Source organism: Providencia xihuensis (assembly GCF_041953405.1).
GTDB classification, from domain to species: Bacteria; Pseudomonadota; Gammaproteobacteria; order Enterobacterales; family Enterobacteriaceae; genus Providencia; species Providencia vermicola.
The window spans coordinates 980,413-1,038,083 of the sequence record NZ_CP169565.1 but is presented as its reverse complement, the minus strand read 5'-3'; the positions used below and the strand labels follow the sequence as shown (position 1 = coordinate 1,038,083).

Sequence of the window (57,671 nt, the reverse complement as noted above, 5' to 3'; positions counted from 1 at the left end):
TTAAGCGGTTGCACCATCATCAGCATGCCTGGACCACCTCCGTAGGGGCGGTCATCAACAGTTTTGTGCCGATCGTGAGTAAAATCCCGCGGATTCCAGCACTCAAATGTGAGTAGGCCATTTTTCACTGCCCGACCAGTTACCCCGTACTCGGTTATTGCGCGGAACATTTCGGGAAACAGGCTAATTACACCAATCCACATGATATCGTCCCACTTATCAAAACCGTTCAACCGGAGATTTAAAAACCAGGATCCCAATCCACTTCAATGAGTTTAGCATCGAGATCGACTTTCTTGATAACCTGCCCATCAAGAAACGGAACCAACCGCTCCTTGATGCCAAATGCATCTTTTAAATTCGCCTTAATGACCAGTACATCATTCGAACCAGTCTCCATCATGTCAGTGATGGTACCAAGGTCATAGCCTTGTAACGTCACTACGTGGCAGCCCATCAGGTCTTTCCAGTAGTATTCGTTTTCTAACTCAGGAAGTTGGGTTGAATCAACCGCAATTTCAAAGTTAGTCAAAAGCGCAGCTGCATCGCGGTCATCGACCCCATTCAGCTTGACGATGATATCCTTGTTATGATGTTTCCAGTCTTCAATTTCAATGTGTTGCCATTGACCTGAACGTTGGATAAACCAAGGCTGATACTCAAAAATACTTTCAGCATGTTCGGTGGACGAAAAAACTTTGAGCCAACCACGAATACCGTATGCCGCACCTAATTTCCCCAATACGATTGGGTTTTCAGGTGGCTGTAGTTTAGTTTGCTTGCTCATTGTTACCACCGCGACAGATTAAGCTGCTTTCTTAGCTTGTTTGACCAGTTGTGCAACACGGTCAGAAATAGTTGCGCCTAAGCCAACCCAATGCTCAACACGGTCCAAGTCTAAACGCAGTTCTTCTGCTTGACCTGAAGCGATCGGGTTGAAGAAACCGATACGCTCAATGAAACGACCGTCACGCGCATTGCGGCTATCGGTTACAACGATTTGGTAGAACGGACGTTTTTTAGCGCCGCCACGAGATAAACGAATTGTTACCATAACATCCTCATTAGTTAACAAAACAACCAGACTCCATCGAGGGATAGAGTCCGGCTGTCATATAAAAAGCCCGAAAAGTTTACTCACTTTGACGCAAAAATCAATCAAAAGTGCGTTTTGTTTGAGGCTTTATTGCTTAACGCCCCGGAAAACCCGGAGGCATCATACCCTTCATGCCGCGCATCATCTTGGCTAAGCCACCTTTTTTCATTTTCTTCATCATGCGTTGCATATCATCAAATTGTTTTAAAAGACGGTTAACTTCTTGCACGGTCGTTCCCGAACCTGCCGCAATACGGCGTTTACGAGAACCTTTAATAATCTCTGGTTTTTCGCGCTCTTTGCGCGTCATGGAATTAATCATCGCTTCCATACGAACCGTGATTTTATCATCCATTTGGGATTTAACAGCATCTGGTAACTGGGACATTCCAGGCATTTTGCTCATCATGCTCGCCATGCCCCCCATGTTACGCATTTGTTTTAATTGACTTAAAAAGTCATTTAAATCAAAACCATCACCCGTTTTTAGTTTTTTCGCTAATTTTTCTGCTTCATCACGGTCAACTTTGTGCTCAATCTCTTCAATCAGAGAAATCACATCACCCATCCCAAGGATACGGGATGCAACACGTTCTGGGTGGAACGGTTCTAAGGCATCCGTTTTTTCACCGACCCCTAAGAATTTAATTGGCTTACCTGTAATTGCACGAATCGACAGCGCAGCACCACCACGCGCATCACCATCAACTTTGGTTAATACAACCCCAGTCAGTGGTAAGGCTTCATTAAACGCTTTTGCGGTGTTCGCTGCATCCTGCCCCGTCATCGCATCGACGACGAACAAGGTTTCCACAGGCTTAATAATACGATGGACTTCTTGGATTTCTTCCATCATCGCTTCATCAACGTGTAAGCGACCTGCGGTATCCACCAATAATACATCGTAGAATTGAAGTTGAGCGTGCTTTAACGCTTTTTGCACGATAGCCGCGGGTTTTTCTTGCACATCTGATGGAAAAAAATCAATACCAACAGATTCAGCTAAGGTTTCAAGCTGTTTGATCGCCGCTGGGCGATAGACGTCAGCAGAGACCACTAAAACTTTTTTCTTTTGCTTTTCTTTTAAGTGTTTACCTAGTTTCGCAACGCTGGTTGTTTTACCCGCACCTTGTAAACCCGCCATTAAGACAACCGCAGGCGGCTGAGCCGACAAGTTGAGTTGATGGTTTTCTTCCCCCATCGCTCGAGTCAGTTCATTTTGAACAATTTTGATGAACTCTTGGCCTGGTGTTAAGCTTTTATTTACATCTTGACCAACGGCACTTTCTTTGACTTTCTGGATAAATTCACGGACAACTGGCAACGCTACGTCGGCTTCCAGCAATGCCATGCGAACTTCACGTAATGTATCTTTAATATTGTCATCAGTGAGACGTCCACGTCCGCTGATATTGCGCAACGTGCGCGAGAGTCTGTCGCTTAAATTATCAAACATATGTCTTAGCTCAATTCTGTTGATGGGCCGATGTTTAGCCTAATCTGGTTGCTAATACACCTAATTTCAAGTGTTTTAGTGTCAACAAGTTGAATTATAAGTAGCAAACCTTCAATCAAATGAAGGAAAAAGCACGATAAAAAATATTTTCCCGATTGTACCACATCCGCTATTTTTTCGCTGCCCTCTGTTTGAAACAGATTATACAAGCTATGATAGCGTTAGTTTCATTGTTATCTGTACAACCCTATAGGTACATGAAATGCTATCTATCGTGAATATACCGCTATTGGCTCGGCCAATAGTTGGAGCCTGCTCCCGTACACGTTATACTATAAAATAACTTTCCACTAAAAATGAATATCGACACTATACTATGCCAGTATTTGCAGTCATAGCAGTTTGTACATACATGATTAGCCTACTGCTGATCGTCCCAGGCCAAGTGCGTAAACAACCCCTTTATCGCCGTTTGGCGATACTACTTGCGATTGTTGCATTAGTGACGCACGCCATCACACTAAAATTACTCATTTTTAGTGAGGCCGAAGGGCAGAATCTCACCCTATTAAACCTTGGTTCAGCGGTGAGTTTACTGATGTGCTTAATTATGACGGTTGTCGCCTATTGGGGAAAAGCGTGGTATTTAACCCCGATAGTGTACAGTTTCGCTATCATTAATTTAATGCTTTCTACCATTATGCCTGGTGAGTTTATTACTCACCTAGAAGCCAGCGTGCCTCTATTTGTACATATTGGCTTGGCCTTATTGAGCTATGCCACGCTACTCATTGCTGCCTTGTATGCATTTCAAGTTGCGTTAATTGATCACCAACTCAAAAATAAAACCTTAAAATTTAGCCCTGATATGCCGCCAATGATGGTGGTAGAGCGTAAAATGTTTCACATCACCCAAGTGGGTGTCATTTTACTAACTCTGACTTTATGTACAGGGTTTATTTATATGGATAATATCTTTGATAAAGAAAATATCCATAAATCTGTGCTATCAGTGATTGCTTGGTTTGTCTACATTACTTTACTTTGGGGCCATTTCCACGGCGGCTGGCGCGGAAAACGCGTTTTATTCTTCCATGTTGCTGGCTCAATCATTTTAACGATGGCTTTTTTTGGTAACCGTCTACTCCAACAGTTTATGGTACCTTGAGTTTTTCTAACCTTTCCATATTGTAATAAGGAACCTTGTTTTGGATGATGTGTCTACCAGTACGCTAATCATCATACTGATTGTTTTAATTTTTATGTCAGCCTACTTCTCTGCCTCAGAGACGGGGATGATGACATTGAATCGCTATCGTTTAAAACACTTGGCAAAACAAGGTAATCGTTCGGCAATTCGAGTCGAAAAACTGCTAAAACACCCTGACAAACTGCTCAGTCTTGTCCTGATTGGCAATAACTTAATTAATATCGTCGCCTCAGCCTTAGCCACCATCATTGGTATTCGCTTATATGGTAACGCGGGTGTCGCGATGGCAACTGGGATCTTAACGTTTGTGATCCTTATTTTTGCGGAAGTGATGCCAAAAACATTAGCTGCGCTCTATCCAGAAAGAATCGCCTTCCCCAGTAGCTACTTTCTCAAGCCATTGCAAATCATTATGATGCCTGTGGTATGGACCTTTAATACTATTTCCTCACTACTTTTGCGTTGTTTAGGCATTCGCTCCTTAACGGCTCGCACAGATGCGGTAAACAAAGAAGAGCTGCGTACTATTGTCAATGAATCAAAGCATAAAATTAGCCGCCGCAATCAAGACATGCTGATTTCAATACTGGATTTAGACAAAGTGACGGTGGGTGACATCATGCTGCCAAGAAATGAAATTGTAGGCATTGATGTTAATGATGATTGGAAGTCAATTATAAGACAACTTACACATTCCCCCCACGGTCGAATTGTGCTTTATCGCGATTCTCTCGATGATTCGATAGGGATTTTGCGTGTCCGAGAAGCTTATCGATTGATGATGGAAAAACGAGAATTCAATAAACAGAACCTGATAAAAGCCTCAGATAACATTTATTTCATCCCAAATAGTACACCACTAAATGTTCAGCTCATTAATTTCCAACACAAAAAAGAAAAGTTAGGGATTATTGTGGATGAGTATGGCGAAATTCAAGGACTTATCACAGTAGAGGATATATTAGAAGAAATTGTTGGTGATTTTACCACATCGATGTCACCGTCTTTAGCAGAAGAGGTTCTACCTCAAAGTGATGGTAGCGTCCTGGTGGACGGCACTGCTAATATCCGTGACCTAAATAAGGCTTTTGATTGGAATTTGCCTGTAGACGGCCCTAGGACGGTTAACGGCATGGTGTTAGAGGTCATTGGCGATATTCCGCAGCTTGAAGAGCAAATCGTGGTGGGTCATTACATGATTGAAGTGTTAGCGATGAATGAAAATACCATCAAGCAAGTGAGGATCACCCCGCTCACTTTTAGCTCGCAAGTCCCCGACTTATAAACTTTTCACCAAAAATAAAGCGCCAACATGTTTAAGGCGCTTTGTTCATAAGAGCACACCAAGAGATTAAACGTGAAGCTGTTCCAGCTTATCTGCAGGTAATGCTAAATCGTCATTTTTATTGATACCAATATTTGAGGACAACACATTACGTGCGATTTGCTGAGCTTCTTCCAGTGAATGCATTTTATAAGTACCACACTGATATACGTTCAACTCAGGGATTTTATTTTGGTCTTTGACGTTTAAAACATCTTCCATTGCGGCTTTCCATGCATCAGCAACACGCTGCTCAGCAGGCTGACCAATCAAGCTCATATAAAACCCTGTACGACAGCCCATCGGGGAGATATCGATAATTTCGACACCGTTACCGTTAAGGTGGTCACGCATAAAACCTGCAAACAAGTGTTCTAATGTGTGAGTCCCTTTTTCCGTCATAGCCTCTTCATTTGGCACGGTAAAACGCAAATCAAAAACAGTGATGGTATCACCACTTGGCGTTTTCATCGTTTTTGCCACACGAACAGCGGGCGCTGCCATGCGAGTATGATCGACAGTAAAGCTATCTAATAATGGCATTTCGTGACCTCCTCAAAAATTAAAAATATATTTTTAAAATAAATGAAACTATTTTGAAAATGCGGAGTCTTAATTAATGAAAGACGCGCAATTTGTTATCATCCCTAATTCTCTAAGAGATTTTTATTTGGCCACCTTGAGTGGCCACTTTCTTTTAGCGTCCTGCGTGAATGCGTAGATAGTCTTCAAAGGATTCAGTTTCGCTCTGTTCCATCGCCGCTTGTTTCTCAATAGAAGCTAACCTTGCTTGTTCAAACTGTTCTTCCGTGATCACTTCATACGGCTCATTAATTAACTGTTCAAAATATTTTTCAGCTAATTCTAACCCGTAACCACCGATGCCTTTTTCTAACATCTCATCCATAACTAACGCAGAGTATGTTAGGGTTGGGTCTTCAAACATCGCAACAAACTGATGGCAAACATCTTGATATTTCGCGTCACAACAAGTGTCGAGCACTTCAGCGACACGAATCAAATCATTAAATAACTGCTGGCCAACTTCCACTAAAGGTTTCACTTCGCTACCACAACCAAAACCAATCACTTGGCCAGGTTTGCGCCCTTCGAGGATCACTCGGTTCCAGTTTTGACGACAACAATCAAGTTCCTGAGCATTCATTTCTGGCGCATCGGCAAGCACGCACCATATTAAGAATAGATCAACAAAACGCGCTTGGGTTTCATTTACACCAATCGCACTGAACGGGTTGATGTCTAAAGAGCGCACTTCAATGTATTCGATGCCCCCACGCAATAACGCATCAGAAGGCGACTCAGTGCCTTTAGGGACGCGTTTAGGTCTTATTGGGGCATAGAGTTCATTTTCAATTTGCAACACGTTAGAGTTAAGCTGAACGTATTTACCATCTTTTTTCACACCTAGCTTTTCAAACTCAGCGGAAGGCTTATGAATGGCTTTTTTCAAATTTTCAACGTATTCACCCAGCTTATTAAATGTAATATTCAAATCGCTTTGTGATTTATTGGTATAACCAAGGTCGCTCATGCGTAAAGATGTCGCATAAGGTAAATAGTAAGTTCCACATTCTGTTTTATCGAATGTTAGCGTGGTATCTCTGTCTTTTAAGAAAGAGCCACAAATGGCAGGAGATGCACCGAATAAATATGGGATCACCCAGCCAAAGCGATAGTAGTTTCTGATCAAGCGTAAATAGCCATCAGAAATTTTTTCTTTGCCGCTTTCACTTTCAGGATCATCAACACCAGCCCATGCCTGCCAAAACTCAGTTGGCAAAGAAAAGTTATAATGCACCCCTGCTATCGTCTGCATCAATGCGCCATAACGATTTTTAAGGCCTTCACGGTACAGGGTTTTAAAGCGCCCGACGTTAGAAGTACCATATTGAGCAAGAGTGATTTTATCTTCACTTTCGATAAAGCACGGCATACTGAGTGGCCACATTCTTTCATCTTGAAGGTGACGTGCAGTATAGCGATGTAAATCCCTGAGAAAAGCCAAGTTATGGCTAATGCTTTTATCTACAGGAGTAATAAATTCGAGTAAGGACTCCGCAAAATCTGTCGTGATCCATTTATGTGTTAAAGCTTGTCCCAGCCCTTCAGGGTGCAACGTTTCTGCAATTGAGCCTGTAGGCGTCACACGCAATGTTTCGCGCTCAATACCACGTTGAATACCATTTAGTGTTTCTGGGTGCGCCTCTAACCATGAGAGCGCTTTCGATACGTCCGGGATCAAATCGACCTCCCGCCTGTGATGTTAATTTATTTTATTAAGGCAATTACTTTAGCTTAAATCACATAAATTGTCGCTGTCTAGATGTGTGGTTTAGGAGGGATTAAAACAAAAGATGCATCGGAAATGTTATTTAATTGACTTTTCAGGCAAAAAAAAACTCCTCAAATTGAGGAGTCTTTCTTATGATGGTGCATCCGGGAGGATTCGAACCTCCGACCGCTCGGTTCGTAGCCGAGTACTCTATCCAGCTGAGCTACGGATGCAAAATTCTGTCGACAAATATCGATTAATTCAATAACTGAGAATGTCTACACTAAATGGATTATTGATACGCTAACTAATTAGCTAAGAGATGGTGCATCCGGGAGGATTCGAACCTCCGACCGCTCGGTTCGTAGCCGAGTACTCTATCCAGCTGAGCTACGGATGCATAGTTACTGCAAGACGTGCTTCTCTCTCAAACTTCTTATCAACATCTACTTCTGTAAATCAGTTTCTTCGTTACCACACTATTTTGATTGCTTACTAAGTAGAACCAAAATAAAACCCAACTAGGTTTCCCTGTAGGGTTAATATGGTGCATCCGGGAGGATTCGAACCTCCGACCGCTCGGTTCGTAGCCGAGTACTCTATCCAGCTGAGCTACGGATGCATAATCTAAAATGGCGGTGAGGGAGGGATTCGAACCCTCGATGCAGCTTTTGACCGCATACTCCCTTAGCAGGGGAGCGCCTTCAGCCTCTCGGCCACCTCACCATATTTTAGTTACACACGATTTGTTTTTTCAAACATCTCGTCTCTGTGTGGCGCACATATTACTTTCCTAGACTTAGAAGTCAAACAATTTTTCCAAACTTTTTGCATTCCGCAGTCTGTTTGCACATTTCACAAGCAAGATGCTTAGTTTAACACCGAAAAAGAACTTTTTCAGCCCTTAAATAACTTACTTTATGAATAAAAATGAGAGAGATAAAATTGCTTTTGAACCAAAAAATTATTTGCTCGCTACCATGATACGGCGCAATTATAAACAAAGATGAAAAGGTGTTTGTTTACAATGCCTCATCACGCTCAACAAAATAAGTGAGTGAAGCAAATAAAACGAAGTTTGAGAACGTGAAATTTTTTAAAACGCAGTAAGACAAGCGCCCATTCTTGCTGTGTGATCAATCATTGGACGCTTATTCATTATTATTGATTATCTGGTTGAGTCTTTTCGGCCTGGATCCGTTGATAAATTTCTTCACGGTGAACAGAAACTTCTTTTGGGGCATTAACACCAATACGAACTTGGTTGCCTTTAACACCCAATACAGTAACTGTTACCTCATCGCCTATCATGAGTGTTTCACCAACTCGACGAGTCAGAATAAGCATTCTTTGCTCCTTGAAATATTAAAAGAGTCGGGTCTCTAGGTATCCCCCGCTATTGTCCATCACACACCGTGAAAACGTAAAGTAATGACATGCACCTAAAGCATTGATGCCATCAAGGCAATCATTCTAATTATTTACAAGCAAAATATAGCACTACAAGTAATACATTAACAATGCCGCAACAGATTTAAAGTTGCCTTATATTCCTACAAGGCAACTTTTGGTAAGTACTTACAGTCGTGATTCAACCCACTCTTCAACACTAGCCATTGCAGCAGGTAATGCACTTACATCAGTGCCGCCTGCCTGTGCCATGTCAGGCCGCCCACCACCTTTACCACCTACTTGTTGTGCAACATAAGAGATCAAGTCACCTGCTTTAACTTTAGCAGTCAAATCATTAGTCACACCAACGATCATACTGACTTTATCACCACTTGTTGTTGAAAGCACGATAATCGCTGATTTCAACTGATTTTTCAGATCATCAACCATAGTTCTCAATAGCTTAGGATCAGTATCGCTTAATTGGTTCACTAACAATTTGACGCCTTTCACATCTTTTGCTTTGCTACTTAGTGAAGCACTTTCTTGAGAAGCTTGTTGATCTTTTAGTTGCAAAATCTCTTTTTCTAGCTGACGAGATTTGTCTAACGTAGATTTCACTTTCTCAACGAGACTATTAATATCACCTTTTAATAGGTGAGCGATTGCCGAAAGCTGTTCTGATTGATGGTGAACACTTTCAATCGCCATTACACCTGTTGTTGCTTCAATACGGCGAACACCCGCAGCTGTTCCTGATTCACTCAGAATACGGAACAGGCCAATATCACCGGTACGTTTTGCGTGTGTACCACCGCACAATTCAATAGAAAAATCGCCCATACTCAATACGCGAACACGTTCTTCGTATTTTTCACCGAATAATGCCATAGCCCCTTTCGCTTTCGCCCCCTCTAAATCCATCAACTCAGTTTCAATTTCTGAATTTTGGCGAATTTGAGCATTTACAATGTCTTCAACTTGGCGGAGTTGCGCTTGGGTCATAGCTTCAAAATGTGAGAAGTCAAAACGCAGGTACTTGTCATTAACAAGTGAACCTTTTTGAGATACATGTTCGCCAAGTACTTGACGTAACGCAGCATGTAATAAGTGCGTTGCAGAGTGATTCAAACGAATAGCATTACGCCTTGCGCTATCAACCACAGCGGTAATACGATGGTTAACAACTAATGAGCCTGATTCGACTTTACCGATATGCCCAATTGCTTGACCATATTTTTGTGTGTCTGTCACATTGAAGCGAGCATTGTCATTATTTAAGAAACCAATGTCCCCAACCTGACCACCTGATTCGGCATAAAATGCGGTTTTATCAAGAATAACTAAGCCTTCTTCACCTACATTTAAGCTATCAACAGGCTGACCATCTTTATATAATGCGGTGATGGTCGCTTGTTGCTCATCATATTGGTAACCTGAGAATTCGCTGTGCTTATCAACTTTGATTAATGAGTTATAGTCAGCGCCAAAACCACTCGATTCTCTTGCACGACGACGCTGGTCTTCCATCGCACGCTCAAAACCGTCTTCATCCACTTTGATATTGCGCTCACGGCACACATCAGCGGTTAAGTCGATTGGGAAACCGTAAGTATCATAGAGGCGGAATGCAGCCTCACCATCAAGGGTATCCCCTTTTAAAGATGCCAGTTCTTCATCTAATAATTGCAAGCCACGCTCTAAAGTACGTGCAAATTGCTCTTCTTCTGTCTTCAGAACTTTTTCAACCATGGCTTGTTGACGTTGAAGTTCTTCAGCAGCCGAGCCCATCACTTTGATCAATGGAGCAACTAATTTGTAGAAAAACGTTTCTTTAGCACCGAGCATGTAACCATGACGAACGGCACGACGAATAATACGACGCAGAACATAGCCACGACCTTCGTTTGATGGAATAACACCATCACTAACAAGGAAAGCACAAGAACGAATATGGTCAGCAATAACACGCAGTGATTTATTTTCCAGATCGGTAGCACCTGTCGCTTTCGCTGCCGCTGCAATTAATTCACGGAAAATATCAATGTCATAGTTTGAATTGACGTGTTGCAGTACCGCAGAGATACGCTCTAAGCCCATTCCTGTATCGACAGAAGGTTTCGGCAATGGTTCCATGGTACCGTCTGATTGACGGTTAAACTGCATGAAGACAAGGTTCCAGATTTCAATATATCGGTCACCGTCTTCTTCTGGGCTTCCTGGAGGGCCACCCCAGATATGATCGCCATGATCATAGAAAATTTCAGTACAAGGGCCGCAAGGACCGGTATCACCCATCTGCCAGAAGTTATCTGAAGCATAAGGTGCGCCTTTGTTATCACCGATACGGATAATACGCTCTACTGGAACACCAATTTCTTTATTCCAAATATCATAGGCTTCATCATCTGTTGCATAAACAGTGACCCACAATCTTTCTTTTGGCAGGTTAAACCATGCTTCACTTGTCAGTAATTCCCAAGCAAAGCGAATTGCATCGTGCTTAAAGTAGTCACCAAAGCTGAAGTTACCTAACATTTCAAAGAATGTGTGGTGACGAGCTGTATAACCTACATTTTCTAAGTCGTTATGTTTACCACCTGCACGCACACAGCGTTGTGCAGTTGTCGCTCGGGAATATGCTCTTTTATCCAGGCCAAGAAATACATCTTTGAACTGGTTCATCCCTGCGTTTGTGAACAATAGTGTCGGGTCATTGTTAGGCACTAGCGAACTGCTGGTGACCACCTGATGACCTTTTGTATGAAAAAAGTCGAGAAACGCTTGGCGGATCTCAGCGGTGCTTTTACTCATATTTATCCCGATATCAAGCTGGAAACAGAATTATGAATTGTTGAGATGGAGTGTAACATCACCTCTAATCAACTCTCCGATTAAAAAGTGACTGATAAGATAAAGTCTCTTTGCATAGAAGTAAAATTATAGCTACATCCATTCGTGGCTTTCATTGTAAAGCGTCTAGATATTTTCTGAAAGTATGTTTATACCTCTGGCCAGCGTATTTTTCCACAGAAAAACTGTTGAATAAACTATTATTACGATTGGAAAAAATAAAAAAGGCGCTACTCAATAAGAGCGGCGCCTATAATCTAATGATTAATCAAGTCACTAGCTAATAATTAAAATTCTTCTGGTGTTTCTTCTTCATCAGAATCACTGATAAAGTCTGTTGCAGCACTGCTAAACTCACCAGTATGATTGAGTAACATTTCTCGCAGTTTTGTGTCAATTTCTTGCGCAACTTCAGGATGTTCTTTTAAATAAGTCGTTGAGTTAGCTTTACCTTGACCAATTTTATCGCCGTTATAGCTATACCAAGCACCCGCTTTTTCAATTAGCTTGTGTTTAACACCCAGGTCAATTAGTTCACCAAAGGTATTAATCCCTTCACCGTAAAGAATTTGAAATTCCGCTTGTTTAAATGGCGCCGCAACTTTATTTTTCACCACTTTAACGCGAGTTTCACTACCGACAATTTCTTCACCATTTTTCACCGCGCCAATACGACGGATATCTAAACGAACAGATGCGTAGAATTTCAGTGCATTACCACCCGTTGTTGTTTCTGGGTTGCCGAACATTACACCAATTTTCATACGAATTTGGTTGATGAAGATCAGAAGCGTATTTGAGGTTTTTAAGTTACCTGCTAATTTACGCATTGCTTGGCTCATCATACGTGCAGCAAGCCCCATGTGAGAATCACCAATCTCACCTTCTATTTCCGCTTTAGGGGTTAATGCAGCAACGGAGTCAACGATAATAACGTCAACAGCACCTGACCGAGTCAGAGCATCACAGATTTCGAGCGCTTGTTCACCAGTGTCTGGCTGAGAACACAGTAAGTTATCGATATCAACGCCGAGTTTCTTCGCGTAGATAGGGTCAAGTGCGTGCTCGGCATCGATAAATGCACAGGTTTTACCACTGCGTTGTGCAGCAGCGATGACTTGTAAGGTTAGGGTGGTTTTACCTGAAGATTCTGGACCGTAGATTTCAACAATACGACCTAATGGCAGGCCACCAGCACCTAATGCAACGTCAAGAGATAAAGAACCCGTTGAAATGGTTTCAACATCCATTGAACGGTCTTCACCAAGACGCATAATGGAACCTTTACCAAATTGCTTTTCAATTTGACCCAGTGCCGCAGCCAGTGCTTTTTGTTTGTTTTCATCAATAGCCATGTTTACTCCCTAAGTGCAATGGCCTTGCCACTGCGAATAAAACGATTGAATTTGATTTGTTGGAACTAATTATACTGTATAATCATACAGTATCAAGGAAATTTTTAATTTAACAGACTCAAAAGCGTTTCTAGAGCATAACCTGTTGATTGAAAACGAATTTGATTTCTATCACCTTGAAATACACGATGCCTAGCGATAACCAACACCGCACCATCTACCTGTTTTTGGGCAAAACCAAACCATACAGTTCCAACGGGTTTGTCTATACTACCGCCACCAGGGCCTGCAATACCACTGACTGAAATCGCAAAATCGGCTGTTGCTTCTTTCAGTGCCCCTGATGCCATTTCTTCTACCACTTGCTGGCTAACAGCGCCAAATTGTTGCAAAGATGCGTCAGTCACACCAATCATTTGATGTTTAGCTTCGTTACTATAAGTGACAAAGCCACGCTGGAAGTAATCCGAACTTCCAGCAATATCGGTCAGCACCTTTGCAATCCAACCCCCCGTGCAAGACTCTGCAGTAGTGACTGTTTTACCTTGCGCTTTCAGTTTTTGCCCAATCTGAATACTTAATGTTTCGAGTCGCGTCTCATCTACCATTATGTAATCCGCCTTTTACATCTTTGTTTTACGAGCGCGATCCCAGATCCATAAGCCTGCAATCGCAATCGTAAATACGGCACCAAAACCAATACCTGCATTCACCACAGATAAGCCGCCCTTAATTGCCAATGAATATAAGCCTAGCATAATCAGCATCGCGCTGTTTTCGCCTAAGTTCTGTACTGCAATGGCATTTCCTGCACCAACGGTTTCCTTTCCTTTATCTTGTAGTAAAGCATTTAGGGGCACAACAAATAACCCACCAAATACCCCTAAAGTAATCAAGATAAAGTAGGATGGAATAATATTAGTTTGCAAGGAAAGTAACACCACCATCACACCAATAATAACCCCTGCTGGAATACAGCGGTAAACTGTTTTCAAGGTAATAAATTTAGCCGCAAGCCCTGCCCCTGCAACAATCCCCACAGCAACCATCGCATTTAAGATAGTTGGTGTTGTGTTATCTTGTAAACCTAAAGCTACAGGTACCCAAGCAACTAATAAAAAACGTAATGTGACCCCAGCGCCCCAGAACAGGCTGGTTCCAACTAGCGAAAAACGGCTTTCCTGATTTGCCCATAAAATACGGCATGCTTGAAAAAAATCTGTGACCAGTAATTTGAGATCCCAGCCTTTTCCTGGCCTTGCCGCCACAAGATGTGGAATAAAGACGTTAGCAATAACCGCCAGTGCATATAAAATCGCACATGTCCCTAACGCTAATAAGAGATTGATATCGGAAAGCATTCCCCCAACAACAGAACCCACTAAGATTGCCGCAATTGTCGAGGCTTCCATCACACCATTGGCTTTAACAAGGTTATCTCCCCCTGTTAATTCGCCTAAGATACCGTATTTAGCAGGTGAATAAGATGCTGCACCAATCCCCACTAATCCATAACAAAGGAACGGATTTAACCCAAAGCAAATCCCTAGCGCTCCAATAAATTTAAAAATATTGGAGAACAACATCACGCGCCCTTTGGAGAATCTATCGGCAATTTGCCCAACAAATGGGGCTAAAACGATGTAAGTAAACACAAACACCATTTGTAAAATAGGGTGACTCCATTCTGGATAAAATTCAGCTTTGAGTTGCGCTAATATAGCAAATAACAGTGCGTTATCCGCAAATGCAGAGAGAAACTGAGACGCTAAAACGGCCTTCATTCCTCGGCTCATCAACGGTAAATTCGAGGTACTTTCTTGCATATTAGGCATCCTTTAAGGCCATTTGTTTCAGTGTGACAAAATCCGTTTTTCCACTACCTAGCACAGGTAACTCTTTCACAAAACGAATATCACGGGGAACCGCAAGCTCAGTTAATCCTCTGCTTTTCGCCGCCGCCGATAACGCACTTCTATCTAACTCTTTATCGGTAGTAAACAACACTAGCGCCTCACCTTTGCTACTATCTGGTTTTGTCACTACGCCATGATTTGCATTTGGCGACAAAGCGGCAACCATCTGTTCAATGCTTTCAAGGGAAACCATTTCCCCTGCCAGTTTCGCAAAACGTTTCACACGGCCTTTGATAGTGCAGAAGTTTTTATTATCCAACTCAACAATATCCCCTGTATCGTACCAGCCTTCTTCTACCTCGCCCTGTGCGTTTTCAGCCCTTGGCGTTTCAAGCACGCCTGGCGCTTCAACACGTAAGTACCCTTTCATGATATTAGGGCCTTTAAGTTGCAGTTTACCGCCATTTTCGATACCAGAGATGGGGATAATACGCGCTTCCATTTCAGGTAAAATTTGCCCTACCGTGCCTTCTTTTGCCGCCATTGGAACATTGATAGAGACAATTGGTGCACATTCGGTCACGCCATAACCTTCGAGGATACGAATACCGAATTTTTCAAACCAAATTTTCTTCGTTTTATCTGAAAGCTTTTCAGCGCCTGCAACGACATAACGTAAACGAGCAAAATCATATTGGTGAGCAAAACGGGCGTAATTCCCTAAGAATGTTGATGTACCGAACAAGACTGTACAGTTTTTGTCATACACTAGTTCAGGAATGATGCGGTAATGTAATGGGCTTGGGTACAGGAAAACGCGACTGCCCGAAAATAGAGGAATAAATAAACCAACGGTTAAACCAAATGCGTGGAACAATGGCAAGGATGACATAAAACGATCCCGCGGCGTAAAGTCAGCGATGGTTTTAATTTGCTCAACGTTTGCCATCAAACTGGCATGGCTATGCACCACACCTTTTGGTGTCCCCTCAGAACCAGAGGTAAATAAGACAATGGCTTCATCCGATGCTTTTCGCGGAATAATGGCTTTATGTGGATTGAATAAGTGCTTAACAATCCATAGCTTATCCTGCCAAGTCACTGTATCTTTTAAATCTTCAAGGTAAATCCAATTAGCTTCAGGAACTTGCTCTGGAATATGGGTGAGATTCCCTTTTTCAAGAAATTGTCGCGAAGTGAACACCACTTTAGCTGCTGAAGCTTTAAGTGCATTACTAATTCCATGACTACCCGCAGTGTAATTTAACATCGCAGGGACACGACCTCTCATCAATGCCCCAAAAATTGCGGCTGCCGTCACTGTTGCATTCGGTAGCAAAAGACCAACACGCTCATTTTCATGGGTATAACGCTCAATAATACGCCCTACCCCTAGCGTTTTCTTCAGCAATGTTTGGTACGAGTCTTCTTTAAATGCAATGTCTTCAATACAAGGTGTGCGGCGACCAAAACGTTGAACACTGCCGATAAACTCTTCAACCAGCGTCACTTGTGGCAAACAAGCCATACGTGCAGACTTCATGATTTGATACAGATGTTCGCCCGCGAGTGCACGGCGCTCAACCGATTTTGGCGCTTCTGGCATCGGAATAGTTTGCGCAGGTAAAATGTGCAAGGTAATTTTTGGGAACCATTTTAACGGAATAATTCCTTTTAAGCGCCCAAAGTGACTGCGTTCTGCTCCTTCAATACGAATAGGAACAATTTTTGCTGCAGATTTAGCGGCAACAAACGCCGCGCCCTCATAGATTTTCATTAAAGAGCCATGCACCGAAATTCGCCCTTCAGGGAAGATAACGATCGGGCGCCCTTTTTCTACCTCTTTAACGAGGTGGCGAATACCCAATGGATTGGCAGGGTCAAGAGGGACAATATCAACATAAGGCTTAAGGCGCTTCACCATTTTAGGTGTTGCAAAGGTTGAGTAAACGGCAAATACAGGTTTTACAGGGAGAAAAAGCGCGATCAAAACACCATCTAAAAAAGAGACGTGGTTGGGTGTAATCAAGCATTTATCTTGATCAAACTCTTTCGCATCACCAATAACTTCAACACGAAATAAAAATGTAAGGATGGCTTTGATTATTTTCACCAACATAATGAATCCCTATATTATGATTATATTTTTGTATGCTACCAAAATATTGTTATGCCGTAATAACACTTATCTTACTGACCAATATGCTCTCCACTAGGGGTATAATCCGAAAACACCCGATATGGAAAAGCCGCTTTCTATAATGAGTTTAAGATAAATCATTAAGTTGCGCGATAATTTCGTCAATAGGTTGGGTCGCATCAATAATATAATGAGCAGTCGCGCGGTAAATAGGCTCCCGTTGCTGCATAACCTCTGCAATTTCTTCTACTAAAGATTTACCCGTTAGGCTTGGCCGTTGATCTGCTTGGGGCTCTGCGGCAAGGCGTTTAGCCAAAATTTCAGGCTTGGCATTTAAATAGATCACCGTCCCATTGTCTCGCATCACTTTTTGGTTTTCGTCAGCAAGGATTATCCCTCCCCCTGTAGAAATAATCACATCATCTTGTGCAATTGATTTTAAAATTTCACTTTCTAGCTGTCGAAAATAATCCCAACCATGCTGCTCAACAATTTCTGCAATACTTTTACCTGCTTTTTCAAGTATTAACTTGTCTGTATCAACAAATTGGTAGCCTTTAGATTCGGCAAATAATTTCCCAATTGTTGTTTTACCTGAACCTCTTGGACCGATAATGTAAAACATTAATTTCCATCCCATCATCATGAATACTAATAAAATGTTGCCAAACATGGCAAACCATAAAAAAGAAAGCCACACTTCACTTGTGTGGCTTTCTCATTTTGTATATCAACTTCTATGGGCGATTTAAAAAATCGCCATAACCAATCCACTTATAGGTTGTTAATGCATCCAGCCCCATAGGGCCCCGTGAATGTAATTTTTGCGTACTCACCGCAACTTCAGCGCCTAAACCAAACTGCCCACCGTCCGTAAAGCGTGTGCTCGCATTCACGTAAACTGCTGCTGAATCAACACACTGTACAAAATAATCCGCTTGGCTGATCGATTCTGTCAAAATAGCGTCTGAGTGTGCGGTACCATAATGGCGAATGTGGTCGATAGCCGCATCCACATCGGTAACAATTTCCACATTTAAGTCCAGCGACAACCACTCATCAACTAAGTTTTCAGGTTTAACATCAACCACTTTTGCTGGGCCTTGTTGTAAGAATGGCATCGCTTGTGCGCTGGCATGTAAAGTGACTTGTTGCTCTGCCATTTTCTCACTGAGTAATGGCAAGAATTCAGCGGCAATATTTTTGTGAACGAGCAATGTTTCAAGTGAGTTACAGGCACTTGGGCGCTGTACTTTTGCATTAATAATGACATTGATGGCTTTATCAAAATTGACAGACTCATCAACAAAAGTATGGCACACACCAATTCCGCCTGTGATCACAGGAATAGTTGATTGTTCACGGCATAACTTATGTAACCCTGCACCACCGCGAGGGATTAGCATGTCGACGTAACGATCCAATTTCAGTAATTGCGCCACGAGTTCTCGATCAGGGTTGTTAATCGCTTGCACCGCTTCTGCTGGCAACCCACTATTTTTTAAGGCTTTTTGGATCACGCTGACAACTGCCAGATTTGTATTATGGGTTTCTTTCCCACCACGCATAATCGCCGCATTGCCTGTTTTTAGGCACAAAGAAGCCACATCGACAGTGACATTAGGACGCGCTTCGTAGATAACGCCAACCACACCCAATGGAACACGACGACGCTGCAAATTTAAACCACTATCTAGCTTGCTGCCATCAATCACTTGGCCTACTGGGTCTGCAAGTTGGCATACTTTTCGGACATCATCAGCGATATTTTTTAAGCGCTCTGGTGTTAATAACAAGCGGTCTTGCAGCGCTTCGGTCATGCCACTCGCTCTTGCTTGTTCCATGTCTTTTTTGTTTGCGGCCAAAATTATTGCACTTTCTTGCTCTAATAAATCCGCAATTTGCAGTAATGCTGCATTTTTTTGTTTGGTGCTTAGCTGAGCTAATTGCCATGATGCAGCCCTTGCTGCTTTGCCCATTGTTTCTAACATAATTAACTCACTATCATATCATCGCGATGAACAGCCACAGAGCCGTGCTCATAGCCAAGTATCTTGTTTATATCTTGAGAATGTTGACCTGCAATCATTCTGAGTGCGTCACTGTTATAATGGGTGACGCCATGAGCAAGGTCTTTCCCCGCCATATTGCGGATGCGGATCACTGCGCCACGAGAGAAATCCCCCTCGATTTTCTTAATACCTTTTGGCAATAATGAGCTACCTTTTTCCATAATCGCCAGTTGAGCACCGTCATCAATGTACACATCACCCGCCGCTGGTGCACCAAAAATCCAGCGTTTACGGTTTTCCATGGGGTTTTTCTGCCCGTAAAAACGGGTTCCCACTGGAATATTTTCAATGACTGCATTAATGACATCAGGCTTATTGCCCGCCGCAATCACCACATCAATACCCGCACGGCCTGCAACATCCGCAGCTTGCAACTTAGTGGCCATTCCACCCGTTCCTAAGCCACTTACGCTACCACCCGCCATTTCCCTGAGTTCATCATTAATACCATACACTTCAGGGATCAATTTTGCATCTGGGTTACTACGAGGATCCGCGTCATACAGCCCCTCAATATCTGTCAGTAATAACAATTTATCTGCATCACCGAGAATTGCAGCGAGGGCAGATAAGTTATCATTATCGCCCACTTTTATTTCCGCAGTTGCAACCGCATCATTTTCATTGATAACAGGAATGATTCCATTATCAAGCAACGCTTGTAAGGTGTCCCTCGCATTTAAAAAACGTTCTCTGTCTTCTAAATCCGCACGAGTTAGCAACATTTGTCCGATATGGATACCATAAATAGAGAATAACCTTTCCCATAATTGAATAAGGCGACTTTGACCAACCGCCGCGAGCAACTGCTTAGATGCAATGGTCGCTGGCAGTTCGGGGTAATTTAAGTGCTCGCGACCTGCGGCAATTGCCCCAGATGTCACGATAATAATACGGTGCCCTTTTTCATATTGCTGCGCGCATTGTCTGACCAACTCAACAATATGAGCTTGATTTAAACGACGCGAGCCCCCTGTAAGTACACTGGTACCTAACTTAACGACCAGCGTCTGGCTATTTTTCATCATTTTTCTGCCATTAGGATTAATAAAACAAAAAGTAGGTATCATTTTTATCAGGAGAAGCGCGTTATGCCAACAGGCATAACGCAAAATTCAACAAAAGTTGGTTTAAAACAAATTTATGCGCTTAATTCCAATTTTAATTCTAACATTAGCGGTGAAGGAAAGAGGCTTAATTCAAGGTCAGATAATTGCTTAGTAAGGTTTTGGTGAAAAGAGACCAAATTCTTTTCGACAGCTTCCGTGGTTGCATTGTCTTTTAATGCTTTAACCTGCCAACTGCCATGCCCATTGTACAGCCCTAAATGGTAAGTAAATTCAAAACCTGCATCAGTTGCAATTAACTTTAACCACCATCCCCAAAATTCACGTTTTTCAGGTGCTATGTTGGCATTCACACACACAACCAAGCTATCAAATATGTAACAACCATTTAAGCATTGTTTTTCTCTTAAATACGGACCTATCGCTGCAAATTTCTTTAAATATTTTCCATTTGTGTAATCAGTCGGTAAAGCCATGTTAAGGATCTCCTTCTTGGGAAGATCCCTTTTTAACAAATGGGAAAAAATAAGCAAGTTATTAAATTATTTTAAAGTATTTTTGTTTTCAACCAAGACGTTGTTTCACTTAGTGCTTTCTCAAAGTTGGCGAATACGGGATGACTTGGTAACATAATAGCGTCCGCATCGATAGAAGAGCGTTTAATTAGCTCCGCTTCCGCCTTCGGGCTATAAATATCATCTTTTAAACTGACCGCCAACATAGGAACTTTGCTTCTCCTACCCAAAAGCCCCTGATTTTTAAGAGAATAACAACTAAGTTCATGACGCAACGCGGAGCCATCAACTTGGTAAATTCCCAGACGACTGGCGAACACATCCAAAACCATCCGAGGAATATCTCGTTGATATTTCTCTTCGTGCAATAAACTGTGCACAATTGGACCTATCACAGCGACCGCTTTAATTTTCTCGGGACACATATAAGCTAACCTTAATGCTATGTTTGCACCAAAGCGCATTCCTACGATGCCAAAGCGCGTATGGTCAATCCATGCTATATCATCGATTTGGCGAACAATTTGCTCATGTAATGTGCTGGTTTCTTGGGTTAACTTGTATTTGACCGAATAACCAATGGATGGCATATCCAGTGTTAACATCGCTATCCCTAATGGTTCAAGATAATCACGAAAATAGCGACAGAAATCAATCTGTAAGCTATCTAGCATACCGCAAATCATCACCGTTGGATAAGGGCCTTGCCCATGAGATGGGATATGCAAAAAACCGTAAACTTCTTTACCGCCATCCACTTTAAAAGGAATTTTCTTTAAACGATATTCGGAGAACTTTGCGGCGCTATCATAGGCTTTGTTAGCCAGTAGAATCGCTTGATCCGCCAGCTCATCACCTTTGATAAACGGATAGGCTGCAATACTGTATAAATTTGCTGAACGCAGCCATGCATTACCTGCATCAATACCTTGTTCGAACTCTAAGGCTTTTTGTTGCCAATGCATCGCTTGTTGAGACCATTCAAAACACCAATTACCTGAACGATTACCGATGACGGTATCTAGTTGACGCTCATTACTACGTTGCGCATTAGAAATCGCAATACGACTAAGCACGTCTTCAATTTCTAATGCATCTATTCCGCGCCAAATCCACATCAAGCGGTTAATCATGCGATACCATCCTGTATGATGTGAACCACTCAGTACACTGTGCTCTTTGATTTGAGGCAGCGTTTGGGCGGAATAAGAAACCAGTGTCGATGTTTCAATCTGTCTGACTTTAGGCTTAAAGAGTTTTTCGGATAAATTTTGTTGAGTCATCCCAATTACCTGTATACCGTCGCTGAATGGAACCCAAAAATAAGGGGAATGCACATAATGCACTCCCCAAATTATATCGTGTTTATCTCAAAAACTTTAGGTATTAATGTGTTCTCGTCATCAATAAAATCCATAAGACTTTATTATTACAATATTTTTACCTAACGCTAAGTGACAAACAGATTTATTTATCTTGTTCACACAAAGGTTTAACAAAGACAACGCCCATATCCCAAGGCTGTTCAATCCATGTATCTTGTGGAATATCAACCACATAGTCATCAACTAATGGACGCCCTGCAGGTTTTGCAAAAATGGTCACGAAGTGAGCTTTTGGATACATATCACGGATCGCTTGGGCAGTGCCGCCTGTATCGACTAAATCATCAATAACGATAAAGCCTTCACCATCGCCTTCTGCGCGCTTGATAACCGTTAATTCACGTTGGTTATCATGATCATAGCTAGAGATACAAACGGTATCAACGTGACGAATACCCAGTTCACGTGCAAGAAGTGCACCTGGAACAAGTCCACCACGGCTAACCGCGATAATACCGGTCCATTGTTCTACTGGTAATAAACGTTGTGCGAGTTTACGGGCATGTATTTGCAACATATCCCACGTTACGACATATTTTTCGCTCATAAAATTCGGGTCCCGACTGCTGAGTAAATCTGAAATGTGTCTTGCGGAAAAAAGGTTGCGCGAGATTATAGTGATTCGGCGCGCTAAAAACCAGTAAAAAGCATCATTCGCCATTAATTATTATCATTTACACTGTCCATTATTCAAAAGAAAGTGTTATCCTGATTTTATAAAAGAGGCGGCCTTTAATTCGAAACTTCAGGCTGTTAGGTCATAATTACAGCAATGTCCCTTTTAAAAATTGAAGCTGAAACTCGCGTTGACTGTCAATCGGCTGCTGTCTAGATGATTCAGGGAATTTTCCCTAAATAGTTCAAGTTATAGCTAGGCGGCAAATGAACAAATCCGAGGAGCATACATTAGTATGTGACGCAGGTTTGTGAGTGTAGCCAACAACGCTATAGCTTGAAATATAACGGATATTTTCCCTAAATAGTTCAAGTTATAGCTAGGCGGCAAATGAACAAATCCGAGGAGCATACATTAGTATGTGACGCAGGTTTGTGAGTGTAGCCAACAACGCTATAGCTTGAAATATAACGGGAAAATCATAGGAGATAAACGTGTCTGAATTATCCAAACTATCCCCCCAACCACTGTGGGACATCTTCGCTACCATCTGCTCTATTCCACATCCTTCGTACCACGAAGAAGCCTTAGCAGCACATATCGTTGATTGGTCAAAACAAAAAGGCTTCCACGTTGAACGTGATGAAGTCGGCAATATTTTGATCCGTAAACCAGCGACTGCTGGCTACGAAAACCGCAAAGCCGTTGTGCTGCAAGCCCACTTAGACATGGTGCCACAAAAAAATAACGATACTGTGCATGACTTTAAAGTTGACCCAATCCGCCCGTATGTGAACGGTGAATGGGTAACTGCTGAAGGGACGACATTAGGTGCCGATAACGGCATTGGTTTGGCTTCTGCACTGGCTGTTTTAGCTGATGATAGCGTTGAACACGGCCCAATGGAAGTGTTGCTGACCATGACCGAAGAAGCTGGGATGGAAGGCGCATTTGGTCTGAAAGCAGGCTGGTTACAAGCAGATATCTTAATCAATACAGATTCCGAAGAAGAAGGCGAAATCTACATGGGGTGCGCTGGTGGTGTTGACTTCACAACCACTTTTGACCTAACTCGTGAAGCATTACCACAGGGTTACCAAACCTTTACCTTGACCTTAAAAGGTTTAAAAGGTGGTCACTCGGGTGGTGACGTTCATTTAGGTTTAGGCAATGCAAACAAACTATTAGCACGTTTCCTTGCTGGCCACGCAGAAGATCTCAGCCTAAAACTATTAGAGTTTAAAGGTGGTACAGTACGTAATGCCATCCCACGTGAAGCACATGCCATTATTTCTGTTCCAGCAGATAAAGTTACTGAACTGACTGCATTAAGAGCTCGTTACGAAAGCATCCTGAAAAATGAGTTAGCGGTTGTTGAACCTAACTTAGTGCTGTTGTTAGATGAAACACAAAGCGACTTAAAAGCACTGTCTGATGACTGCCAACAACGCTTTGTTTTCTTCTTAAACGCTGCGCCAAATGGCGTTATTCGTATGAGTGATGTCGCAAAAGGTGTTGTTGAAACCTCACTGAATGAAGGCGTGGTACGCATGACGGAAGACAAAGCAGAGATTATCTTCCTCGTCCGTTCACTGATTGATAGCGGTAAAAACTACGTCGTTAACATGCTAACTTCTATCAGTAAATTAGCGAAAGCACAATACCGCGCAGAAGGTAGTTACCCAGGTTGGCAGCCAGATGCTGACTCTGCAGTAATGCATTTAGTGAGCGAAACCTATAACAAATTATTTGGTAAAATCCCGAATGTGATGGTGATCCATGCTGGCCTTGAGTGCGGTTTATTCAAAAAACCTTACCCAGACATGGACATGGTATCCATTGGGCCTACCATTCGTGGTGCTCACTCGCCAGACGAACGCGTTCATATCGCCAGTGTTGGCGAGTATTGGAAACTGTTAACTGCGGTGTTAAAAGCGATTCCAGTAAAAGGTTAATCTACTAATACTGAATAAAATGCTCATCCTTGTGGTGAGCATTTTTTTAAAGTTCAAGTAATAACTGCCGCTCTAATTGTGGGCTTTGTAGCATCACATGTAGCCCCACTAACCTAACGCCTCGCTTTAACCGACGATTCTCCCAAACTTGCTGTGCGAGTTGCACTAAGTCTTGCTTATTTAGAATGGGATACACATGTTCTTGTGTTGTTTGTTGGAAATCCGCAAACTTAAATTTAACACCTTGGCGTGCAATACGCAGATCGGGTTTTACCTTGGCTAAACGGAGCTGTAGCTCATCATACAGTTTATCTAACAGTAGCAGACAATCATGCCATTCATGGATATCTTTAGCGAGCGTACGTTCAACTCCCACCGATTTTCTAAGTCTATCCGGGTTGATGGAACGTTCATCAATACCATGGCAACGTTCCCAAAGTACCTGCCCAAATTTACCCATACTTTTGATCAGGGTGACCACATCATATTTTTGTACATCACCACAAGTTATCAGCCCCATATCAGCCAATTTTTGTGACGTTACCTTACCCACCCCGGGGATCTTTCTAAGGGGCAAATTAAGAATGAATTGATCCATATTTTGTGGTGTGATCACGAATTGCCCATTTGGTTTGTTCATATCTGAAGCAATTTTGGCCAAGAATTTAACGGGTGCGATCCCCGCAGAAGCTGTCAGTTGGAGCTCATCAAAAATTTGTTGGCGAATAGCCTCTGCAATAAGCGTTGCAGAACCATGTAACTGCGTACAATCAGTCACATCCAAATAAGCTTCATCAAGAGAAAGTGGCTCGATAAGGTCGGTATAACGCGCAAATATTTGGCGAATATGAAGGGAAGTTTCTTTATATAACGCCATATGCCCTGGGACGACTTTAAGGTGCGGGCATAACCTAAGTGCGACGGCTGTAGACATGGCACTGTGAACACCGTAGCGGCGAGCTTCATAATTTGCGGTACTAATGACCCCTCGGCGATCAGCACTTCCTCCCACCGCAATAGGTACATTGCGTAGGCTTGGGTCGTCACGCATTTCTATTGCCGCATAAAAGCAGTCCATATCAATATGAATAATTTTACGCACGAGCTAGCCCTGAAAATCAAACACCTGATTAAATATACAGTGTTTTTATTAGCCATGCAATTAATGTCCCTTTTCCTAAAAGCTGTTTAATAAAAAAAGGGTTAACTTAATGATAATTAACTCATTCATCTTACTGCAACAATCATCTGCCAAGCTCATTAACTGACGACTCAATTTAAAGTTTGTCTTAAAAACAAGTAGAAATACTTACTTTTATATAAAAACGTAATAAAAAGGGTTATTTCCCCAACAACAATACTTTGACAAATTATTTATGGATCACACCTATGGCAATTATATCAACATCAAAATATATTCAATTTATGGCAACACTCGTACTCTTGCTTGCAAGTCAGACCGCTTTCGCTTTATCACCTAAAATTGTTGCTCACCGAGCAGGAACCGCTGACGCCCCAGAAAACACAATTTATGCCATCGATTTAGCAAAAGAAAATAAAGCTGATGCGATTTGGCTTACCGTACAGTTGAGCCAAGATAATCAATTGGTTCTATACCGCCCAAGCGACCTTGATTCGTTAACAGATAAAAAGGGGAATGTGTCCGCTTATACTGCTGAGCAACTGAGTAAAATTAATGCAGGCTACCAGTTCAGTAAAAAACATAATCAACAGCTTCCATTACAAAAGACCACCATCAATACCTTAGAAACTATTCTACAAAAATACCCTGATACCACTTTTTATATTGATTTAAAATCGCCTGATGCCAACCCTGACGTTCAAGCAAAAGCAATTCTGGCGCTTTTAAATAAAACCAACACATTCAATCAGGTACGCTTTTATTCCACCAATGATGAGTTTTTAACAGCACTTAAATCTCTTTCAGCAAAGATACCGCTATTTGAAAGCCGCGATGAGACCCGTACTATGTTGGCAAATATTGTGATGAACCATCAATGTTCCGTGGAAAATGACACCACGAAAACGCGTTGGTATGGTTTTGAGCTACATCGTAAAGTCGAAGTCGTCGAGAAATACACTTTAGGTGAAGCACGTTCACCGGCTACCCTTTCATGGGATAAAGAAGCCATCAACTGTTTTAGAAAAAATGGCAATGCCTATATCATTGTCTTTGGCGTTAATACTGACAATGACTACCAACTCGCAAAAGAAATTGGTGTGGATGCTGTAATGGTTGATTCACCTAAAGCATTTAAAAAATAATCCACTAACATCACCTAAGCTATTGTTACTTTATTAATAGCTTAGGTATTAAATTATATCCTAAAAGTATTTATCTCTTTTCATCAATTAATAATAATTGTTCTTAATTTACCTCTATATAAAACTTGATATATTTAACCCACCCAAAAATTCCATTTAAAATAAATTAAAAAAAGGTTTTATATGTCAAAATTTGGAACAATGACTGTCGAAAATTATTGGAATGAAACATTAAGAAAAATTGAAATACACTATCATAATAGTGATAACCCCTATGATAGTGTCTTTATATTTTATAATCTAGGAGACACCACATCTAGCTCTAATTCATTCTCTTACTCAACAACAGGTAAAAGTGCTTGGAAAGCTAAAATTACAACGAAAAATAATGAACTGTGGAGTAGTGGTGACTTTTTACCTTGCCAAATTAACAGCAGTGATAATGGGAAGGTTACGATTAGATTTGATGGCAATACAAAAAGCATGCATGTTAATTACCCTGTCTCTGCTTCATGTGCTAAAAAAATGCAGCTAATTTAGACCATATAATAGAAAAATAAGATAGCAATAGCGTATTTTAAATTATCTTAATTTAAAAATAAAACTCATCTTATTTATATTATTATTTATTCTTAGCTAAGAATACGTCAATTTAATTACATTCAAAACTCTATATTAAAAATAGAGTAAATTTATATTAAGAGGTTAATATGGTAGCACCATTAGGTTTAGTCACTGTTGAAAATTATTGGAATGAAAATATCAAAGAACTTGAATTAGTCATTAATACATCTGATTTTATGAAAACCTATAAAGTTTTTAATGATATAAAAGATAAACAAGTTTTAAAGGATGCCTATAGTTTTGTTTTTTCCTATGGAAAACAAATATCTTGGCGAGTCACGTTTATAACAGAAAGCGGTGAAACTTGGGGTAATGGTTCATTTCTTCCTTGTAACTTCGCTACCTCAGATAATGGGAAAGCAATCATAGGTGTTAATGGTGATTCCAAACGCTTGTATGTTGCCTTTCCTTCATCTAGTTCTTGCTCAATGGCTTTAACACGGATGTCATGAAGTTGTTTATGACTTATTCTTAGTAAATATTGATTATATTCTTGCTCATACAAGATAAAATAATATGTGGAGATGTCTAATAATTATGTTTAGACACCTCCAACTGATTACTAGTTATACAACCACTAAATATTACTATTCAAATAATACGGTTTTTATCCAGTATTTTTTGGCGGGCTTCTTCACGAGCCATACGTTTTTTACGTGCATCGCAAGGCTCAGGGCAATCACACACCTTTTCAACACCAATACTGCTTAACCCGCCACAGCTACCTTGAATACTCTTACGTTTAATAATGTACCCAAGCGACATGCCTAAAAAGGCCAGTAAAAACAGTACAAAGGCAGCAATAAAAACATTCAGCATTCCTTTATCCTCCTACAACTACTGTTTTTTGGTTAAAAACGGTTCGAATGCCTTAGTATAACGCTCTTCGAAACCTTTATCTGTCTTAACAATCATAAAAACAGGCACATTCATTTTCTCAGCTAAAGCAAAGCCCGCTTCTGGACCTAAAACATTTAGCCCAGTTGATAAGCCATCTGCACTCATACAATTGTCTGCGATCACAGTGATAGACACTAGGTTATGCGTAATTGGCTTCCCTGTTTTGGGATCAATGGTATGAGAGAAACGAATGCCATCTTGTTCAAAATAATTACGATAATCACCTGATGTAGCAATAGAACGGTCACCTGGTTCAATAATTTCTTGTGCTGTTTGGCTCAAACCATCCGTTGATGGTTTTTCAATAGCAATACGCCATGGCGCGTCTTTGCCATTTTTACCTTTCGTGCGCACTTCGCCACCGATATCGACCATATAGTTATTGATACCCTGTGACTCTAAATATTCAGCAACAACATCAACACCATACCCCTTAGCAATAGAAGACAAGTCAACATATAGCTCTGGAATGGTTTTAATCAAGTTGTTATCTTGTACTGAAAGTTTTTCAATCCCGACCCATGCACGGCGTTTGGCGAGTTCTTCATCTGAAGGTGTTTTCGTCACACGACCTTCTGGCCCAAAGCCCCATAAATTCACTAATGGCCCAACAGTCACATCCAAAGAACCATCCGTCAGTTTATTAATTTCAATGGCCTTACTTACCACTTTTGCTGTCGCCGCTGATACAGGAAAAGGGGTATTCACTTCCTTGAATTGGTTAAAGCGACTTAATTCAGAATCTGGACGATAGGTTGACATCTGGTCGTTAACTTCCTCCAAACGCTTATCAACTTCAGCTTGAATCGCTTCAGGTTTTTGTTCTGAAGAATCAGTGACATATTTTACAGTATAATAAGTCCCCATTGTTTGCCCTTGCAAATTTTGTTGCTCTGGGCCACCACAAGCGGTCAAGAACAGCGCAGCAACAAACAACAAGACTGAGGTATAAATTTTTTTGTTCAGCATAATTTTCTCCGCGTCAATCATGAGCGCGTATTGTTAGATTCGCTCAGACTATTAACACACTTTACATCGTCACCCATGCAGAGAATGTTCAAGTCAAAATAACTCTCAACCTATTAATAACCAATAAAATAATTAGCAACTAACGGTATTAATATAAATAATAAAGAGGGAAAATTTTTCCCTCTTTATTTGATAACTGTCCGTACTTTACTTGGTAAGTACAATAAAGCCAATAAAATTAGTTAACCACCGAAATCATCCAGTAAGATATTTTCATCTTCAACGCCCAAATCTTTCAGCATTTTGATCACTGCAGCATTCATCATTGGTGGTCCACACATATAGAACTCACAATCTTCAGGTGCAGGATGGTCTTTCAAATAATTCTCATACAGAACATTATGAATAAAGCCTGTATAGCCATTCCAGTTATCTTCTGGTAATGGATCTGAAAGTGCTACATTCCACGTAAAGTTTTCATGTTCTGCCGCCAACTCATCAAAGTCTTCTGTATAGAACATTTCACGAACAGAACGCGCACCATACCAGAAACTGATTTTACGTTTTGAATCCAAACGGCGTAATTGGTCGAAAATATGGGAACGCATTGGTGCCATACCTGCACCACCACCAATAAAGACCATTTCAGCGTCCGTTTCTTTCGCAAAAAACTCACCAAATGGACCTGAAATTGTCACTTTATCACCGGCTTTTAATGACCAAATATAAGATGACATGATCCCAGGTGGAACGTCAGGATTACGTGGTGGAGGTGTTGCAATACGTACGTTCAGCATAATAATACCGTGCTCTTCAGGGTAGTTAGCCATTGAATATGCACGCACCGTTGGCTCTTTAACCTCAGAGACATAACGGAACAAATTAAATTTATCCCAATCTTCTCGATACTCCTCAGGAACATCAAAATCTTCATATTTTACAATATGTTCTGGGCATTCAATCTGAATATAACCACCAGCACGGAAAGGAACAACTTCGCCTTCTGGAATTTTCAGTTTTAATTCTTTAATGAAAGTCGCTTTATTATCATTAGAGATAACTTCGCACTCCCATTTTTTCACACCAAAAATTTCTTCTGGAAGCTCAATTTTAAGGTCTTGCTTCACGTTAACTTGGCAGGCTAAACGACAGCCATCTTTGGCTTCACGTTTGTTTATGTGCGAAAGTTCAGTGGGTAAAATATCACCACCGCCCTCTTTGATTTTCACACGGCACTGACCACATGAACCACCACCACCACATGCAGAAGAAACAAAAATACCTTGGCTCGATAACATGCCAAGCAATTTGTCACCCGCAGGGGCTTCAAAGCTTTTATCAGGATCGCCATTAACTTCAACTTTGATGTTCCCTGTATTGACCAACTTGGATTTTGCAAACAAGATTAAACCTGTCAGCACCAAGACAATCAGGGTAAACATCACTACACCTAGAATAATAATTTCCATGAATTCTTCTCGCCTTTATAGCTGCACACCGGAGAAGGACATAAAGCCCAATGCCATCAAACCGGTCGTCACAAAGGTGATACCTAACCCTTTTAGACCTGCTGGGATATCAGAGTATTTCATCTTCTCACGGATAGCAGCCATCAATACGATAGCAAGCATCCAGCCGATTCCTGAACCAAACCCATAAACAATGGATTCACTAAAGTTATAATCACGCTGAGCCATGAAAGAAACGCCACCAAAAATTGCACAGTTAACGGTAATCAATGGCAAGAAGATACCTAATGCGTTATACAGCGATGGAAAATAACGGTCCAAAATCATCTCGAGGATCTGAACCAGCGCCGCTATCACCCCAATAAAGGTAATAAAATTTAGGAAGGATAAATCCACTCCTTCGGCTATCGCACCATCACGCAGCACAAGGTTGTACACCAAGTTATTGGCAGGAACAGAAATTCCAAGAACGACCGTAACGGCAATCCCTAAACCAAACGCGGTTTTCACATTCTTCGATACCGCAAGGAATGTACACATCCCCAAGAAGAAGGCTAACGCCATATTCTCAATAAAAATGGATTTAACAAATAGGCTTATATAATGTTCCATTTGATTAATCCTTCTCTACTTGAGCGGGTTTCAGGGTACGTAACCCCCAAATCAGCATGCCGATAATAAAGAATGCGCTTGGAGCCAGTAAGAACAGGCCATTTGGCATGTACCAACCACCGTTTTGCAGTGATTCAAATACGGTGATACCAAACAGTTTACCCGAACCAAAAAGCTCACGCAGGAAACCAACTAAAACAAGGATGACACCGTAGCCAAGGCCATTACCAATACCATCCATAAAGCTTTCAATCGGAGGTGATTTCATGGCATAAGCCTCTGCACGCCCCATGACAATACAGTTAGTAATGATTAAGCCAACAAATACTGAAAGCTGTTTTGATATCTCATAGGCATAAGCACGCAATATTTGGTCCACCACAATAACCAGTGAAGCAATGATGGCCATTTGCACGATAATACGCACACTGCTTGGGATGTAGTTTCGAATCAATGAGATAAAAAAGTTGGAAAATGCAGTAACCAGTGTCACCGCAATGGTCATCACCAACGCTGTTTCTAGTTTTGTCGTGACGGCTAATGCAGAACACACACCCAACACCTGTAAGGCGATTGGGTTATTATCGAATAGCGGCCCAAGTAGGACGCGTTTTACTTCTTTTGAATCAGCCATTATTCAGCGCTCCTTCACGTACTTTTTTCAGGAACGGACCAAAGCCGTTGTCACCTAACCAGAAATCAAACATGTGCTGAATACCGTTTGATGTCAGCGTCGCCCCCGAAAGTCCATCGATACCATAAGGGCTATCGGTTGCACCACTACGCACAATTTTAATTGCTGGGATACCTTGTTCATTAAACAGTTTTTTACCTGGCCATTGCGCTTTCCACTGCGGGTTATCCACTTCCCCACCCAGCCCTGGTGTTTCACCATGTGCGTAGTAAGTGATACCTCGAGATGTCACACCATCAACATCAACTGCAATAAAAGCGTACATAACTGACCATAAGCCTGAACCGTAAACAGGTAAAATGATTTGCGAGACTTTGCCAGAATCATCTTTTACCAAGTAGATTTCAGCACTATTCGCACGACGACGAATTTTCGCAATATCTTCCTGCGGTGAAAGTGCAATACTCGTTTCATCACTACGCAGTTCATCATTTAACACAAAACGCCCAGTGCTATCAGATAACTCATTTGTTTTGAAGTTTAAAAGCTTAGGTTCGATACGCTCGCCATACACTTTCTGCACTTCTTCTGCGCTCATTTTCGGCGTTGAAAGCCCCGCAACACTCAAAATATTACGTTGAGTATCTAATTGGATTTGTTCCTGTTGCTGTGGTTTTAACCCAACCGCGGCCCCAGCAACAATAATTGAACACACGAGGCATAGAATAAACACAACAAGAAATGTTCTGCCGACGCCATCGTTATTGATTGTTTTTTCATTAGCCACGAGCTTTTCTCCGCTTAATATTTGCCTGAACGACCAGATAGTCAAACAGAGGAGCAAACAGATTGGCGAACAGGATAGCCAGCATCATCCCTTCTGGGTAAGCTGGGTTAACCACCCTGATAAGAACACACATTACGCCGATCAGAATACCGTAAGCCCATTTACCTTTATCTGTAAATGACGCGGATACAGGGTCTGTCGCCATAAAAATCATACCGAATGCAAAACCACCTAACACCATATGCCACCACCATGGCATCGCAAATAATGGGTTGGTGTCTGAACCGATAAGATTAAACACATAAGACATCGCGATCATGCCTAGCATCACGCCAGCCACAATACGCCATGATGCGATGCGAAAGAACATAATCAGCGCACCACCGATAAACAGCATCAGTGTCGATACTTCACCGATAGACCCAGGCATGTTACCTAAAAACGCTTGCATCCATGTAATAGGTTCGCCACTCACGGTATTCATCAGTGCGTGCTCACCGCCCGTTGCCCATTGGGACAATGGCGTTGCACCTGAAAAACCATCCGCCGCAGTCCAAACTAAATCGCCCGAAATTTGTGCAGGGTAAGCAAAGAATAAGAATGCACGACCCGCTAATGCAGGGTTTAAGAAGTTACGCCCTGTTCCCCCAAAGATTTCCTTCGCAACAACCACACCAAAGGTAATCCCTAGTGCAGCCTGCCATAGTGGAATTGTAGGTGGAACAATCAATGCAAATAAGATGGATGTGATGAAAAAACCTTCGTTGATTTCATGGCCGCGGATCATGGCAAATAAAACTTCCCAGAACCCGCCAACCAAGAAAACAACTGCATAAATAGGAAGAAAATACACTGCACCTAGCAGCATTTTACTTCCCCATCCCGCGTCCATCGACAATGATGCGCCTAAGAACTGCGCTAAGCTGTAATGCCAATCACTCGCAATAATTTGCTGTAATTCAACACCACTATATAGTTGATGTAATGCAGGGATCGCTTGATTTCCCACATTATACATCCCCCAGAACATCGCTGGAAAAACGGCGAGCCACACCAAGATCATCATACGTTTAAGATCGATAGTATCTCGGACATGAGAACGACCTTTAGTGACTGTACCTGGCGTGTAGAAAACAGTCGAAACTGCTTCATACAGTGCATAGTATTTCGCTAACTTTCCACCGGGCTCAAAATGGTGCTCATATTTTTCAAATAAATGTTTCAGACCCATGGAATTACCCTTCTAGCTCTATCTTGGACAACACATCACGTAGCACCGGACCGTATTCATACTTCGCTGGGCAGACGTAGGTACACAACCCCAAATCTTCTTCATCCAGCTCTAAACAGCCTAGTTCTTGTGATGTATCGGTATCCCCCGCAAGGAGATCGCGCAACAAGTGCGTAATCATAATGTCCAGTGGCATCACACGTTCGTAGTTACCAATTGGTACCATTGAACGCTCACCACCATTCATCGTCGTCGTGAAGTTAAAGCGTTTATTTTTCAAAAAATGCCCAATCGTTGTGCGGGTAATAGTGAATTTATTTACCCCTGGCATAATCCATCCAAATAATTCTTTTTCACGACCTTCTGCGAGAACAGAAACTTGGTTATGAAAACGACCAAGATAGTGATGAGCTTCATCACAGGTAACCCCCCAAAGCACAGAACCCGAAATAATACGGTTTTCACCTGCTTTGAGTTGTCCTTGAGTCAATTCATATAAATCAGCCCCAAGGCGGGTGCGGAGTAAGCGCGGTTTTTCAACTTGAGGCCCTGCAAGGGAAACCACACGGTCAGTGTATAAGTGACCCGTAACAAATAGCTTCCCAATAGCGATAACATCTTGATAATTCAAGCTCCACACTTTTTTCTTGATGCTAACGGGCTCCAAGAAGTGAATGTGAGTACCAGCTAACCCCGCAGGGTGTGGCCCGCCAAACTGGGTATAAGTAATTTGTGATTGGCTGTTAACCTTTGGCAAATCTCCCTCTCCATGACATACATGGATTTTACCTTCCGTTAAGCGGCTAAGAACCAATAAGCCATCATTAAATGCTTGCTCATTTTCGCGAATAATACCAACAGGGTCAGCAGCTAATGGGCTGGTATCCATTGCAGTCACAAAAATAGCAATCGGTGAAGAGCCTGGTTGCGGAGAACGGCTAAATGGACGCGTTCTTAAAGAGGTCCACATACCTGATTTAATTAGGTTATCTTCGACTTGCTCACGAGTTAATGCAGGTAGTTCATCACGGGTATATGCAGCAAAAGTGACTTGCTCATCCCCCTCAATTTCGATGACTACAGATTGAAGTACACGACGCTCACCACGATGAATAGCAACAATTTTTCCGCAGGCAGGACTCGTAAATACGACCCCTGGGTTCTTTTTGTCTTCAAAGAGAACCTGCCCTTTTATTACACGCTCACCTTCTTTAACCAGCATCGAAGGACGCATTCCGACATATTCCTCACCTAGCAATGCTACGTGTTGAATTTTCGGGCCGTCTTCTATCACTTGGGCTGGCTCACCTGCGATGGGAAGGTTGAGGCCTTTTTTAATTTTAATCATAAGATCTGCACAAGTTTATCAGTTAAACCCTAAGCTAACGATTCAGCAATGAATGATAGCGACTCAGTCATAAAAACTACTCAAGTCACCTTCGTGACTTGAGCGAGTATTCTCACAAAATTGTTACTAAATTCCTGTCTTCTGCCAGTCGTAATTTTATCAGTTTCAGCTCACGCTGTCCGTCTAGAGAAGTGATATAGTTCAAGCAAATTGCATTATTATTTAATTTTTTCCATTAACAATTCGATATTGCCGAGCAATAAACTCATGTTTATCGATGACTGTTTATTATTTAGCCAATAAAGATTCATTTAAAAACTATTAACAACCTATATTAATTTTTAAACAGCTCGTCTAAAATGTGTAAAATATGTGTTATTTTTAATCAACTCCACCTTAAATATTTGGCTTAAGCATGAAAAAAAGTAAACTACTTTGTGCCATATCTCCATTTGTACTCATGTATACATTGGTTGCTCAGGCAAATAACGCTTCATTTTTGCTAAAGAATGAATCACGAGCAAATCCAGATTCATCGATATTTATACAAATATTTAAGCAAGAAGGTGTACTTGAACTCTACCAAAAAACACCATCAGGCAAATATACCTTGTCGAAAACCTATCCCATTTGTAAGTTTTCTGGTGGGTTAGGGCCAAAGAAAATAGAGGGTGATCTTAAAAGCCCCGAAGGTTTCTATCAAATTACAGCAGAGCAACTCAACCCTAATAGTCGGTATTACCGATCTATCAATATAGGTTTCCCTAATGAGTTCGATAAAGCCCAAGGGTATAGCGGAAGTTACCTGATGATCCACGGCAGCTGCGTATCGGTGGGTTGTTATGCGATGACCGATAAGTACATGGGCGAAATCTACCAAACGGTAGAAACTGCCTTGCTAAATGGCCAATCGACGATTAGCGTAAATATCTATCCGTTTAAAATGACGAAAGAAAATATGCTGCGCTACCGAAATTCAAGCCATTACACGTTTTGGCAGCAACTACAGCCTGCCTATGAGTATTTCAACCAAACAGGAAGACTCGCACAGGTCTCTGTAAATTCAGGAAAATATGCAGTCATGGGCCTACCTGATACCCCAACAAAATTGTTAGGGATGAAATCACAGTATGCGCTGACCAAGGTGGAATAACACAAAATTACCTGGCTCAATCTTTTGCCAGTCTTCATTGGCTGTCAAAGGTTGAGTTGCAATCACAGAGACGATATCTGTTGGTGTTGTGCACTGTGCAAAATCAATTTCAATATCTTGATCGAGCAACTTAGCCATGCCAAACGGCGCTTTACGCGTGATCCAATGTAATTTCGTTGAGCTAAACGCCATCAAATATTGCCCATCAGACAACAACATATTGAAGACACCTTTACTCCGCAATTGATCAGCTAAAGTTGCAATAAAACGAAAGACACTTTTCCAGTTTGACGGTTTTCGTGGATATTTTTCACTCAGCTGTTGCAAAATCCAACAAAATGCCCATTCACTGTCTGTTTCCCCAATAGGCCAATAACGCCCTGTGTTAAGGGAACGGTATCCCTTAAGTTGTCCATTATGAGCATAAGTCCAATTACGTCCCCATAGCTCTCTGGTGAAAGGGTGAGTGTTCACTAACGATACATCCCCTCGATTAGCTTGGCGGATATGCGCCACAATACTTTCAGACTTGATGGGGTATTCCTGCACAAAACGCGCAACGGGGGATGTAAAACTCGGTTGTGGATCTTTAAATGTGCGACACCCGAGACCTTCGTAAAACGTGATTCCCCAGCCATCTTTGTGTGGCCCAGTTTGACCACCACGAGAAATTAACCCACTCAAACTAAAGGTAATATCGGTTGGAACATTGGCACTCATGCCAAGTAACTCGCACATTTAAAAGCTCCTACAACGGCTAAATCGTTACTTCACCATCTCTTTTTCAATTAATTGAATAAGGATATGGATAACTTTGATATGAATTTCTTGAATACGATCCGCATAACCAAAATGAGGTACACGAATTTCAATATCTGCCGTGCCTGCCATTTTGCCACCATCTTTTCCTGTTAATGTGATGACTTTCATACCTTTTTCACGTGCAGCGGCAATCGCTTTGATAATATTTCCTGAGTTACCTGATGTTGAAATTCCCAGTAACACATCACCTTTCATGCCAACTGCTTCAATAAAACGAGAGAAAACAAACTCATAACCGAAGTCATTACTCACACAGGATAAATGGCTCACATCTGAGATCGCAATAGCAGGGTAACCTGGACGGTTTTCACGATAACGGCCTGTCAATTCTTCAGCAAAATGCATCGCATCGCAGTGAGATCCACCATTGCCACAAGATAAGACTTTGCCGCCGGCTTTAAAAGAATCCGCTAATAACACCGCCGCTTGTTGAATGGCTTCGATATTCGCTTCGTCACTTAGGAAATTTGATAACGTCTCGGCCGCTTCAGTTAATTCACTGCGGATCAAATCTTGGTACATGAGGTTTCCCCTTAATTAAGAATACGTTATTGAGAATATAGCCAACTTACATCCAAAATGATTTACAGTAAATCGATCTCACTAGGACACAAATTCAGATGGATATCAGTCATTAAGCTTTAATACTCAGATTGTTGCACAGGGGGCTTTTTGTTTCTACTTTTGATTGTGCTGTCTTGAGCTCGTCGACAAAAATAACGTTTTGTTATACTTAATAACCTTATTTTATTTAATGGTAATAATTTTAATTTCAACTATCCCTTCCATTATTTGATTTTTTTGTGAACTAAGTTGTAATTAAGATGTAAATATATTGCTAATTCTTTATTGCTAGGTATAGATTGAGTTATCAAACAGGTCAGACCTCTTACAAGTCGACAGGAGATCCACTATGATCCTTCTTAGCATTGTGTTATTTCTCGCCTTAATTGGCGTACTTAGTTATCACAGAACCTCCCTTGTACTCAGTACAGTACTGCTATTAGCCTATACTGTCGTCATGGGCATGTTAAATATTTGGAGTTACTGGATGTTGTTGCCAGTAGCTCTGGTCTTATTCCCATTTGTTTTTTCTCCTGTACGCCAGTCTCTTTTCTCATCACGAGCCATGAAAATGTTTCAAAAAGTCATGCCGCCAATGTCGAGAACTGAAAAAGAGGCTATTGACGCAGGAACAACATGGTGGGAAGGCGACCTTTTCCGTGGTGCACCAGATTGGAACAAACTGCATAATTATCCAAAACCACAGTTAACGGCGGAAGAACAAGCGTTTATTGATGGCCCAGTAGAAACTGTGTGTGGCATGGTAAATGATTTTGAAGTTAGCCATGAGCTTGCTGACTTAACGCCTGAAGTTTGGCAATACCTTCGCGATCACCGCTTTTTCGCCATGATCATCAAAAAAGAATATGGTGGTCTTGAGTTTTCAGCTTACGCGCAATCACAAGTATTACAAAAACTCGCAGGTGTATCAGGTATTTTAGCCATCACGGTGGGTGTACCAAACTCATTAGGCCCAGGTGAATTATTACAACATTATGGCACTGATGAGCAAAAACAACGCTACCTACCAGGCTTAGCAACAGGCGAAGAAATTCCGTGTTTTGCCTTAACCAGCCCTGAAGCAGGCTCCGATGCAGGTGCGATTCCCGATTCTGGTGTTGTCTGTATGGGAGAATGGCAGGGTGAACAAGTGTTAGGTATGCGTTTATCATGGAATAAACGCTATATTACCTTAGCACCTATCGCCACTGTACTTGGCCTTGCGTTTAAATTGTCAGATCCAGACAAACTATTGGGCGGTGAGAAAAACCTCGGCATCACCTGTGCGTTAATTCCAACCAACACGCCAGGCGTTGAAATTGGTCACCGTCACTTCCCACTCAATATTCCATTTATGAATGGCCCGACTCGCGGAAAAGATATTTTTGTCCCTATCGATTACATCATCGGTGGGCCCAAAATGGCTGGTCAAGGCTGGAGAATGTTAGTGGAATGCCTGTCTGTAGGGCGTGGTATTACACTACCATCAAACTCAACAGGTAGCTTGAAAAGTATCGCTATTGCAACAGGTGCCTATTCTTATATTCGCCGCCAATTCAAATTACCGATTGGTAAAATGGAAGGTATCGAAGAACCCTTAGCACGCATCGCAGGTAATACTTACTTGATGGATGCAGCAGCCACATTAATCACCTCAGGTATTATGTTAGGCGAAAAACCCGCAGTACTTTCGGCTATCGTTAAGTACCACTGTACCCACCGCGGTCAGCGCGCCATTATTGATGCGATGGATATCACAGGCGGTAAAGGTATCTGCTTAGGGGACTCCAACTTTGTTGCACGGGCTTACCAAGGTGCGCCTATCGCAATTACGGTTGAAGGTGCTAATATTCTGACTCGCAGTATGATTATCTTCGGTCAAGGTGCAATTCGTTGCCATCCTTTCGTCTTAGACGAAATGGCGGCTGCGCAAGATAACAATCTGCACAAATTTGATAAAGCCGTATTTGGTCACATTGGTCATGTCATTAGTAACCAATTCCGCAGCTTCTGGTTAGGTTTAACTAACGGTCGAGGTAGTCACGCACCAACCAAAGATGAAACACGCCGCTATTATCAGATGTTAAATCGTCATAGTGCTAACTTAGCGTTGTTATCCGATGTCGCAATGGGCGTGTTAGGTGGCAGCTTAAAACGTCGCGAACGTATTTCAGCTCGCTTAGGGGATATCCTCAGCAACCTGTATCTTGCATCTGCAACTTTGAAACGCTATGAAGATGAAGGTCGCCAAAAAGCGGATTTACCACTGGTAAAATGGGCTGTTGAAGATTGTTTATATCAGTCTGAAAAGGCAATTGATGATCTACTGAAAAACTTCCCGAACAAAATGGTGGCAGCGATTATGCGAATAACTTTGTTCCCTACAGGACGTGCGATGTCCATGCCATCAGACAGACTTGATCATAAATTGGCACAGCTGTTGATGGAGCCATCAGAAACCCGTGACAGATTAGGCCGTGGTCAATACTTAACGCCAACGGAAAATAACCCGCATGGCTTAGTTAACCAAGCATTACTGGATATTATTGCTGCGGAACCCATTTTTGAACGCATCTGCCGCCTGAAAGAGCGTAAACTCAGCTTTACCCGTTTAGACAAACTGGCTGATCAAATGCTGCCTGAAAATGTCATCACGCAGGAAGAAGCCGATATCCTACGTAAAGCAGAAGCGAGCCGATTACGCACAATTAATGTCGATGAGTTTGAATTTGATGACTTAGGAGTGCTTCCGTCAAAAAAGTCTCCTGATGAACCATCAAACGAAGACGCTAGCAAGAAAAAGAAAGCCGCTTAGTTTATAGATAAGTAATAAAACTCAAGGAGCATCCTACTCCTTGAGTTTTTTGTTAGTGCAAATTATACATCAATTTTCTACGTACTCGGGGGTTCTCGTTGTTTAGCCTCTAATATATAAGGTCGTAATTTAATTTTATTATCCCAATCACTCAGTTTAAATTGACAGATTTCCCCACCTTCATTTGCACAAATTGTTAGATACTCTTTTGCTTTATTAAGCTCATTAAACTCATAAAAATATATTTCAGCTGCTGCATCTAGCGCTAATAAACGGTAATAGCCTTTAGTTTTTATTAACATTTCCCAATATTTCATTGATTGTTCTAAATTAATTTCCATACCAATGCCATAATTATTGAAGTAAGCTAATCGGTATAAACCCAGCTGAAAATTAGGTTCAATCATCACAGCTTTATGTAAATATTCTAATGCAATCAAACAATTTTCATCTGCAATCCGCTTTAAATTGACTAGGCTTTTTTCAGAACAGTTCGAATCATCAAAATATAATAAAAACAAAAGATAATTGGTTTTGGCATCACCTTCACCAGCACTATTTTTAAGTAGATAAAATTTCCCCGCTGTTTTAATTGGTATCATGGCCTGAAAAAGTTTTTTCTCTTCTTCATACTTCATATTATTAGTAGAAAAAGCCAGCATTCTATATGACGGCGGTTTTACGTCACTACTTTTAAAAAAGCTTTCATTATAGGAATATGACTCATATCCACTGAAAATAAAAGCCAGCACAATTAATAACCACTTCATATTATTCCATTAAATAAACGGGCGTTATTTGATATTAAAAATGGGAATGTACTTGTCATTGAAGTAACTAGTTTGTTATTTAAGCTTATGGATGGCTCATTATTAAATAATGAAATAAACTCAACTAGTTGGTCTTCAGGATGGGATATTTCTTTTTGTTTAAACCACACATCAACAACATCTGTTTTTTTTCCATCAATCCAAGTTACCTCTGATATTAATTTATGTTCATTACTATTTTCATCCACATAGTCAGAAAATGAATAATTTAAGTTTATTGATGAAATACCTATTTCACTTAAACCTAGTAGCTCTTCAGGCTGAGTTTTACCATCACTGTTCTCATCTCGCCATAATTTAAGATATTCCCAGTAAAAGTCACCATTACTAATAAACCCATCATTATTGCTATCAAAATCCAATAAACCATCAAAACCATTTAATGCAAAACAACCATTTTCTTTCAGATAATCATCCCCAAATAACTCACTAGAATCATTAATAATACCATCACTATTTTTATCTATAACTAATAATGCATCACTAGGAGAAACCCATCCGGTTTGTTTTAGTTTTCCATTGAACTCAAATAATACACCAAGATCATATGATAAAGTTTCCACACCATTATTATTTAAATCAATAATTAAAGGTGTTCTATATTCTTTTGCTATCATCTTTATTTTCTTTAAATTTTTCTTTGGCGTCTCTTCTAGTTTTATACCATTGACGCCAGATTTCTCAAGAAAATCACTCACAAAGTCAATACAATTGTTTGATATCAAATTATAATTTTCATTACCATCCGGGTTGTTTTTAATTGAGTTATATGTATTAAACAAATTGTTTAAATCATTGTGGAATATAGGCCCTTGCCCCACAATTGTCACAGATGATGCTTCTGAATATTTATTATGGTCATCGAACGAAATATTATCCGTATTTGTCAAATAGCTATTACCCGCACTAAAGCCTATTGATACACTTTCAAATTGGTTACTTTCCGGATTTGTACCTTTAAGACCAATAAATACATGACCCAAAGAAGAATCCCCTATACTTGTATTATCACCTACAACATCTATATATTGGCTATCTGGCGGAGCAATAAATATAGTAAAACTAGGACCTCCATAGCTAGAGAAACCATTATCATCTAGTTCGATTAACCGACTATCACCTTCATTCACGCTTTGTAAATAATGTTCCGGTATATATTCTTTAACTTCCATCCCCCCTCCTATTATCTTCATTTTTTTTTCATGTAGTAATCTATATCATTGAGATATTTATTACATTTATCGCTACCATTTTTCGAGCCAAGATTTGCATAATATCTTGCTTTATCAATATCTTTTATGTTTCTTTCATCATCAAAAAGAGTAATTTCAACTAAATAATCACAGACTAATACAGAATCTCGTCCTCCTTTTTCTATTATCTTATCTAGAATTAAATTTGCTTTATTTATATTTTCATCTAATACAACCCCTTTATAATAAAGTTTACTCATTTCAAATAACGCTATATTATTATCAGGATTTCTATTAACCGATTCAATTAAGTAATTAACAGCTTTTTTACAAATAAAATTAGGCATGGCAGGTTTAAAATCAAAATACTTACAATTAGAATCTTTAAGAAATAATTTAAACAATAATAAATTACTATTGGAATCTCCTGATGCTGCCTTTTCAACTAACAAGAAAAAATCTTTTTCATTTCTTGGTGGTGGATACTCATCATTAATAGACGGTTCATATATTAAATATTTGCTATCATAATTAAATGACAGCATCCTATATGATGGCATAATGACACCTCTTTTCAAATCTTGAGCTTTACACTCTAAAAAAACGAGGCTAAGTATAAAAAATATCAATTTCATATTATTCACTTTAAATAAAATAAACCATTAGAAATAATAAATTTATTTTTACAGATGGGAAAATATTGTAAATAACCTAAAAGAGTAATTTTAACCTTAATTAAAAACAAAAAAATCCAGCTATTTATTCAATAGCTGGACCCATTAATTTTTTTGAAGAATGATTTAAACTACAGCTCTAATGCCAATAGTTCTTCAATCGTTTGACGACGGCGAATTAATTGCGGTTTCCCCTCAACAAACATCACCTCTGGTAATAATGGTCGGCTATTATAGTTTGAAGACATAGATGCGCCGTAGGCTCCTGTGTCGTGGAAAACCAAATAATCCCCCACGTTGACCTCAGGTAATGCGCGAGTCACCACAAGCCCACCTTCAAGCTGAGTAAACACATCCCCAGATTCACATAAAGGGCCGGCAATAATGGTGTCTTTTAGTTGTGACTCATCCGCAGCACTTCCGTCTGCAGGTAAAACAGAAATATGATGATAACTGCCATACATCGCTGGGCGCATTAAATCATTAAAACCACTGTCGACTAAGACATAATGACGGCTTCCTATATCTTTAACAGCACGCACTTCCGCCAGCAAAACGCCCGATTCAGCCACTAAATAGCGACCTGGTTCGATTTCAAGTTCAATCGCGTGTCCTAGATGCTGCGCTATGCGCTGGCGCGCGTTATCCCATAAACTATAATAATGCTGCACATCGATTAATTCATCGCCTTCACGGTAAGGTGTCGATAACCCACCACCCGCTGAAATAGCATGAAGATCCACGCCAGCAGTTGTCACCAGCGCCACCATCGAATCACATACATCTGCAAGATGTTGATAATCAACGCCTGAGCCAATGTGCATATGAATACCGATTAACGACAAATTATAATGACGAATTTTTTCTAAGGCTAAAGGCAAATCTTCATGCCAAATACCGTGCTTGCTATTTTCACCGCCCGTATTGGTTTTTTGGCTATGACCATGACCAAAACCCGGGTTGATACGAAGCCAAACTGGGTGCCCTGCTTTTTGCTGACCAATTTGGTCTAGCATATCAATTGACCCCGCATTGACAGGTATATCCAGCTCCGTCACTTTAGCCAGTGTTGCTCTATCAAGCACGTCCGCAGTAAACACGATTTCTGACTTTTCACGACCTGGCTTGAAGCCGGCCACCAGCGCACGTTCGATTTCCCCTAAAGAAACTGAATCGACTTTAACGCCCTGCTCTCTCATAAGGCGCAAAATATGAATATTTGAACTAGCTTTTTGAGCAAAGCGCACCGTATCAAAGATTTGTAATTGCTTAATACGCTCAATGATGACTGCACTGTCATATACCCAAACAGGGGTACCGTATTGTGCAGGTAGCGCACGTAAATGTTCAGGGGTTAAATACTGGCTTGAAGTGGTTGCGAATGAAGTCATTATGTTTCTCGTTTGCAAGTTTTTATTATATTAAAGTCTATTATTCAGAGAAAAGATGGGAAAAAAAATATCCATTTTGCTAAAGTCTATTCATATTTGATATAGCTTTGGTTTTGAGGTGAAAAATGCAAGCCATTTCGTGGCGACATATTGAGATATTTCGTGCAGTGATGACCGCACCGAATTTGACGGAAGCCGCTGCATTGTTGAATACTTCACAGCCTACCATCAGCCGTGAACTGGCACGCCTTGAGCATTTACTACAATTTAAGCTTTTTGATCGCGTCAAAGGGCGCTTGCAACCCACCGCGCAAGGGCTGCGATTTTTAGAAGAAGTTGAACGCTCTTACTATGGGTTAGAGCGCATCAAAAACTCAGCAGAAACAATACGCCGTTTTGAACATGCCCAAATTTCTGTCACCTGCTTACCCGCTTTTGCCCAATCCCTTTTACCGTCAGTCTGCCACTCTTTCATGGAAAGCTATCCTGATGTCAGTATCACCGTAATCCCTCAGGAATCTCCTGTGCTCGAAGAATGGCTCTCTGCCCAGCGCTATGATTTTGGTTTAACAGAACATTTGCAAATGCCGCCAGGTACTGAGCAACAAACGCTTGGAAGTTTAAATGAAGTGTGTGTGTTACCTATAGGGCATCCTCTCACTCAAAAAAAGGTCTTAACCCCCAGTGATTTTCAGCATCAACGCTTTATTAGTTTGTCTTTAACTGACAGCTACCGCCAATTAATTGACTCAACCTTTGCGGAGCAGCAAATTGACCGAAAAATGGTGATGGAAACACATTCGGCTTCTTCTATTTGTGCGATGGCTCTAAAAGGTATTGGGATTTCCATTGTTAACCCACTAACAGCGTTGGATTTTCACCAGCAATCTTCGGGTAAACTAGCGCTGCGTCCTTTAAGCTTTTCAATACCCTTTACGGTGAGCTTAATTAGACCTATTCACCGCCCATCATCACAACTCACTGATATATTTACCAAACATTTAAAAAAACAATTTAACCAGATTGAACAACATTTAGCGCTGGCCTTGCTGCATCAGTGATAACCAATGGGGTGAGGTAGTAAACCAGTTAGCAAGATAATCGATCACCGCACGTAGTGAGGTTGGCATTTTTTGCCGACTGGCATACACAGCGTAAATACCTAATGGCATTGGTGTGTAATCAGGTAATAATTGGATTAATTCGCCTGAATCCAAATACTTTGCAACTGAATAATAAGGCTGCATAGAAACCCCTGCGCCATTTAAGGTCGCTTCGGCGATAAAAACAGATTCATTAGCACTCAACCTTCCATCCACTAACACTGTGTGCTGTTCGCCTTCTTTTTCAAACACCCATAAACTACGCCCAAAAAAGTTATAAGTTAGACAATCCAGTAATGCTAAATCCTCGGGTTTTGTAGGGTGCTTTTTTCCTTCCAAAAAACGGGGAGATGCACAGATCACGGAATAACAGGTCGAAAGAGGCTTCGCAATCAGACTTGGCTCTAGCTGATTAGTAATACGGATCGCTAAATCAATTCTTTCCTCAATAAGATTCACTGATTTATTCGAGATCTGCATATCAATAGCCATATTAGGGTACTGTTGCATAAACTCGGTCATTGCCATGGAAAGCGCACTTTGGGCAATAGATTGTGAGCAACTAATACGTACCAGCCCTGATAATGCTTGATTATCATGCTCTTGCTGCACAGGAACCGTTTGTGAAATCGCATTTAGTTGTAACGATTGTTGGTAAACCCCTTCCCCTGCAGAGGTTAAACTAAGCCGCCTTGTTGTACGGTTTAATAACCGAACACCCGCCCATTGTTCCATCTCAGATAAATAGCGAGTTACCATCGCACGAGACATATCTAGCTTATCTGCCGCACCGCTTAGGCTGCCACTCTCCACAATGGTGATAAACACTTCTACCGCTTTTAATCTATCCATGCCCCACCAATTCGACCGATTTATGCAACAAATAAAGCCTAATTATGCTGTTTTTCCCATCATTATTACAATCTAATATACACGCCAAGCCAAACAACATTTACCTGCATCACTTAATTTTAGGATATAAAAATGAAACTTACCTTATTAGCAGCAACGACATTATTCGCAACAACTATGCACATGGCACAGGCTAAAAAGCTAACATTAGATGTGTATAACCCAGGCCATAACAGTGTTTTCCCTGTTTCATCTGAAATTATTAGCGGCCCAACTGAAGTGGTTTTAATTGATGCTCAATTTCAAAACAACGACGCACAAAAATTAGTCGATAAAATCCAAAAGCTGAATAAGAAATTAACCACCATTTATATTAGCCATTCAGACCCTGATTTTTATTTTGGTTTAGAGACGCTGACAAAAGCTTTCCCTGAAGCCAAAGTGGTTGCAACTGCCGAAACCGTCAACGCCATTAATGCAACTAAAGATGGCAAACTTGCCTATTGGGGCGGTGAATTAAAAAATGAAGCACCAAGCCATGTTATTGTTCCTGAAGTCATTAAAGGGAATAGCTTTACCGTTGATGGTGAAAAATTAGAGATTAAAGGCCTAGATGGTGCCTCACCAGACAGAACTTATCTGTGGGTACCCTCTTTAAAAGCAGTCGTGGGTGGCGTATTAGTTTACGATAATCTCCATGTGTGGATTGCAGATACGCAAACTGAAACCTCACGCCAAAACTGGCAACAAGCTTTAGAGAGTATTAAAGCACTTAAACCCGAAACCGTTGTACCAGGGCATTTTACTGGCAATTCTAAGTTTGATATTGGAACCGTTACATTTACTCAGCAATATTTAAATGACTTTGAAACTGCGACAAAAGCAAGCAAAAACGCGGATGAACTGATTAAAAAAGTAGAAACGCAATACCCTAACTTAGATGAAAAATCGAGCTTAGAGCTCAGCGCCAAAGTGATTAAAGGCGAAATGCAGTGGCCTCAGTAAGCCGATAAATTGCCCCCTATTTCATTTGTTTTGGTACTTTTTGTAACTTGTGGATACACATTAAAAACAAAATGATCTAGGGGGATAGTTTATGCTATCACCTTGAGTATCTTAAAAATAATTCAGCGAGACATTATTATGAGCAATATTACCCTACACTATATTTATGACCCTTATTGTGGCTGGTGTTATGCTGCTGCACCGTTAATTGAAGTTGCTGCGAAACACCCAAATATTCATATCGAAATGCATGGTGGTGGCATGCTCGCAGGCAGCTCTCGACTACATTTAGATGATAATTTCCGCCAACACATTATCCAATCAGATAAACGCATAGCGTCAATGACAGAGCAAGTTTTTGGTGATGACTACCTCACAATGTTACATGAACCTAACTTTGTAATGGACTCCGCAATACCGCAAACCGCAATACTGGCAGCAACAAAACAAGGTAAAGGCTTAGAAATGCTAAAAGCGATTCAAAAAGCCCACTATATTGCAGGGCGCCACATTAATGATAGCGCTGTCCTGTTAGATTTAGCACAAAGCATTGGGTTGGATGTCGCTCAATATACGACTGACTACGCACAGAGTGAGCTAAGTGAAACTAAGACCCACATTCAAAACAGTAAAACACTATTAGCGCAATCAGGTGCATCTGGCTTCCCTACATTACTGATTCAGCAACAAGGCCAGTGGCTACGAGTCCCACTACAAAACTACCTTGGCGCGCCAGATAAATGGCAACAATTCTTAGATACCATGGTTAATGCTGCTAAATAACCAAACGAGCAAATCATTTGGCTGTGTTATTCATTTATTATCATTGAATAAGTGATAAATACAGCCAAATACTCGCACTAACCAAAATCGCTGGCCCAAAAGGAATAGTCGGGCCCCCCATATTCATACCTTCTCCACTTTTCAAATACGATTTTCCGCCAACGCCATGGAACTTAGGTAATAGCCAATAACTCGCACTGTAGTGCAAAAGCCCTAGCACTGCTGCTAGACCTAAAAAATGCGGTAAATTCAGTACACCAAGCCATGATGCACACGCAGCAATCAATTTAAAATCTCCCCTTCCCATTTGCGGCTGTTTTTTGATTTTTTCCACCAGCGTTGTGATAAACATAATGGCCAAATAAGCCACGATAATGGCATAGATAGCCGAAATCACATTACCGTTTGGAGAGCTTATTTGATACAACAACCCAACCACTAAGAATGGGTAAGTTAATATATTCGGTAAATACCCTGTTTTATAATCAATAATAAACAACAACACAGTGAAGTTTAAAAATACGAATAAAAATAAGATGGCAAGCCAATAACTCAACGAATAAAAAACGATAAGACCCAACACTGAATAAATAAAAAACAATGAAAAATAATTAACCTCAATGGAAGGTAATTGAAAATATTTTTCAGGAATAGATTTCAATAGCTTAAAGGTCATTATTACAGATAACACTAAAAGCATTAAAATCAAATAAACTTCCTTATTGACCATAATGTTACTGAATTTAATATAAAAACAGCTCCACTTTGTTTTCAATTTAAATAAAAGATTCATTATTTCATTAAAGATAAAAACGAATTTTTCTAAAACTGCGCACCATAAGTCGAGCATATTAACTCCTTATTCCATTATGGAGAAAAAATAAATATACGCAGAAAAATAACCAACCTAAACACTTTAATTCCGTTCAATACAATCAGTTTATTCGAGCTCAAATTTTTTCTATTTATTTATCAATTGCGTCTAATTTAACGGCGATGGCACAGACGTACTATAAATACGTTTTTTTTCGTTATAAACTAGATAGCAAAGCTTGAGTTTTGCGATTCAATCCCCATATTCACCAAAGCTATCCTATTTATTAATCGAGTCTGTACTAAGGAAACACCATGCGCATTCCACGCATTTATCACCCTGAGCCAATACAAACCAATACAACCATTTCTCTTGGTGATGATGCCGCAAACCATGTGGGCAGAGTCCTCCGTATGGCTCCTGGTCAGAAGCTTGAGCTGTTTGATGGTAGCAACCAAACTTTTAGTGCTGAAATTACGGAAGCTTCGAAAAAGCATGTTTTGGTCTACATTGAAAGTGGCAATCTTGATGATAGAGAGTCCCCCCTCGATCTCCATTTAGGCCAAGTCATGTCACGCGGGGAAAAAATGGAATTCACCATCCAAAAATCTGTTGAATTGGGTGTTAATACCATTACCCCTTTAATTTCAGAGCGTTGTGGTGTGCGTTTAGACCCCGAGCGACTCGAAAAAAAATTACAGCAATGGCAAAAAATTGCGATTGCTGCATGTGAACAATGTGGCCGAAACCGTATCCCTGAAATTCGCCCCGTACAAAGCCTTGAAACTTGGTGTGCGGAGGATGACGGTGCATTCAAGGTAAATCTTCACCCAAGAGCGACAGAAAGCATCAATACCCTGCCGACTCAATTGAAAAAAGTAAGACTGTTGATTGGCCCAGAAGGCGGGCTTTCAGCGGATGAAATCGCCATGACAGCCAATTATCAATTTACCGATATACTGTTAGGCCCTAGAGTACTTAGAACAGAAACGACTGCGCTAACCGCTATCACTGCACTGCAAGTGCGCTTAGGTGATCTGGGTTAAGGAGAAAAAATGATCAAGCTCGGTATAGTGATGGATCCTATTTCATCCATCAAAATCAAGAAAGACACCAGTTTTGCAATGATGTTGGAAGCTCAGCGTCGTGGTTACGAAATCCATTATATGGAAATGAATGACCTTTATTTGCACCAAGGTGAGGCTCGCGCACAGACTAAAATTGTCACCGTCGAAGAAAATCCTGCGAAATGGTACGAATTCCATGGTGAACAAGATATCGCCCTCGGTTCCCTTGATGCGATTTTGATGCGCAAAGATCCGCCGTTCGATACCGAGTTCATTTACGCAACCTATATCTTAGAACGCGCAGAACAAGCAGGTTCATTGATTGTGAATAAACCGCAAAGCCTGCGTGACTGTAATGAAAAATTATTCACTGCTTGGTTCCCTGAATTAACGCCAGATACGTTAGTGACTCGCAGCCCGCAAAAATTAAGAGAATTCCATCAAAAACATGGGGATGTGATCTTCAAACCCCTTGATGGCATGGGCGGTGCATCGATTTTCCGTTTAAAACAAGATGACCCTAACGTGGGCGTGATCATCGAAACATTGACAGAACATAGCTCCCGCTATTGTATGGCTCAAAACTTTTTACCTGCCATTAAAGAGGGCGATAAGCGTGTGTTAGTGGTTGATGGTGAGCCAGTGCCGTACTGTTTAGCGCGTATTCCAGCGCAAGGTGAAACCCGTGGTAATTTGGCCGCAGGTGGTCGTGGCGAAGCGCGTCCTTTAACAGAAAGTGATTGGGCAATTGCGCGTGCCGTCGCGCCAACATTGAAAGAAAAAGGCTTAGTGTTCGTTGGGTTAGACATTATAGGTGATCGCCTGACTGAAATTAACGTCACAAGCCCAACCTGCGCTCGTGAAATCGAAGCGGCTTTTGATATTTCTATCACAGGTATGTTGATGGATGCCATTGAACGTCGCTTGAAAAAATAAGCAATAAAACAGGCTAAAAAGGCGATTTCTGCCTTTTTAGCCAACGAATTCAATAAAAATGAATGGAGTTTAAGTTTGAATCTACAAAACCATTTTCTTATTGCCATGCCATCCCTCACAGATCCTTATTTTGAGCAATCTGTAGTGTATGTGTGTGAGCACAACGAAAAAGGCGCAATGGGTTTAGTCATTAATAAACCCATTGATGACTTTTCAGTTGATACCATGTTAAGAAAGCTTGAAATTACGGTATCCGATAAAGTCAATAAACGTAACCTACAACGCCCCGTGATTGCTGGTGGCCCGGTTGCAGAAGAACATGGTTTTATCTTACATACACCAATTAGCGGCTTTTTATCTAGCTTGCATCTTAATGATGAAGTGATGGTCACTACGTCGAAAGATATTTTAGAAACTCTTGGTAGCGATCACTCGCCAGAAAACTCTTTAGTCGCCTTAGGTTATTCCAGTTGGGAGCCAGGTCAACTAGAGCGAGAAATCATGGAAAATAGCTGGTTGACAGTTGAAGCATCCCCTAAACTCATTTTTGATACGCCAATTAACGAACGTTGGGCTGCGGCTGCCAATTTAATTGGTGTCAATATTCATACGATTTCCATGCAAGCGGGGCATGCATAATGTCAGGAAGAACGCTATTAGCCTTTGATTTCGGAACAAAAAGTATTGGTGTTGCTATTGGACAAGAGATCACAGGTACAGCACGCCCATTAACATCACTTAAAGCCAGTGATGGTCGCCCTGATTGGCAACAAATCGAAAAGTTACTTAAAGAATGGCTTCCTCAGTTGGTTATTGTCGGCCTACCCCTTAATATGGATGGCACCGAGCAACTGGTCACCAGTCAAGCGCGTAATTTTGCCAATCGTATTCATGGCCGTTTTGGTGTTAAAGTCGAATTGCACGATGAACGACTTTCCACGGTTGAAGCAAAAGCAGGCTTATTTGAGCAAGGTGGCTACCGCGCATTAAGCAAAGGAAAAGTGGATTCGGCTTCCGCTGTGGTGATCCTTGAAAGCTGGTTTGAGCAACATAGTTAATTTTGCACAGTTTTGAGGTTATTTTTCACGGAAATCTCATGCAAAGGTGCCGTTCTAACGCGAATTGCTTTACACTATGGTCAACAGTCACTATTCATGCACTCTGTGAATAAAATAGTTTTGAATTAAACCATAATGAATAAATACATGACCATTCAAAATAATATCTCTGATGTTACCGCACGTATTCAAACTGCTGCCGAAGAATGTCATCGTTCACCCCAAGACATTACGCTGCTGGCTGTCAGTAAAACCAAGCCTTGTGAGGCCATTTTAGAAGCCATCGAAGCAGGCCAGCGCCAATTTGGTGAAAATTACGTCCAAGAAGGCGTTGAGAAAATCCAATATTTCGCAAATAGAACTGACCTTATTTGGCATTTTATCGGCCCATTACAATCCAATAAAAGCCGTTTAGTCGCTGAACACTTTGATTGGTTCCACACGCTTGACAGAGCTAAAATTGCTCAGCGTCTGAATGACCAGCGCCCTAGCAATAAAACGCCACTAAATGTACTCATCCAAATTAATATTAGCGATGAAAACAGCAAATCTGGCATAACATTAGGTGAGGTTGCTAAGCTTGCTGCTGAAGTCGCAACTATGCCAAACCTTGTATTACGAGGTTTGATGACGATCCCTGCTCCTGAATCAGACTATGACCGTCAATGTGAAGCGTTTCGTCAAATGGACAACGCATTTAAACAGTTACAAACTACTTACCCAACAGTCGATACCCTATCGATGGGAATGACTGACGATATGCGCGCCGCTATTCACTGCGGTTCAACCCTTGTTCGCATAGGAACCGCGATTTTTGGTGCGCGCCAATATCATCAATAATAAGGAGAACAGAATGCAACACCGTAAAATTGCTTTCATCGGCGCTGGAAATATGGCTCACGCTATCATCGCAGGGCTTGTTAGCAATGGTTACCCCGCATCAATGATCACCGTTTGTTCTCCAACCCCCGTGCGCCGCGATAAAATTGCCGCACAATATGGCATTATTAGCAGTGATGATAACCTTGCTGCCGTTAAACAGGCCGATGTCATTGTATTAGCAGTAAAACCACAAATGATGAAAGAAGTCTGCGAACCCCTGCAAAATGCCACTGATTTTGATAACAAACTGGTGTTAACCATTGCCGCAGGCATCCCAGCAGAGCGCTATAACGATTACTTTGCACATCAACTGAATTTAGTGCGCATCATGCCAAATACCCCATCCTTGGTTGGTAAAGGCGTAAGCGGGTTATTTGCGCAAGCCAAAGTGACTGAGCAAGACAAACAATTTGCGCAGGAATTAATGCAAAGTGTCGGTTCAACGATTTGGTGCCAGAAAGAGCAAGAAATCAATAATATTATTGCAATTACAGGTAGCTCCCCCGCTTATTTCTTCTTATTTATGGAAGCGATGCAACAAAAAGCAGAGCAACTCGGTTATGATGCAGAACAAGCACGTGAATTAGTGTTGAATGCCATTGAAGGCTCCGTTGAACTGGCGAAATCCCAGCACGACACGGCTTTTTCAACCTTACGTGAACAAGTCACCTCTAAAGGCGGTACCACCGCGATGGCTTTAGAGCAATTTTACAACGAAAACCTTCCGCAAACTGTTGCTAACGCGATGCAAAGCGCCATCAACAGAGCAGAAGAAATGGAAAAACTTTTTTAATTAATCGCGGAACTTGCCATGCAGACTTTAGTATTTGTCGTTACCACTCTGATCCAGCTGTATATTTTTGTGTTATTGCTCCGCGTTTGGATGCAGTGCGTTCGTGCGGATTTCTATAACCCATTTTCCAAGTTTGTGGTCAAAGCCACACAACCGATTGTCGCGCCGCTACGCCGTGTGATCCCTGCGATTGGTTCAATTGATACGGCGTCTGTTGTTGTTGCTTTTGTTTTAGCCATTGCCGCAATTATTTTTGGCATGTGGGCAACTAACTTACTGCCTATCTTAGGCGTAACGATTCTCCCAATGGGGATCATTTTATTACTAACGTATGCAGGTAAATTGATCTTCTGGATGATCTTGATCCGCGCCATCCTCAGCTGGGTAAGCCAAGGCCGTAATCCTGTTGATTATTTATTATACCAATTAACTGAACCGCTAATGGCGCCAATTCGCCGTATTATCCCAGCAATGGGTGGGTTAGATTTCTCAGCAATGATTGTGATGTTTATCTTAATCGCCCTGAATTATTTGCGTGTGGATATTTCCCTGATGATTGACCCATCATTGACCGCAATGATGTATTCCATTGGTATTATGTAAAAACGAGTTTTAAACGATGCAAAAAGTTGTTTTAGCGACCGGGAATCCGGGCAAAGTAAATGAATTAGCCGACTTACTTCGCGATTTCGGTATGGATATCGTTGCACAAACTTCATTGGGTGTTGAATCTGCAGAAGAAACAGGTTTAACCTTTATTGAAAATGCCATCCTGAAAGCTCGACACGCGTCGGCACAAACGGGTTTACCCGCTATTGCTGACGACTCAGGAATTTCGGTTGATGCCCTTGGTGGCGCGCCAGGGATCTACTCTGCCCGCTACGCTGGTGAGGAAGCAACTGACGAGCAAAACCTCGTTAAGCTATTGGATGCAATGAAAAATGTGCCTGATGACCAACGTCAGGCGCAATTTAACTGTGTGCTGGTGTATTTGCGCCACGCCGAAGACCCTACGCCATTAGTATTCCATGGCCGTTGGCACGGTATTATTACCCGCGAACGCAAAGGCCAAGGCGGTTTTGGGTACGATCCTATCTTTTACGTACCAGAGCTTGGCTGTACCTCTGCAGAGTTAAGCAAAGCAGAAAAACAAGCTGTTTCCCATCGTGGTAAAGCCTTAGCAATGATGCTGGATGCTCTGAAGAATGCATAAGTTGCCACCACTGAGCTTGTATATCCATATTCCTTGGTGTGTGCAAAAGTGCCCTTATTGTGATTTCAATTCGCATACTCTAAAAGGAGAAATCCCACAAAAAGAGTATGTTGAGCACTTATTAGCGGACTTAGATATTGATGCCAAATTAATTGCTGATCGCCCTGTTAAAACGATTTTTATTGGAGGGGGAACACCGAGTTTGCTGACGGCTGAAGCCATGCAAGCATTGATGGATGGTGTTCGCGCACGAGTTCAATTAGACCCAAACGCAGAAGTCACCATGGAAGCCAACCCTGGAACCGTAGAAGCAGACCGGTTTGCAGGCTACCAGGCTGCGGGAATCAACCGTATTTCAATCGGCGTACAAAGCTTTGGTAACGATAAGCTGATCACTTTAGGCCGTATTCATGGCCCTGATGAGGCGAAACGTGCAGCAAAATTGGCCACTCACCTCAACTTACGCAGCTTCAATCTCGATTTAATGCATGGCTTACCCGCACAAACGCGCGATGAAGGCTTGTCAGATTTAAAACAAGCGATTGAACTTGCGCCGCCACATTTGTCTTGGTATCAGCTAACTATCGAGCCCAATACACAATTTGGTTCAAGGCCACCAACGCTGCCTGATGACGATACCCTGTGGGACATTTATACCGAGGGTCACAAGCTACTCAGTGCAGCGGGTTATGTACAGTATGAAACCTCTGCCTACGCAAAATCGGGTTATCAGTGTGAACACAACCTCAATTACTGGCGCTTTGGTGATTATCTCGGTATTGGCTGTGGTGCTCATGGCAAAATTACCTTTGAAGATGGGCGGATTTTACGTACGGTAAAAACCAAACATCCTCGAGGTTATATGGAAGGTCGGTATCTTCAGCAGTCTTATGATGTAGAAGCCGAAGATAAACCATTTGAATATTTCATGAACCGCTTTCGGTTACTTGAGGCCATGCCCCGTCAAGAATTTACCCAATACACAGGTTTGCCCGAATTAACTGTAAGGCCTGCTCTTAATGAAGCCTTAGCCAAAGGGTATATCACAGAAACTGATGATGAATGGCAAATTACAGAACATGGAAAGTTATTCTTAAACTCGCTGTTGGAGCTATTTTTAGGCGAGGAATAATAACCAAATCAGTGAACTAATGAAAGCCCGCGAGAGATAACATTCTGCGGGCTTTTTATTAGAGATAAAAATGAGATCGACAAAAATAACAATAAGGGTATTTCATATTGCCGCTATCGCTAGGACAACGGCAGATATTCATTAAAGCGCGTTAACAACAGCATTAACTTGTTCTGTTAAGCTGACAAAGCCACCACCTGATAAATACCAAAGGTCAGATTGCAGGTAAGTGATCTTACCGTCTTTGTATGCTTTGGTTTCTTGGATATTGCTGTCTTCAAAGACCGTTTTTTCTAATTTCCCAGCACCGATAGCTTCACTGCGGTCAACAATTAAGATGACATCAGGATTTGCTTGCGCAATGGTTTTGGTATCGACAACACGGCGTTTTGATTTATCCGCATTTTCATCAATCTGCAATTCTGCACGCTGTGCTTTTACCACATCATAAACCACGGCTTGGTTATTTGGGATTAATTTGCCGTCATTGTGCATCAGTACTAAGACTTTTTTCTTAGAATCAGCCGCTTTTTTCTGAGCATCTGCAATGGTTTTGTCTAACTGAACGAGCTGTTCATCAACGGCTTTTTGATTACCGTATAAATCACCAAGTACGGCTAAGTTTGCTTTTACTGATTCAATATAATGTTTGCTGTCAGAACCTAAATTAATGGTCGGTGCAATTTTGGATAAGGCTTCGTATGATTTCCCCTGACGCCCCGTGATGACGATTAAATCAGGTTTTAATTGCTCAATTTTAGCCAAATCAGGCTGTTTCATGCCACCTGCATTTTCCATTGATGCTGGAATACTGCCTTTCACATAAGCAGGCGCATTTGCCGTCGGTAAAGCCACCACGTTATCGCCTAAACCCAGTTTTTGCATTGAGTCGTATACACCGAAGTCAAATAAAACCACTTTTTTAGGTTTTTTAATAACTTCTGTTTCACCCGATAAATGCTTAATTGTCACTTTTTCGACGCCTTGTGCAGTGACAGCATTTGGAGCAAAAGCAGCAGATTCAGCACCAAGCGCTAAAGGAGCAGAGAGTGACAATACAGAAACAAGTAAAGCAGGAATGAACTTTTTCATTTAAACGATCCCAATTAAGTCATTAAGCCAAACTCGCATTGTAAAGAGAGAGGC

56 protein-coding genes and 4 tRNA genes (1 of these 60 running past the window's edge) are annotated in these 57,671 nt (G+C 41.3%); 20 read left to right on the top strand and 40 right to left on the bottom strand.

Annotation, left to right across the window (positions count from 1 at the left end; translation table 11 throughout):
- The 4 genes from trmD to ffh form a co-directional block, all read right to left on the bottom strand.
- Window positions 1-203: the 5' portion of a tRNA (guanosine(37)-N1)-methyltransferase TrmD gene (trmD, locus tag ACE2AL_RS04545; RefSeq protein ID WP_047757187.1), read on the bottom strand. 562 nt of this gene lie to the left of the window's left edge; only the first 203 of its 765 coding nucleotides appear in the window; its start codon is at window positions 201-203; its stop codon lies beyond the left edge, outside the window.
- 38 nt (window positions 204-241) lie between these two features.
- Window positions 242-787, bottom strand: coding sequence for a ribosome maturation factor RimM (gene rimM / locus ACE2AL_RS04540; protein WP_047757188.1), 546 nt, complete (start codon window positions 785-787; stop codon window positions 242-244).
- Between the two features lie 18 nt (window positions 788-805).
- The gene (gene rpsP / locus ACE2AL_RS04535; protein ID WP_004924887.1) at window positions 806-1,054 is read right to left on the bottom strand and encodes a 30S ribosomal protein S16; all 249 of its coding nucleotides are present in this window, start codon (window positions 1,052-1,054) and stop codon (window positions 806-808) included.
- A gap of 136 nt (window positions 1,055-1,190) precedes the next feature.
- Window positions 1,191-2,552, bottom strand: coding sequence for a signal recognition particle protein (ffh, locus tag ACE2AL_RS04530; protein WP_206084776.1), 1,362 nt, complete (start codon window positions 2,550-2,552; stop codon window positions 1,191-1,193).
- Window positions 2,553-2,928: 376 nt separating this feature from the next.
- Between ffh and ACE2AL_RS04525 the strand changes: the two genes are divergently transcribed.
- Together ACE2AL_RS04525 and ACE2AL_RS04520 are read left to right on the top strand one after the other, a co-directional pair.
- Window positions 2,929-3,720: an inner membrane protein YpjD gene (locus tag ACE2AL_RS04525; protein ID WP_206084775.1), complete on the top strand. Its 792-nt coding sequence runs from the start codon at window positions 2,929-2,931 to the stop codon at window positions 3,718-3,720.
- A 40-nt stretch (window positions 3,721-3,760) separates the two neighbouring features.
- Window positions 3,761-5,047: a CNNM domain-containing protein gene (locus ACE2AL_RS04520; protein WP_206084774.1), complete on the top strand. Its 1,287-nt coding sequence runs from the start codon at window positions 3,761-3,763 to the stop codon at window positions 5,045-5,047.
- 66 nt (window positions 5,048-5,113) lie between these two features.
- On the opposite strand, the gene luxS is transcribed toward ACE2AL_RS04520, so the two are convergent.
- The 18 genes from luxS to gpt form a co-directional block, all read right to left on the bottom strand.
- Window positions 5,114-5,629, bottom strand: a complete 516-nt coding sequence (gene luxS / locus ACE2AL_RS04515; protein WP_206084773.1) for an S-ribosylhomocysteine lyase — start codon at window positions 5,627-5,629, stop codon at window positions 5,114-5,116.
- A 154-nt stretch (window positions 5,630-5,783) separates the two neighbouring features.
- A complete protein-coding gene (gene gshA / locus ACE2AL_RS04510; RefSeq protein WP_206084772.1) occupies window positions 5,784-7,349 on the bottom strand; it encodes a glutamate--cysteine ligase in 1,566 nt (521 codons plus the stop codon).
- A gap of 186 nt (window positions 7,350-7,535) precedes the next feature.
- A tRNA-Arg gene (locus ACE2AL_RS04505) sits at window positions 7,536-7,612 on the bottom strand.
- 90 nt (window positions 7,613-7,702) lie between these two features.
- Window positions 7,703-7,779 (bottom strand) — tRNA-Arg (locus ACE2AL_RS04500).
- Window positions 7,780-7,924: 145 nt separating this feature from the next.
- Window positions 7,925-8,001: transfer RNA gene (locus ACE2AL_RS04495), tRNA-Arg, on the bottom strand.
- A gap of 11 nt (window positions 8,002-8,012) precedes the next feature.
- A tRNA-Ser gene (locus tag ACE2AL_RS04490) sits at window positions 8,013-8,105 on the bottom strand.
- 435 nt (window positions 8,106-8,540) lie between these two features.
- On the bottom strand, window positions 8,541-8,726 hold the full coding sequence (gene csrA / locus ACE2AL_RS04485) for a carbon storage regulator CsrA (protein WP_004264815.1): 186 nt from the start codon (window positions 8,724-8,726) through the stop codon (window positions 8,541-8,543).
- Window positions 8,727-8,957: 231 nt separating this feature from the next.
- Window positions 8,958-11,585 carry an alanine--tRNA ligase gene (alaS, locus tag ACE2AL_RS04480; protein WP_272539833.1) on the bottom strand — a complete coding sequence of 876 codons (2,628 nt, stop codon included), beginning with the start codon at window positions 11,583-11,585 and terminating at the stop codon, window positions 8,958-8,960.
- Between the two features lie 326 nt (window positions 11,586-11,911).
- Entirely contained in the window at window positions 11,912-12,979 is a 1,068-nt protein-coding gene (gene recA / locus ACE2AL_RS04475; RefSeq protein WP_206084770.1) for a recombinase RecA, read from the bottom strand.
- Window positions 12,980-13,083: 104 nt separating this feature from the next.
- Complete coding sequence (gene pncC / locus ACE2AL_RS04470) at window positions 13,084-13,587, bottom strand: nicotinamide-nucleotide amidase (protein ID WP_206084769.1); 504 nt, start codon at window positions 13,585-13,587, stop codon at window positions 13,084-13,086.
- A gap of 15 nt (window positions 13,588-13,602) precedes the next feature.
- A complete protein-coding gene (lplT, locus tag ACE2AL_RS04465) occupies window positions 13,603-14,805 on the bottom strand; it encodes a lysophospholipid transporter LplT (RefSeq protein ID WP_375084051.1) in 1,203 nt (400 codons plus the stop codon).
- 1 nt (window position 14,806) lies between these two features.
- Window positions 14,807-16,954: a bifunctional acyl-ACP--phospholipid O-acyltransferase/long-chain-fatty-acid--ACP ligase gene (gene aas / locus ACE2AL_RS04460; RefSeq protein WP_206084767.1), complete on the bottom strand. Its 2,148-nt coding sequence runs from the start codon at window positions 16,952-16,954 to the stop codon at window positions 14,807-14,809.
- A gap of 148 nt (window positions 16,955-17,102) precedes the next feature.
- Entirely contained in the window at window positions 17,103-17,600 is a 498-nt protein-coding gene (aroL, locus tag ACE2AL_RS04455; protein WP_206084795.1) for a shikimate kinase AroL, read from the bottom strand.
- A gap of 112 nt (window positions 17,601-17,712) precedes the next feature.
- Window positions 17,713-18,966 carry a glutamate-5-semialdehyde dehydrogenase gene (gene proA, locus ACE2AL_RS04450; RefSeq protein ID WP_206084766.1) on the bottom strand — a complete coding sequence of 418 codons (1,254 nt, stop codon included), beginning with the start codon at window positions 18,964-18,966 and terminating at the stop codon, window positions 17,713-17,715.
- A gap of 2 nt (window positions 18,967-18,968) precedes the next feature.
- Entirely contained in the window at window positions 18,969-20,072 is a 1,104-nt protein-coding gene (gene proB, locus ACE2AL_RS04445; RefSeq protein WP_206084765.1) for a glutamate 5-kinase, read from the bottom strand.
- Window positions 20,073-20,188: 116 nt separating this feature from the next.
- Window positions 20,189-20,590, bottom strand: a complete 402-nt coding sequence (gene crl / locus ACE2AL_RS04440; protein WP_206084764.1) for a sigma factor-binding protein Crl — start codon at window positions 20,588-20,590, stop codon at window positions 20,189-20,191.
- A 71-nt stretch (window positions 20,591-20,661) separates the two neighbouring features.
- Window positions 20,662-21,912, bottom strand: coding sequence for an esterase FrsA (gene frsA / locus ACE2AL_RS04435; RefSeq protein WP_206084763.1), 1,251 nt, complete (start codon window positions 21,910-21,912; stop codon window positions 20,662-20,664).
- A gap of 184 nt (window positions 21,913-22,096) precedes the next feature.
- Window positions 22,097-22,561 carry a xanthine phosphoribosyltransferase gene (gene gpt, locus ACE2AL_RS04430; protein WP_206084762.1) on the bottom strand — a complete coding sequence of 155 codons (465 nt, stop codon included), beginning with the start codon at window positions 22,559-22,561 and terminating at the stop codon, window positions 22,097-22,099.
- A 563-nt stretch (window positions 22,562-23,124) separates the two neighbouring features.
- Between gpt and pepD the strand changes: the two genes are divergently transcribed.
- A complete protein-coding gene (pepD, locus tag ACE2AL_RS04425; RefSeq protein ID WP_206084761.1) occupies window positions 23,125-24,585 on the top strand; it encodes a beta-Ala-His dipeptidase in 1,461 nt (486 codons plus the stop codon).
- 46 nt (window positions 24,586-24,631) lie between these two features.
- On the opposite strand, the gene dinB is transcribed toward pepD, so the two are convergent.
- Window positions 24,632-25,687: a DNA polymerase IV gene (gene dinB, locus ACE2AL_RS04420; RefSeq protein ID WP_349415771.1), complete on the bottom strand. Its 1,056-nt coding sequence runs from the start codon at window positions 25,685-25,687 to the stop codon at window positions 24,632-24,634.
- A gap of 287 nt (window positions 25,688-25,974) precedes the next feature.
- On the opposite strand from dinB, the gene ACE2AL_RS04415 reads away from it, so the two are divergent.
- The 3 genes from ACE2AL_RS04415 to ACE2AL_RS04405 all read left to right on the top strand — a co-directional run bounded on the left by ACE2AL_RS04415 (window position 25,975) and on the right by ACE2AL_RS04405 (window position 27,947).
- Complete coding sequence (locus ACE2AL_RS04415; protein WP_206084759.1) at window positions 25,975-26,871, top strand: glycerophosphodiester phosphodiesterase family protein; 897 nt, start codon at window positions 25,975-25,977, stop codon at window positions 26,869-26,871.
- A gap of 183 nt (window positions 26,872-27,054) precedes the next feature.
- Window positions 27,055-27,411 carry a hypothetical protein gene (locus ACE2AL_RS04410; RefSeq protein WP_206084758.1) on the top strand — a complete coding sequence of 119 codons (357 nt, stop codon included), beginning with the start codon at window positions 27,055-27,057 and terminating at the stop codon, window positions 27,409-27,411.
- A 170-nt stretch (window positions 27,412-27,581) separates the two neighbouring features.
- A complete protein-coding gene (locus tag ACE2AL_RS04405; RefSeq protein ID WP_272539828.1) occupies window positions 27,582-27,947 on the top strand; it encodes a hypothetical protein in 366 nt (121 codons plus the stop codon).
- 139 nt (window positions 27,948-28,086) lie between these two features.
- On the opposite strand, the gene nqrM is transcribed toward ACE2AL_RS04405, so the two are convergent.
- The 8 genes from nqrM to ACE2AL_RS04365 all read right to left on the bottom strand — a co-directional run bounded on the left by nqrM (window position 28,087) and on the right by ACE2AL_RS04365 (window position 35,445).
- Window positions 28,087-28,314, bottom strand: a complete 228-nt coding sequence (nqrM, locus tag ACE2AL_RS04400; protein ID WP_206084756.1) for a (Na+)-NQR maturation NqrM — start codon at window positions 28,312-28,314, stop codon at window positions 28,087-28,089.
- Between the two features lie 18 nt (window positions 28,315-28,332).
- Entirely contained in the window at window positions 28,333-29,364 is a 1,032-nt protein-coding gene (locus ACE2AL_RS04395; protein ID WP_272539827.1) for an FAD:protein FMN transferase, read from the bottom strand.
- Window positions 29,365-29,606: 242 nt separating this feature from the next.
- Window positions 29,607-30,833, bottom strand: coding sequence for an NADH:ubiquinone reductase (Na(+)-transporting) subunit F (nqrF, locus tag ACE2AL_RS04390; RefSeq protein WP_206084754.1), 1,227 nt, complete (start codon window positions 30,831-30,833; stop codon window positions 29,607-29,609).
- Between the two features lie 15 nt (window positions 30,834-30,848).
- Window positions 30,849-31,445, bottom strand: a complete 597-nt coding sequence (gene nqrE / locus ACE2AL_RS04385; RefSeq protein WP_206084753.1) for an NADH:ubiquinone reductase (Na(+)-transporting) subunit E — start codon at window positions 31,443-31,445, stop codon at window positions 30,849-30,851.
- A gap of 4 nt (window positions 31,446-31,449) precedes the next feature.
- On the bottom strand, window positions 31,450-32,079 hold the full coding sequence (locus ACE2AL_RS04380) for an NADH:ubiquinone reductase (Na(+)-transporting) subunit D (RefSeq protein ID WP_047756757.1): 630 nt from the start codon (window positions 32,077-32,079) through the stop codon (window positions 31,450-31,452).
- A complete protein-coding gene (locus ACE2AL_RS04375; RefSeq protein WP_206084752.1) occupies window positions 32,072-32,866 on the bottom strand; it encodes a Na(+)-translocating NADH-quinone reductase subunit C in 795 nt (264 codons plus the stop codon). Before ACE2AL_RS04375 ends, ACE2AL_RS04380 begins: the two co-directional genes overlap by 8 nt.
- A complete protein-coding gene (locus tag ACE2AL_RS04370; protein ID WP_206084751.1) occupies window positions 32,859-34,097 on the bottom strand; it encodes an NADH:ubiquinone reductase (Na(+)-transporting) subunit B in 1,239 nt (412 codons plus the stop codon). The genes ACE2AL_RS04375 and ACE2AL_RS04370 overlap by 8 nt, the downstream gene beginning before the upstream one ends.
- Window positions 34,098-34,101: 4 nt before the next feature.
- On the bottom strand, window positions 34,102-35,445 hold the full coding sequence (locus ACE2AL_RS04365; RefSeq protein ID WP_206084750.1) for a Na(+)-translocating NADH-quinone reductase subunit A: 1,344 nt from the start codon (window positions 35,443-35,445) through the stop codon (window positions 34,102-34,104).
- A gap of 415 nt (window positions 35,446-35,860) precedes the next feature.
- Between ACE2AL_RS04365 and ACE2AL_RS04360 the strand changes: the two genes are divergently transcribed.
- On the top strand, window positions 35,861-36,598 hold the full coding sequence (locus ACE2AL_RS04360; RefSeq protein ID WP_206084749.1) for a murein L,D-transpeptidase family protein: 738 nt from the start codon (window positions 35,861-35,863) through the stop codon (window positions 36,596-36,598).
- Here the strand turns inward: ACE2AL_RS04360 and ACE2AL_RS04355 are convergent.
- Together ACE2AL_RS04355 and lpcA are read right to left on the bottom strand one after the other, a co-directional pair.
- Window positions 36,569-37,336, bottom strand: coding sequence for a class II glutamine amidotransferase (locus ACE2AL_RS04355; RefSeq protein WP_375084048.1), 768 nt, complete (start codon window positions 37,334-37,336; stop codon window positions 36,569-36,571). The two genes, ACE2AL_RS04360 and ACE2AL_RS04355, sit on opposite strands and share 30 nt — an antisense overlap.
- 27 nt (window positions 37,337-37,363) lie before the next feature.
- A complete protein-coding gene (gene lpcA, locus ACE2AL_RS04350; protein ID WP_206084747.1) occupies window positions 37,364-37,942 on the bottom strand; it encodes a D-sedoheptulose 7-phosphate isomerase in 579 nt (192 codons plus the stop codon).
- A 391-nt stretch (window positions 37,943-38,333) separates the two neighbouring features.
- On the opposite strand from lpcA, the gene fadE reads away from it, so the two are divergent.
- On the top strand, window positions 38,334-40,799 hold the full coding sequence (fadE, locus tag ACE2AL_RS04345; RefSeq protein WP_206084746.1) for an acyl-CoA dehydrogenase FadE: 2,466 nt from the start codon (window positions 38,334-38,336) through the stop codon (window positions 40,797-40,799).
- A gap of 77 nt (window positions 40,800-40,876) precedes the next feature.
- On the opposite strand, the gene ACE2AL_RS04340 is transcribed toward fadE, so the two are convergent.
- The 4 genes from ACE2AL_RS04340 to lysA all read right to left on the bottom strand — a co-directional run bounded on the left by ACE2AL_RS04340 (window position 40,877) and on the right by lysA (window position 44,887).
- A complete protein-coding gene (locus ACE2AL_RS04340; protein ID WP_349415767.1) occupies window positions 40,877-41,569 on the bottom strand; it encodes a hypothetical protein in 693 nt (230 codons plus the stop codon).
- Window positions 41,566-42,801, bottom strand: a complete 1,236-nt coding sequence (locus tag ACE2AL_RS04335) for a hypothetical protein (RefSeq protein ID WP_353167535.1) — start codon at window positions 42,799-42,801, stop codon at window positions 41,566-41,568. Before ACE2AL_RS04335 ends, ACE2AL_RS04340 begins: the two co-directional genes overlap by 4 nt.
- A 17-nt stretch (window positions 42,802-42,818) precedes the next feature.
- Window positions 42,819-43,457 carry a sel1 repeat family protein gene (locus tag ACE2AL_RS04330; protein WP_375084047.1) on the bottom strand — a complete coding sequence of 213 codons (639 nt, stop codon included), beginning with the start codon at window positions 43,455-43,457 and terminating at the stop codon, window positions 42,819-42,821.
- Between the two features lie 170 nt (window positions 43,458-43,627).
- A complete protein-coding gene (gene lysA / locus ACE2AL_RS04325) occupies window positions 43,628-44,887 on the bottom strand; it encodes a diaminopimelate decarboxylase (protein WP_375084046.1) in 1,260 nt (419 codons plus the stop codon).
- Window positions 44,888-45,012: 125 nt separating this feature from the next.
- On the opposite strand from lysA, the gene ACE2AL_RS04320 reads away from it, so the two are divergent.
- Window positions 45,013-45,948 (top strand): LysR family transcriptional regulator, encoded by a 936-nt coding sequence (locus ACE2AL_RS04320; RefSeq protein WP_272574357.1) that lies wholly within the window; start codon window positions 45,013-45,015, stop codon window positions 45,946-45,948.
- Here ACE2AL_RS04320 and ACE2AL_RS04315 read toward each other — a convergent pair.
- Window positions 45,922-46,842 (bottom strand): LysR family transcriptional regulator, encoded by a 921-nt coding sequence (locus tag ACE2AL_RS04315; RefSeq protein WP_206084739.1) that lies wholly within the window; start codon window positions 46,840-46,842, stop codon window positions 45,922-45,924. The genes ACE2AL_RS04320 and ACE2AL_RS04315 overlap by 27 nt on opposite strands.
- A 132-nt stretch (window positions 46,843-46,974) precedes the next feature.
- Between ACE2AL_RS04315 and ACE2AL_RS04310 the strand changes: the two genes are divergently transcribed.
- Window positions 46,975-47,847 (top strand): MBL fold metallo-hydrolase, encoded by an 873-nt coding sequence (locus ACE2AL_RS04310; protein ID WP_272539823.1) that lies wholly within the window; start codon window positions 46,975-46,977, stop codon window positions 47,845-47,847.
- A gap of 138 nt (window positions 47,848-47,985) precedes the next feature.
- Window positions 47,986-48,630, top strand: coding sequence for a DsbA family protein (locus ACE2AL_RS04305; protein ID WP_206084737.1), 645 nt, complete (start codon window positions 47,986-47,988; stop codon window positions 48,628-48,630).
- Between the two features lie 40 nt (window positions 48,631-48,670).
- Here ACE2AL_RS04305 and ACE2AL_RS04300 read toward each other — a convergent pair whose 3' ends face one another.
- Window positions 48,671-49,330 carry a prepilin peptidase gene (locus ACE2AL_RS04300; RefSeq protein WP_375084296.1) on the bottom strand — a complete coding sequence of 220 codons (660 nt, stop codon included), beginning with the start codon at window positions 49,328-49,330 and terminating at the stop codon, window positions 48,671-48,673.
- A 428-nt stretch (window positions 49,331-49,758) separates the two neighbouring features.
- Here ACE2AL_RS04300 and rsmE point away from each other — a divergent pair, with 428 nt between their 5' ends.
- The 9 genes from rsmE to hemW all read left to right on the top strand — a co-directional run bounded on the left by rsmE (window position 49,759) and on the right by hemW (window position 56,525).
- Window positions 49,759-50,490: a 16S rRNA (uracil(1498)-N(3))-methyltransferase gene (gene rsmE / locus ACE2AL_RS04295; RefSeq protein ID WP_206084736.1), complete on the top strand. Its 732-nt coding sequence runs from the start codon at window positions 49,759-49,761 to the stop codon at window positions 50,488-50,490.
- A 9-nt stretch (window positions 50,491-50,499) separates the two neighbouring features.
- Window positions 50,500-51,447, top strand: coding sequence for a glutathione synthase (gene gshB / locus ACE2AL_RS04290; RefSeq protein ID WP_206084735.1), 948 nt, complete (start codon window positions 50,500-50,502; stop codon window positions 51,445-51,447).
- 75 nt (window positions 51,448-51,522) lie between these two features.
- Window positions 51,523-52,086, top strand: a complete 564-nt coding sequence (locus ACE2AL_RS04285) for a YqgE/AlgH family protein (protein ID WP_206084734.1) — start codon at window positions 51,523-51,525, stop codon at window positions 52,084-52,086.
- On the top strand, window positions 52,086-52,505 hold the full coding sequence (ruvX, locus tag ACE2AL_RS04280; protein WP_206084733.1) for a Holliday junction resolvase RuvX: 420 nt from the start codon (window positions 52,086-52,088) through the stop codon (window positions 52,503-52,505). The genes ACE2AL_RS04285 and ruvX overlap by 1 nt, the downstream gene beginning before the upstream one ends.
- A gap of 147 nt (window positions 52,506-52,652) precedes the next feature.
- A complete protein-coding gene (locus ACE2AL_RS04275; protein ID WP_272539822.1) occupies window positions 52,653-53,345 on the top strand; it encodes a YggS family pyridoxal phosphate-dependent enzyme in 693 nt (230 codons plus the stop codon).
- A gap of 13 nt (window positions 53,346-53,358) precedes the next feature.
- Complete coding sequence (gene proC, locus ACE2AL_RS04270) at window positions 53,359-54,180, top strand: pyrroline-5-carboxylate reductase (protein ID WP_272539821.1); 822 nt, start codon at window positions 53,359-53,361, stop codon at window positions 54,178-54,180.
- Between the two features lie 18 nt (window positions 54,181-54,198).
- Window positions 54,199-54,783, top strand: coding sequence for a YggT family protein (locus ACE2AL_RS04265; protein ID WP_206084730.1), 585 nt, complete (start codon window positions 54,199-54,201; stop codon window positions 54,781-54,783).
- Between the two features lie 16 nt (window positions 54,784-54,799).
- Window positions 54,800-55,393 (top strand): RdgB/HAM1 family non-canonical purine NTP pyrophosphatase, encoded by a 594-nt coding sequence (gene rdgB / locus ACE2AL_RS04260; protein WP_206084729.1) that lies wholly within the window; start codon window positions 54,800-54,802, stop codon window positions 55,391-55,393.
- On the top strand, window positions 55,386-56,525 hold the full coding sequence (gene hemW, locus ACE2AL_RS04255) for a radical SAM family heme chaperone HemW (RefSeq protein ID WP_375084042.1): 1,140 nt from the start codon (window positions 55,386-55,388) through the stop codon (window positions 56,523-56,525). The genes rdgB and hemW overlap by 8 nt, the downstream gene beginning before the upstream one ends.
- A gap of 141 nt (window positions 56,526-56,666) precedes the next feature.
- Here the strand turns inward: hemW and ACE2AL_RS04250 are convergent, their stop codons facing one another.
- A complete protein-coding gene (locus ACE2AL_RS04250) occupies window positions 56,667-57,617 on the bottom strand; it encodes a siderophore ABC transporter substrate-binding protein (RefSeq protein ID WP_206084727.1) in 951 nt (316 codons plus the stop codon).
- Window positions 57,618-57,671: the final 54 nt, after the last annotated feature.

What these genes read in the sequence shown, in the direction of transcription:
- lpcA (WP_206084747.1), bottom strand. Translation starts at nt 37,942, where the DNA reads ATGTACCAAGATTTGATCCGCAGTGAATTAACTGAAGCGGCCGAGACG.
- rdgB (WP_206084729.1), top strand. Translation starts at nt 54,800, where the DNA reads ATGCAAAAAGTTGTTTTAGCGACCGGGAATCCGGGCAAAGTAAATGAA.
- csrA (WP_004264815.1), bottom strand. Translation starts at nt 8,726, where the DNA reads ATGCTTATTCTGACTCGTCGAGTTGGTGAAACACTCATGATAGGCGAT.
- ACE2AL_RS04335 (WP_353167535.1), bottom strand. Translation starts at nt 42,801, where the DNA reads ATGGAAGTTAAAGAATATATACCGGAACATTATTTACAAAGCGTGAAT.
- ACE2AL_RS04370 (WP_206084751.1), bottom strand. Translation starts at nt 34,097, where the DNA reads ATGGGTCTGAAACATTTATTTGAAAAATATGAGCACCATTTTGAGCCC.
- proC (WP_272539821.1), top strand. Translation starts at nt 53,359, where the DNA reads ATGCAACACCGTAAAATTGCTTTCATCGGCGCTGGAAATATGGCTCAC.
- alaS (WP_272539833.1), bottom strand. Translation starts at nt 11,585, where the DNA reads ATGAGTAAAAGCACCGCTGAGATCCGCCAAGCGTTTCTCGACTTTTTT.
- pncC (WP_206084769.1), bottom strand. Translation starts at nt 13,587, where the DNA reads ATGGTAGATGAGACGCGACTCGAAACATTAAGTATTCAGATTGGGCAA.
- ACE2AL_RS04320 (WP_272574357.1), top strand. Translation starts at nt 45,013, where the DNA reads ATGCAAGCCATTTCGTGGCGACATATTGAGATATTTCGTGCAGTGATG.
- ACE2AL_RS04305 (WP_206084737.1), top strand. Translation starts at nt 47,986, where the DNA reads ATGAGCAATATTACCCTACACTATATTTATGACCCTTATTGTGGCTGG.
- ACE2AL_RS04300 (WP_375084296.1), bottom strand. Translation starts at nt 49,330, where the DNA reads ATGCTTTTAGTGTTATCTGTAATAATGACCTTTAAGCTATTGAAATCT.
- ACE2AL_RS04340 (WP_349415767.1), bottom strand. Translation starts at nt 41,569, where the DNA reads ATGAAGTGGTTATTAATTGTGCTGGCTTTTATTTTCAGTGGATATGAG.
- aas (WP_206084767.1), bottom strand. Translation starts at nt 16,954, where the DNA reads ATGTTGGTGAAAATAATCAAAGCCATCCTTACATTTTTATTTCGTGTT.
- rimM (WP_047757188.1), bottom strand. Translation starts at nt 787, where the DNA reads ATGAGCAAGCAAACTAAACTACAGCCACCTGAAAACCCAATCGTATTG.
- frsA (WP_206084763.1), bottom strand. Translation starts at nt 21,912, where the DNA reads ATGACTCAACAAAATTTATCCGAAAAACTCTTTAAGCCTAAAGTCAGA.
- luxS (WP_206084773.1), bottom strand. Translation starts at nt 5,629, where the DNA reads ATGCCATTATTAGATAGCTTTACTGTCGATCATACTCGCATGGCAGCG.
- ACE2AL_RS04250 (WP_206084727.1), bottom strand. Translation starts at nt 57,617, where the DNA reads ATGAAAAAGTTCATTCCTGCTTTACTTGTTTCTGTATTGTCACTCTCT.
- rpsP (WP_004924887.1), bottom strand. Translation starts at nt 1,054, where the DNA reads ATGGTAACAATTCGTTTATCTCGTGGCGGCGCTAAAAAACGTCCGTTC.
- ACE2AL_RS04380 (WP_047756757.1), bottom strand. Translation starts at nt 32,079, where the DNA reads ATGGCTGATTCAAAAGAAGTAAAACGCGTCCTACTTGGGCCGCTATTC.
- ACE2AL_RS04330 (WP_375084047.1), bottom strand. Translation starts at nt 43,457, where the DNA reads ATGAAATTGATATTTTTTATACTTAGCCTCGTTTTTTTAGAGTGTAAA.
- recA (WP_206084770.1), bottom strand. Translation starts at nt 12,979, where the DNA reads ATGGCTATTGATGAAAACAAACAAAAAGCACTGGCTGCGGCACTGGGT.
- ruvX (WP_206084733.1), top strand. Translation starts at nt 52,086, where the DNA reads ATGTCAGGAAGAACGCTATTAGCCTTTGATTTCGGAACAAAAAGTATT.
- aroL (WP_206084795.1), bottom strand. Translation starts at nt 17,600, where the DNA reads ATGTTTTACATTATCGGTCCAAGAGGTTCAGGTAAAACAACAATTGGG.
- ffh (WP_206084776.1), bottom strand. Translation starts at nt 2,552, where the DNA reads ATGTTTGATAATTTAAGCGACAGACTCTCGCGCACGTTGCGCAATATC.
- gshB (WP_206084735.1), top strand. Translation starts at nt 50,500, where the DNA reads ATGATCAAGCTCGGTATAGTGATGGATCCTATTTCATCCATCAAAATC.
- hemW (WP_375084042.1), top strand. Translation starts at nt 55,386, where the DNA reads ATGCATAAGTTGCCACCACTGAGCTTGTATATCCATATTCCTTGGTGT.
- ACE2AL_RS04360 (WP_206084749.1), top strand. Translation starts at nt 35,861, where the DNA reads ATGAAAAAAAGTAAACTACTTTGTGCCATATCTCCATTTGTACTCATG.
- lplT (WP_375084051.1), bottom strand. Translation starts at nt 14,805, where the DNA reads ATGCAAGAAAGTACCTCGAATTTACCGTTGATGAGCCGAGGAATGAAG.
- ACE2AL_RS04265 (WP_206084730.1), top strand. Translation starts at nt 54,199, where the DNA reads ATGCAGACTTTAGTATTTGTCGTTACCACTCTGATCCAGCTGTATATT.
- ACE2AL_RS04405 (WP_272539828.1), top strand. Translation starts at nt 27,582, where the DNA reads ATGGTAGCACCATTAGGTTTAGTCACTGTTGAAAATTATTGGAATGAA.
- rsmE (WP_206084736.1), top strand. Translation starts at nt 49,759, where the DNA reads ATGCGCATTCCACGCATTTATCACCCTGAGCCAATACAAACCAATACA.
- ACE2AL_RS04310 (WP_272539823.1), top strand. Translation starts at nt 46,975, where the DNA reads ATGAAACTTACCTTATTAGCAGCAACGACATTATTCGCAACAACTATG.
- ACE2AL_RS04355 (WP_375084048.1), bottom strand. Translation starts at nt 37,336, where the DNA reads ATGTGCGAGTTACTTGGCATGAGTGCCAATGTTCCAACCGATATTACC.
- lysA (WP_375084046.1), bottom strand. Translation starts at nt 44,887, where the DNA reads ATGACTTCATTCGCAACCACTTCAAGCCAGTATTTAACCCCTGAACAT.
- ACE2AL_RS04410 (WP_206084758.1), top strand. Translation starts at nt 27,055, where the DNA reads ATGTCAAAATTTGGAACAATGACTGTCGAAAATTATTGGAATGAAACA.
- gpt (WP_206084762.1), bottom strand. Translation starts at nt 22,561, where the DNA reads ATGAGCGAAAAATATGTCGTAACGTGGGATATGTTGCAAATACATGCC.
- proA (WP_206084766.1), bottom strand. Translation starts at nt 18,966, where the DNA reads ATGTTAGAAACAATGGGCAAAGCAGCAAGGGCTGCATCATGGCAATTA.
- ACE2AL_RS04415 (WP_206084759.1), top strand. Translation starts at nt 25,975, where the DNA reads ATGGCAATTATATCAACATCAAAATATATTCAATTTATGGCAACACTC.
- fadE (WP_206084746.1), top strand. Translation starts at nt 38,334, where the DNA reads ATGATCCTTCTTAGCATTGTGTTATTTCTCGCCTTAATTGGCGTACTT.
- ACE2AL_RS04525 (WP_206084775.1), top strand. Translation starts at nt 2,929, where the DNA reads ATGCCAGTATTTGCAGTCATAGCAGTTTGTACATACATGATTAGCCTA.
- crl (WP_206084764.1), bottom strand. Translation starts at nt 20,590, where the DNA reads ATGGCTTTACCGACTGATTACACAAATGGAAAATATTTAAAGAAATTT.
- nqrM (WP_206084756.1), bottom strand. Translation starts at nt 28,314, where the DNA reads ATGCTGAATGTTTTTATTGCTGCCTTTGTACTGTTTTTACTGGCCTTT.
- ACE2AL_RS04365 (WP_206084750.1), bottom strand. Translation starts at nt 35,445, where the DNA reads ATGATTAAAATTAAAAAAGGCCTCAACCTTCCCATCGCAGGTGAGCCA.
- proB (WP_206084765.1), bottom strand. Translation starts at nt 20,072, where the DNA reads ATGAAAAATAGCCAGACGCTGGTCGTTAAGTTAGGTACCAGTGTACTT.
- ACE2AL_RS04395 (WP_272539827.1), bottom strand. Translation starts at nt 29,364, where the DNA reads ATGCTGAACAAAAAAATTTATACCTCAGTCTTGTTGTTTGTTGCTGCG.
- nqrE (WP_206084753.1), bottom strand. Translation starts at nt 31,445, where the DNA reads ATGGAACATTATATAAGCCTATTTGTTAAATCCATTTTTATTGAGAAT.
- nqrF (WP_206084754.1), bottom strand. Translation starts at nt 30,833, where the DNA reads ATGGAAATTATTATTCTAGGTGTAGTGATGTTTACCCTGATTGTCTTG.
- ACE2AL_RS04275 (WP_272539822.1), top strand. Translation starts at nt 52,653, where the DNA reads ATGACCATTCAAAATAATATCTCTGATGTTACCGCACGTATTCAAACT.
- ACE2AL_RS04315 (WP_206084739.1), bottom strand. Translation starts at nt 46,842, where the DNA reads ATGGATAGATTAAAAGCGGTAGAAGTGTTTATCACCATTGTGGAGAGT.